This window comes from Streptomyces sp. NPDC037083 (assembly GCF_055606485.1).
In genome coordinates this window covers 191,685-249,011 of the sequence record NZ_JBVJSQ010000007.1, presented here as the reverse complement: position 1 = coordinate 249,011, position 57,327 = coordinate 191,685, and the positions used below count along the sequence as shown (strand labels likewise).

48 protein-coding genes and 2 pseudogenes (2 of these 50 running past the window's edge) are annotated in these 57,327 nt (G+C 72.0%); 27 read left to right on the top strand and 23 right to left on the bottom strand.

Going from position 1 to position 57,327, the window contains the following annotated elements; genetic code table 11:
• The 5 genes from ACZ7DE_RS20855 to ACZ7DE_RS20835 all read left to right on the top strand — a co-directional run.
• Positions 1–177, top strand: partial view of a DHA2 family efflux MFS transporter permease subunit gene (locus ACZ7DE_RS20855; protein WP_470763269.1) — the 3' end only. 1,293 nt of this gene lie to the left of the window's left edge; the window shows 177 of its 1,470 coding nt (coding positions 1,294–1,470); its start codon lies off the left edge, out of view; it ends in the stop codon at positions 175–177.
• A gap of 84 nt (positions 178–261) precedes the next feature.
• Positions 262–726 carry a pyridoxamine 5'-phosphate oxidase family protein gene (locus tag ACZ7DE_RS20850; protein WP_470763267.1) on the top strand — a complete coding sequence of 155 codons (465 nt, stop codon included), beginning with the start codon at positions 262–264 and terminating at the stop codon, positions 724–726.
• A gap of 45 nt (positions 727–771) precedes the next feature.
• Complete coding sequence (locus ACZ7DE_RS20845) at positions 772–1,503, top strand: DUF7873 family protein (protein WP_470763265.1); 732 nt, start codon at positions 772–774, stop codon at positions 1,501–1,503.
• Between the two features lie 648 nt (positions 1,504–2,151).
• Positions 2,152–4,032: an FUSC family protein gene (locus ACZ7DE_RS20840; protein WP_470763263.1), complete on the top strand. Its 1,881-nt coding sequence runs from the start codon at positions 2,152–2,154 to the stop codon at positions 4,030–4,032.
• Positions 4,033–4,509: 477 nt separating this feature from the next.
• Entirely contained in the window at positions 4,510–4,686 is a 177-nt protein-coding gene (locus ACZ7DE_RS20835) for a hypothetical protein (RefSeq protein WP_469195218.1), read from the top strand.
• A 4-nt stretch (positions 4,687–4,690) separates the two neighbouring features.
• Here ACZ7DE_RS20835 and ACZ7DE_RS20830 read toward each other — a convergent pair whose 3' ends face one another.
• The 3 genes and pseudogenes from ACZ7DE_RS20830 to ACZ7DE_RS20820 form a co-directional block, all read right to left on the bottom strand.
• On the bottom strand, positions 4,691–6,556 hold the full coding sequence (locus ACZ7DE_RS20830) for an ABC transporter ATP-binding protein (RefSeq protein WP_470763619.1): 1,866 nt from the start codon (positions 6,554–6,556) through the stop codon (positions 4,691–4,693).
• Between the two features lie 290 nt (positions 6,557–6,846).
• Positions 6,847–7,293 carry a hypothetical protein gene (locus ACZ7DE_RS20825; RefSeq protein ID WP_470763261.1) on the bottom strand — a complete coding sequence of 149 codons (447 nt, stop codon included), beginning with the start codon at positions 7,291–7,293 and terminating at the stop codon, positions 6,847–6,849.
• 218 nt (positions 7,294–7,511) lie between these two features.
• Positions 7,512–8,243: pseudogene (locus ACZ7DE_RS20820) on the bottom strand (ATP-binding protein); the annotation flags it as partial.
• Positions 8,244–8,488: 245 nt separating this feature from the next.
• Between ACZ7DE_RS20820 and ACZ7DE_RS20815 the strand changes: the two are divergent.
• Together ACZ7DE_RS20815 and ACZ7DE_RS20810 are read left to right on the top strand one after the other, a co-directional pair.
• Positions 8,489–9,349: a helix-turn-helix domain-containing protein gene (locus tag ACZ7DE_RS20815; RefSeq protein WP_470763259.1), complete on the top strand. Its 861-nt coding sequence runs from the start codon at positions 8,489–8,491 to the stop codon at positions 9,347–9,349.
• Complete coding sequence (locus ACZ7DE_RS20810; RefSeq protein ID WP_470763257.1) at positions 9,350–9,625, top strand: DUF397 domain-containing protein; 276 nt, start codon at positions 9,350–9,352, stop codon at positions 9,623–9,625.
• A 513-nt stretch (positions 9,626–10,138) separates the two neighbouring features.
• Here the strand turns inward: ACZ7DE_RS20810 and pdxR are convergent.
• Positions 10,139–11,581 (bottom strand): MocR-like pyridoxine biosynthesis transcription factor PdxR, encoded by a 1,443-nt coding sequence (gene pdxR, locus ACZ7DE_RS20805; RefSeq protein WP_470763255.1) that lies wholly within the window; start codon positions 11,579–11,581, stop codon positions 10,139–10,141.
• A gap of 78 nt (positions 11,582–11,659) precedes the next feature.
• Positions 11,660–12,022, bottom strand: a complete 363-nt coding sequence (locus ACZ7DE_RS20800; protein ID WP_470763253.1) for a winged helix-turn-helix transcriptional regulator — start codon at positions 12,020–12,022, stop codon at positions 11,660–11,662.
• 96 nt (positions 12,023–12,118) lie between these two features.
• Between ACZ7DE_RS20800 and ACZ7DE_RS20795 the strand changes: the two genes are divergently transcribed.
• Positions 12,119–13,000: an NAD(P)-dependent oxidoreductase gene (locus tag ACZ7DE_RS20795; RefSeq protein WP_470763251.1), complete on the top strand. Its 882-nt coding sequence runs from the start codon at positions 12,119–12,121 to the stop codon at positions 12,998–13,000.
• 99 nt (positions 13,001–13,099) lie between these two features.
• On the opposite strand, the gene ACZ7DE_RS20790 is transcribed toward ACZ7DE_RS20795, so the two are convergent.
• The 3 genes from ACZ7DE_RS20790 to ACZ7DE_RS20780 form a co-directional block, all read right to left on the bottom strand.
• Entirely contained in the window at positions 13,100–14,587 is a 1,488-nt protein-coding gene (locus ACZ7DE_RS20790; protein WP_470763250.1) for a glutamate synthase subunit beta, read from the bottom strand.
• Positions 14,588–14,722: 135 nt separating this feature from the next.
• Positions 14,723–15,202 carry an anthrone oxygenase family protein gene (locus ACZ7DE_RS20785; protein ID WP_470763248.1) on the bottom strand — a complete coding sequence of 160 codons (480 nt, stop codon included), beginning with the start codon at positions 15,200–15,202 and terminating at the stop codon, positions 14,723–14,725.
• A gap of 148 nt (positions 15,203–15,350) precedes the next feature.
• Positions 15,351–16,118: a DUF2293 domain-containing protein gene (locus ACZ7DE_RS20780; RefSeq protein WP_470763247.1), complete on the bottom strand. Its 768-nt coding sequence runs from the start codon at positions 16,116–16,118 to the stop codon at positions 15,351–15,353.
• 63 nt (positions 16,119–16,181) lie between these two features.
• On the opposite strand from ACZ7DE_RS20780, the gene ACZ7DE_RS20775 reads away from it, so the two are divergent.
• Together ACZ7DE_RS20775 and ACZ7DE_RS20770 are read left to right on the top strand one after the other, a co-directional pair.
• Positions 16,182–16,814, top strand: coding sequence for a nucleoside/nucleotide kinase family protein (locus ACZ7DE_RS20775; protein ID WP_470763245.1), 633 nt, complete (start codon positions 16,182–16,184; stop codon positions 16,812–16,814).
• A 245-nt stretch (positions 16,815–17,059) separates the two neighbouring features.
• Complete coding sequence (locus ACZ7DE_RS20770; RefSeq protein WP_470763243.1) at positions 17,060–17,491, top strand: CBS domain-containing protein; 432 nt, start codon at positions 17,060–17,062, stop codon at positions 17,489–17,491.
• Between the two features lie 133 nt (positions 17,492–17,624).
• Here the strand turns inward: ACZ7DE_RS20770 and ACZ7DE_RS20765 are convergent, their stop codons facing one another.
• Positions 17,625–18,752, bottom strand: a complete 1,128-nt coding sequence (locus ACZ7DE_RS20765; protein WP_470763241.1) for a magnesium and cobalt transport protein CorA — start codon at positions 18,750–18,752, stop codon at positions 17,625–17,627.
• Positions 18,753–18,985: 233 nt separating this feature from the next.
• Here ACZ7DE_RS20765 and ACZ7DE_RS20760 point away from each other — a divergent pair, with 233 nt between their 5' ends.
• The gene (locus ACZ7DE_RS20760; RefSeq protein WP_470763239.1) at positions 18,986–19,780 is read left to right on the top strand and encodes a methyltransferase; all 795 of its coding nucleotides are present in this window, start codon (positions 18,986–18,988) and stop codon (positions 19,778–19,780) included.
• A gap of 1 nt (position 19,781) precedes the next feature.
• Here the strand turns inward: ACZ7DE_RS20760 and ACZ7DE_RS20755 are convergent, their stop codons facing one another.
• Together ACZ7DE_RS20755 and ACZ7DE_RS20750 are read right to left on the bottom strand one after the other, a co-directional pair.
• Complete coding sequence (locus ACZ7DE_RS20755; RefSeq protein WP_470763237.1) at positions 19,782–20,960, bottom strand: carbohydrate kinase family protein; 1,179 nt, start codon at positions 20,958–20,960, stop codon at positions 19,782–19,784.
• Positions 20,957–21,862 carry a pseudouridine-5'-phosphate glycosidase gene (locus tag ACZ7DE_RS20750; RefSeq protein ID WP_470763617.1) on the bottom strand — a complete coding sequence of 302 codons (906 nt, stop codon included), beginning with the start codon at positions 21,860–21,862 and terminating at the stop codon, positions 20,957–20,959. Before ACZ7DE_RS20750 ends, ACZ7DE_RS20755 begins: the two co-directional genes overlap by 4 nt.
• A 103-nt stretch (positions 21,863–21,965) precedes the next feature.
• On the opposite strand from ACZ7DE_RS20750, the gene ACZ7DE_RS20745 reads away from it, so the two are divergent.
• Positions 21,966–22,394 (top strand): VOC family protein, encoded by a 429-nt coding sequence (locus tag ACZ7DE_RS20745; RefSeq protein ID WP_470763236.1) that lies wholly within the window; start codon positions 21,966–21,968, stop codon positions 22,392–22,394.
• Here the strand turns inward: ACZ7DE_RS20745 and ACZ7DE_RS20740 are convergent.
• The 3 genes from ACZ7DE_RS20740 to ACZ7DE_RS20730 all read right to left on the bottom strand — a co-directional run bounded on the left by ACZ7DE_RS20740 (position 22,385) and on the right by ACZ7DE_RS20730 (position 25,325).
• Positions 22,385–23,704, bottom strand: a complete 1,320-nt coding sequence (locus tag ACZ7DE_RS20740) for an MFS transporter (protein WP_470763234.1) — start codon at positions 23,702–23,704, stop codon at positions 22,385–22,387. The two genes, ACZ7DE_RS20745 and ACZ7DE_RS20740, sit on opposite strands and share 10 nt — an antisense overlap.
• Positions 23,705–23,839: 135 nt before the next feature.
• On the bottom strand, positions 23,840–24,394 hold the full coding sequence (locus ACZ7DE_RS20735; RefSeq protein WP_470763232.1) for a methylated-DNA--[protein]-cysteine S-methyltransferase: 555 nt from the start codon (positions 24,392–24,394) through the stop codon (positions 23,840–23,842).
• A gap of 55 nt (positions 24,395–24,449) precedes the next feature.
• Complete coding sequence (locus tag ACZ7DE_RS20730; RefSeq protein ID WP_470763230.1) at positions 24,450–25,325, bottom strand: glycerophosphodiester phosphodiesterase; 876 nt, start codon at positions 25,323–25,325, stop codon at positions 24,450–24,452.
• Between the two features lie 267 nt (positions 25,326–25,592).
• On the opposite strand from ACZ7DE_RS20730, the gene ACZ7DE_RS20725 reads away from it, so the two are divergent.
• From ACZ7DE_RS20725 to ACZ7DE_RS20695, 7 genes and pseudogenes are all read left to right on the top strand, one after another.
• On the top strand, positions 25,593–26,459 hold the full coding sequence (locus ACZ7DE_RS20725) for an MHYT domain-containing protein (RefSeq protein WP_470763228.1): 867 nt from the start codon (positions 25,593–25,595) through the stop codon (positions 26,457–26,459).
• 111 nt (positions 26,460–26,570) lie between these two features.
• Entirely contained in the window at positions 26,571–28,715 is a 2,145-nt protein-coding gene (gene uvrB, locus ACZ7DE_RS20720; RefSeq protein WP_470763226.1) for an excinuclease ABC subunit UvrB, read from the top strand.
• A gap of 162 nt (positions 28,716–28,877) precedes the next feature.
• A complete protein-coding gene (locus ACZ7DE_RS20715; protein WP_057580284.1) occupies positions 28,878–29,456 on the top strand; it encodes a TerD family protein in 579 nt (192 codons plus the stop codon).
• Between the two features lie 57 nt (positions 29,457–29,513).
• Positions 29,514–31,523 carry a TerD family protein gene (locus tag ACZ7DE_RS20710; protein ID WP_470763224.1) on the top strand — a complete coding sequence of 670 codons (2,010 nt, stop codon included), beginning with the start codon at positions 29,514–29,516 and terminating at the stop codon, positions 31,521–31,523.
• 231 nt (positions 31,524–31,754) lie between these two features.
• Positions 31,755–32,756, top strand: coding sequence for a TerC/Alx family metal homeostasis membrane protein (locus ACZ7DE_RS20705; protein ID WP_470763221.1), 1,002 nt, complete (start codon positions 31,755–31,757; stop codon positions 32,754–32,756).
• A 129-nt stretch (positions 32,757–32,885) separates the two neighbouring features.
• Positions 32,886–33,200, top strand: coding sequence for a hypothetical protein (locus ACZ7DE_RS20700; protein ID WP_470763220.1), 315 nt, complete (start codon positions 32,886–32,888; stop codon positions 33,198–33,200).
• 112 nt (positions 33,201–33,312) lie between these two features.
• Positions 33,313–34,419: pseudogene (locus ACZ7DE_RS20695) on the top strand (calcium:cation antiporter).
• Here the strand turns inward: ACZ7DE_RS20695 and ACZ7DE_RS20690 are convergent.
• Positions 34,409–35,713 (bottom strand): MFS transporter, encoded by a 1,305-nt coding sequence (locus ACZ7DE_RS20690; protein WP_470763218.1) that lies wholly within the window; start codon positions 35,711–35,713, stop codon positions 34,409–34,411. The pseudogene ACZ7DE_RS20695 and the gene ACZ7DE_RS20690 sit on opposite strands and share 11 nt — an antisense overlap.
• Positions 35,714–35,802: 89 nt before the next feature.
• Positions 35,803–36,849: a S66 family peptidase gene (locus ACZ7DE_RS20685; protein WP_470763217.1), complete on the bottom strand. Its 1,047-nt coding sequence runs from the start codon at positions 36,847–36,849 to the stop codon at positions 35,803–35,805.
• 102 nt (positions 36,850–36,951) lie between these two features.
• Between ACZ7DE_RS20685 and aroQ the strand changes: the two genes are divergently transcribed.
• Positions 36,952–37,425, top strand: coding sequence for a type II 3-dehydroquinate dehydratase (aroQ, locus tag ACZ7DE_RS20680; protein WP_470763216.1), 474 nt, complete (start codon positions 36,952–36,954; stop codon positions 37,423–37,425).
• A 50-nt stretch (positions 37,426–37,475) separates the two neighbouring features.
• Here the strand turns inward: aroQ and ACZ7DE_RS20675 are convergent, their stop codons facing one another.
• From ACZ7DE_RS20675 to ACZ7DE_RS20655, 5 genes are all read right to left on the bottom strand, one after another.
• The gene (locus ACZ7DE_RS20675; protein WP_470763214.1) at positions 37,476–38,228 is read right to left on the bottom strand and encodes an amino acid ABC transporter ATP-binding protein; all 753 of its coding nucleotides are present in this window, start codon (positions 38,226–38,228) and stop codon (positions 37,476–37,478) included.
• A complete protein-coding gene (locus tag ACZ7DE_RS20670) occupies positions 38,225–39,148 on the bottom strand; it encodes an amino acid ABC transporter permease (RefSeq protein ID WP_470763213.1) in 924 nt (307 codons plus the stop codon). The genes ACZ7DE_RS20675 and ACZ7DE_RS20670 overlap by 4 nt, the downstream gene beginning before the upstream one ends.
• Entirely contained in the window at positions 39,145–40,029 is an 885-nt protein-coding gene (locus ACZ7DE_RS20665; RefSeq protein ID WP_470763211.1) for an ABC transporter substrate-binding protein, read from the bottom strand. The genes ACZ7DE_RS20670 and ACZ7DE_RS20665 overlap by 4 nt, the downstream gene beginning before the upstream one ends.
• Before the next feature lie 297 nt (positions 40,030–40,326).
• On the bottom strand, positions 40,327–40,983 hold the full coding sequence (locus tag ACZ7DE_RS20660) for an MBL fold metallo-hydrolase (RefSeq protein ID WP_470763209.1): 657 nt from the start codon (positions 40,981–40,983) through the stop codon (positions 40,327–40,329).
• Positions 40,984–40,992: 9 nt separating this feature from the next.
• Positions 40,993–41,679, bottom strand: a complete 687-nt coding sequence (locus ACZ7DE_RS20655) for a maleylpyruvate isomerase family mycothiol-dependent enzyme (RefSeq protein ID WP_470763208.1) — start codon at positions 41,677–41,679, stop codon at positions 40,993–40,995.
• 223 nt (positions 41,680–41,902) lie between these two features.
• Here ACZ7DE_RS20655 and uvrA point away from each other — a divergent pair, with 223 nt between their 5' ends.
• Positions 41,903–44,977, top strand: a complete 3,075-nt coding sequence (gene uvrA, locus ACZ7DE_RS20650) for an excinuclease ABC subunit UvrA (RefSeq protein WP_470763207.1) — start codon at positions 41,903–41,905, stop codon at positions 44,975–44,977.
• A gap of 63 nt (positions 44,978–45,040) precedes the next feature.
• On the opposite strand, the gene ACZ7DE_RS20645 is transcribed toward uvrA, so the two are convergent.
• Together ACZ7DE_RS20645 and ACZ7DE_RS20640 are read right to left on the bottom strand one after the other, a co-directional pair.
• Positions 45,041–45,958, bottom strand: coding sequence for a carbohydrate kinase family protein (locus ACZ7DE_RS20645; protein WP_470763206.1), 918 nt, complete (start codon positions 45,956–45,958; stop codon positions 45,041–45,043).
• A gap of 684 nt (positions 45,959–46,642) precedes the next feature.
• A complete protein-coding gene (locus tag ACZ7DE_RS20640; RefSeq protein ID WP_470763205.1) occupies positions 46,643–47,608 on the bottom strand; it encodes a hypothetical protein in 966 nt (321 codons plus the stop codon).
• A gap of 306 nt (positions 47,609–47,914) precedes the next feature.
• Between ACZ7DE_RS20640 and uvrC the strand changes: the two genes are divergently transcribed.
• From uvrC to gap, 6 genes are all read left to right on the top strand, one after another.
• Entirely contained in the window at positions 47,915–50,074 is a 2,160-nt protein-coding gene (uvrC, locus tag ACZ7DE_RS20635; protein WP_470763203.1) for an excinuclease ABC subunit UvrC, read from the top strand.
• Entirely contained in the window at positions 50,071–51,138 is a 1,068-nt protein-coding gene (rapZ, locus tag ACZ7DE_RS20630; RefSeq protein ID WP_470763201.1) for an RNase adapter RapZ, read from the top strand. Before uvrC ends, rapZ begins: the two co-directional genes overlap by 4 nt.
• The gene (locus tag ACZ7DE_RS20625) at positions 51,135–52,202 is read left to right on the top strand and encodes a gluconeogenesis factor YvcK family protein (RefSeq protein WP_470763199.1); all 1,068 of its coding nucleotides are present in this window, start codon (positions 51,135–51,137) and stop codon (positions 52,200–52,202) included. Before rapZ ends, ACZ7DE_RS20625 begins: the two co-directional genes overlap by 4 nt.
• Positions 52,193–53,182, top strand: a complete 990-nt coding sequence (gene whiA / locus ACZ7DE_RS20620) for a DNA-binding protein WhiA (protein ID WP_470763197.1) — start codon at positions 52,193–52,195, stop codon at positions 53,180–53,182. The genes ACZ7DE_RS20625 and whiA overlap by 10 nt, the downstream gene beginning before the upstream one ends.
• A gap of 146 nt (positions 53,183–53,328) precedes the next feature.
• Positions 53,329–56,283: a M14 family metallopeptidase gene (locus tag ACZ7DE_RS20615; RefSeq protein ID WP_470763195.1), complete on the top strand. Its 2,955-nt coding sequence runs from the start codon at positions 53,329–53,331 to the stop codon at positions 56,281–56,283.
• Positions 56,284–56,513: 230 nt separating this feature from the next.
• A protein-coding gene (gene gap, locus ACZ7DE_RS20610; protein ID WP_470763193.1) for a type I glyceraldehyde-3-phosphate dehydrogenase crosses the window boundary here: on the top strand, positions 56,514–57,327 show its 5' portion. Its footprint extends 197 nt past the window's final position; only the first 814 of its 1,011 coding nucleotides appear in the window; the start codon lies at positions 56,514–56,516; its stop codon lies beyond the right edge, outside the window.

The window sequence follows — 57,327 nt, the reverse complement described above, 5'->3', positions numbered from 1 at the left end:
GCCTCCCGGACCGAGAGCCTCGCGGACGACGGCCGGACGGCGGCAGAGGCGCTGACCGGCGGTTACCGGCTCGCCTTCACGGTGGGCGCGGGGCTCCTCGTCATCGCGTTCGCCATCGCCTTCACGCTGCTCCGCCGCCCCGAGCATCAGGCTGCCGCCCACCCCGCAGCCGCCTGACCCGCTCTCTCACCCCACCCCACCCCACCCCACCCCACCCCACCCACCCCGACCCTGACCCCGACCGCTGAAAGGCTGATCCCCATGGGCGAGAACGCCGCCGCCGAAACCACCGTCGGCACCACCGAGAACGACGGTCCGGCCCCCCGGGCGCTCACCGACCAGGAACTCTCCCGACTGCTGCGGCAGCAGCAGTTCGGCGTACTCGCGAGCGTCCGGAGCACCGGCCACCCGCACCTGTCGACCGTCCTCTACGACTGGGACGCCGAGCAGCGCGTACTGCGCGTCTCCTCCACCGCCGACCGCCTCAAGGTCCGCCAACTGCGCCGTGACCCGCACACCTCACTGCACGTCAGCGGTCCGGACGTCTGGTCGTTCGCCGTGGCGGAGGGCGAGGCGGAGATAGTGGACCCGGCGGACGGGTCGGCCCCCGGCGAGCAGCCGCTGCCCGACCGGCGCGTGGTGATCCGGATCCGGGTGTCCCGCCTGTACGGGACCGCCCTGGACGTCACTTCCGGCGGCGAATCGTCCGCGACGAGCCGCCCGTGAATAACCGTTGGAGTGAGGGCGGTCGCCGTTGTTACGGTCCTTCCCGTGGCGAAACTCAATCAGATCATCGCAGTTGAGAAGGGCATCAAGTCCAAGGCGCACCAGGACCTGACCGCGGCCCAGCACGGACTGCACAAGCCCGCGCTGCTGGCCGGCATCTCGCGGACGTACCAGCCGAAGGACGAGGAGGGCGAGCAACTGCCGCCCGAGTCGACGCGGGTGCAGGTGAAGGCCGAGGACGTGCTGCGGGAGACCGCGGCCACGCTGACCCGGCTGTTCGACGTGACCGCCACGAAGGACTGGGCCAACTGCACGGCCCGTGCGGACGTGAAGGTGGACGGACAGGTCCTCGTCGCCGACGTCCCCGTGTCCTACCTGCTCTTCCTCGAGAAGCAGCTCGTCGACCTCAGCGCCTTCGTGCGCAAGCTGCCCGTGCTCGACGCCTCCGAGTCCTGGGTGCAGGACCCCTCCACCGACGCGTGGAAGACCGAGCCGGTGCGGACGCTGCGCACCAAGAAGGTTCCCCGCAACCATGTGAAGGCGGAGGCGACCGACAAGCACCCGGCACAGGTCGAGGTCTACTACGAGGACGTGCCGGTCGGTTACTGGACGACCGTGAAGTTCTCCGGCGCCCTTCCCGCCCGGCGTGTCAACGAACTGCTGGCCCGCCTCGAGAAGGTGCAGCAGGCGGTGAAGTTCGCCCGGGAGGAGGCGAACGGCGCCGATGTCGTCGACCAGCGGGTCGGTGACGCCGTGTTCGGCTACCTGTTCGGGTAGCCTTCGAAACTCCCCGGTCCTTCGCGACCGGGGTGCGCGAGGAGCGCAAGCTGAAGCTGAAGCTTGTCGTGACGAGCGAACCGTACCCGCCGAGGAACTCAGGGACGGATCGCGATGAATCTCAGACTCTCGCTCCAGACTCAGCATTCGCCGCCGATCGCCGGAGCGACCGGGCCCAGGCCCCCGGACGTCGAATTGCCGGTTCAAGTCCGGCCCGCGCAGCTCGATGCGCGGTGGTCCAAAGGCAGGACGCGACGACATCACGACTGACCTGGGTCCTCAAATGCGCCGGTGTGCCACATGGGCGGCTCGACAGGGGCCGGGGGCAGGCTACGCCCCCGGTCCCGCTCCCGTTTCCCCACTCTCGTCTCCCGCCACGCGGTCCCGCCCCGATTCTCGTCTCCTGCCCGCGGTCCCGCCCCGATTCTCGTCTCCTGCCCGCGGTCCCGCTCCCGCTTGCCGCTCTCGTCCCGCGGTCCCGTTTTCGGCGTTGCGTTCATAATGAACGCAGGATTCGGGCAGGTCGTCACCTCGCTGAAACCGTCCTCTCCAGCCCCACCGCCTACCGTGGACACCACAGCGCACAGCTGACCGCCCCGGCCACCGTCGCCCGAAGGCGCACCCCGCCCTCGTCACGACAGGAGCTCCGTGTCCCCGCGCCCGCACGTTGCCGCTCGCGCACACTCCGTTCTGCCGCCCTGGCTCGCCCACGCCCTGCGCACCCAGCGCGGGCCCGTCCCCTGGAGCGCGGTCACGCGCGGGGCGCTGGCGGCGGGACCCCTGCTGCTCGTCGCCGTGCTCGTCGACCGCACCTCCCTCGGGGTGGTCGCCGCCATCGCCGCCATGCTGGCCGGGATCAACGACCGGCCGGGCAGCCGTCGGGTGTCCGTCCCGCGGCTCGGGGCGCCCGCGCTCGCCGGCGCGGCAGGACTGCTGGCGGGCACGTACGCCGGGAATCACGTGGGGGCCTTCGCCCTGACGGCCGTCCTCACCGCTCTGGGACTCCTCGCGGGCGGGATGAGCGCCGTCGGGCCCGTCGCGTCCGGGGCGGGGACCCAGCTGCTGGTCGGTGCGGCGATCGGGGCCGGGATGCCGGTGCCCGAGCCCGGCTGGACGCGCGCGCTGGCCTTCCTCGCCGGGGCCGGCTGGCTGCTCGCGCTGCGGCTGGCGCTGCCCACGCCCGGCGCGATGACCGGCGACTTCCGCTTCGACGGCGAACGGGACGCGGTGGCCCGCGTGTACGACGCCGTCGCCGATCTCCTGGACGCGGCCGGCGCCGAGGACGCCACCGCCCGCCGCGCCGCGCTCACCGCCGCCCTCGACCACGCCCAGGACGCCCTCGCCGGGCCCCGGCTGCGGCGCTACGCCAGCTCCTCGGCCGAGCGGCGGCTGCACGCCCAGTACGCCGCCGCGCTTCCCCTCGCCGAGGCCGCGACCGCGCTCGCCTGGGTGGGGGAGCCGCTCTCCGAGCGGGTTTCCGCCGGGCCGCGCCGGCTCGCCGCCGCCGTGCGCGAGAACACTCACACCGGGCCGCTGCCCGCGCCGTCACGATCCGCCCCGGCGCTGCGCGCCCTCGACGACGCCTTGCTGCGCGCCGCCGACGCCTTCGACCAGGGCGGCGGGGGCGACCTGCACACCCGTCGGCGCAGCGCCCGCGATCTGCTGCGCACCGCCTTCGGGGCGGGCGGACGCGAGTACGGGCTGCGGGTCGCCCTCTCCTTCGGAGCCAGCGCCGCCATCGCGCAGGCCCTGTACCGGTCCCAGTGGTACGGGCAGCACACCCACTGGTACTGGCTGCCGGCCACCGCCGTCTTCCTGGTCAAGCCCGACCTCGGGCCCCTGGTGTCCCGTGTGCTGTGCCGGGCCGCGGGAACGGTGCTCGGCGCGCTGCTCTTCGCCGGCTTCGCCGCCGTACTGCCCCGGCCGGAGGGCCTCGTGGCGCTGGTGGCCCTGTGCGGGGCGCTCATACCGGTGTCCATCCGGCATTTCGCCGCGCAGACCGCCGTCGCCACCGTGCTCGTGCTGTCCTTGGTGATGGTCGGCGGGGAACCCCAGGCCTCCGTCAGCCGGATCGTGGAAACCCTGCTGGCCTGTGCGATCGTGCTGATCGTCGGGCACCTGCCGATGCCGGGGGAGCGGGGCGGGCAGGTGCGCGCCCGGCTCGCCGCGGCCGCCGACGCCGCCCACGCCTATCTCGTCCACGTCCTCGACGGCTCCGACGACCGCGCCGCCCGCTGGACTCTGCGCCGCGAGGCCTACCGCACGCTCGCCGAGGCCCGTGCCGCGAGCGCCCTCGCCGCCCACGAACTGCCCGCCCTGGCCCGGCACACGGAGGGCACCGACGAGGTCGCCGCCGTCCTCGAACGGCTCGTCGACACGACCACCGCGTGCGCCGTCCACCTCGACGACACCGGACGGCTCACCGACCGGCACCGGGAACGGCTCGCCGAACTCCTCGACGAGCTCGCCGTGGGACGCGAACGGGTGGGGCTGCCGGCGCCCGCGCCGCGTCAGCGGCTGGCCGGCTAGCGCCGACGGCCGCGTCCCAAGGCCCGTAAGGGCGACCGCTGCCCGCGCGCCGGCTGCGCCCGAGGCCGACGCGTCCGTGAGCGCGACACCCAACACGTTCCGCGACGGCGACGCGTTCCCGCGCGGGCCGCAAGTCACGCCCGTCGACGTACTGTTGTGCGGGAGGAGCGGCCACCGCGTATCCGGGTCCTCCACACGTACGCGACGTACGGACGGGGCGCTCGACCGGCTCCTCGACCTGCGGTCAGCCGGACCGACGGCGCGCTGGGGGGCGCCTACGACGCCTCCGTCCGCCATCACCACGCGTACGATGGCCGACACGAAGAGTGTCCGAGATGTTCGTAAGGTGACAGGATCCTCACACTCTGCGTTGAACCCGTGTCAACTACGTCTCAGTCCCGCAACTGGACGAGGCGTTGAGCCTCCGAGGAGCGTTAACTCCTACAAGCACGACGCATATCGGAGGTAGGTGGCGAGATGGTGAACGGGCGAACGGTGCTCGAGCGCTTTCCCGCGGGCGGGCCGCGCGGCTCATGGCCGGCGGAGGAGTTCGCGCACGCCCGGCGCATGGAGGGGCTGGCCGCCGAGGTCGTCATGGACCTCGCCACGGACACGTTCCTGGTCGTCGTCCGGGGTGGCGACGCCCCGCGCTGAGCCGTCAGCCCGCCTGTGACGGGGCGGGAGCGTGCGCCGTGAACTGTTCGGCCTGCAGCGCGTACAGCTCGGCGTAGACGCCACCGCCCGCCAGCAGCTCCTCCGGGGTTCCCGACTCCACCAGCCGCCCCTGGTCCAGGACGTGCACCAGATCCGCGTGCCGGACCGACGCCAGCCGATGGGTGATCAGCACGACCGTCTGGCCGCTGCCTGCCAGAGCGCGGATCTTCTCGAAGACCTCCAGCTCGGCCCGGGCGTCCAGGGCCGCCGTCGGCTCGTCCACGATGAGGATGCGCCCGCGCCGGTACGCCGCCCGGGCGATGCCGAGGCGCTGCCACTGGCCGCCGGACAGCTCGTGGCCCCCGCTGAAGTGCCGGGCGAGCAGGGTGTCCAGACCGCGGGGCAGGTCCGCGACCACCTCCTCGGCGCCGGCCTCGACGATCGCGGCGGCCAACCGGTCCTCGGTGAGCGGCGCCGCGGAACGGCCGACGGCCACGTTGACCCGGGCCGTGAACGGCCATCGCTTGAAGTCCTGCGCCACCATCGCGATGCGCTCGGCCAGCCCCTGCCGGTCCGCGTCCGCCGCGTCCACGTCGTCCCACATGATGCGTCCCCGGTCCGGCTTGTACAGGCCGGCCAGCAGCTTCACCAGGGTCGTCTTGCCGGAGCCGTTCTCGCCGACGAGCGCGATGATCCGGCCCAGCGGCAGAGAGAGCGTGACGTCGTCGAGCGCGGGGCGCGCGGACTCGCCGGGGTAGCCGAAGGTGACGTTCTCGAAGCGGACCTCGCGCGGATCCTCGGGCAGGGCAGCGCCGCCGACCGGGATCGCCCGTTCCGCCGCCTCCACGTAGAGCCGTTGCAGGTCGCCCACGAACAGCGCCTCCTCGTGCAACTGGTTGACCTCCAGCACGAGGGTGTTCAGACTCGCCGAGCCGCCGCGGATGGCGATCACGGCCGTTCCCGCCACCGCCAGCGCCATCGTCCCGGTGAGCAGCAGCCCGCCTAGCGTGGCGTACGTCGCCAGCGTCGCCACGCCCGTCCAGGTCGCGGCGATCAGGCCGGTGCGGGCGGCGAGCCGGGCCAGCCGGGCCTGCTCCGCCTCCGCGGTCTCCGACATCGCGCGGAAGTGCCGCAGCAGGAAGGGCCCGACCCCGTGGACCCGGATCTCGGGGGCGGCCGCCGGCTCGGTGAGCAGTTCGGCGATCAGGTGCCCCGCGCGCGCGTGCTGCACCCAGGTGTGGAAGGACTCGTAGCGGCGCCGGGCGTTCGTCAGCGCGCTCCAGGCGCTCGGCAGCGTCATCGTCACCAGCAGCGGCAGCAGCAGCGGGTGCAGCACGGTGAGCACGCCGGCCGAGGCGGCCAGCGAGATCATCGCGTTCACCACGCGCGTGCCGTGGCTGATCATGTACCGGCTGGACCGGGCCCCGTACTGGGCGGTGTCCAGCAACTTGTGGAAGGCGTGGTCCTCGATCGCGGCGAGCTCCACCGCGGCCGCCCGCTCCAGATACAGCTCGGTCGCCACCCGCTCCACCTTGGGCTCCAGCCGACCGGTGGCGTACGTCGACGCGGCCCGCAGCAGCGTCCCGGCCAGGAGCATGGCGGCCATCACCGTCAGTGCGGGGGCCGCGCCGCGCAGCCGCTCCTCGATCGGGCCACCGGTGATCAGCCGGCCCAGCACGGCGTTCATCGCGAGCAGACCGACCGCCTGCGTCACGCCCCGGGCGATCTCGGCGCACAGGACGATCCGGGCGGCTCCCGGGTCGGCCTGCCGGGCCAGCCGGAGGCTGGCGGCGAGCAGGGACGGCAGCCGGGTCACCATGGCGCGGACGTTCAGCTCGAGGAAGGCGTCGTTGTGCTGGTTCCAGCCCATGTCGTAGCGGAGCGGGCCGCCGAACAGCAGTCGCTCCGACTCGGACACGTCCCGCTCGTCCGGCCTCTGTCGGCCGTGTGCCTTCCCCGCCCTCCCGGCCTTCGCTGCCCTCCCGGCCTTCGCCGCCTGCCGCGCCTGGCTCACCGTCGTCCTCCCCCGATCGCGATCGTCGGACGACGGCCACTATCTCGGGACGAGCCGGGCGAGGGCAGGGCGCAACGGGGGAGAGCCGGGACGCGCGGGCGTGCGCCGGGGCCGACGTCGGGACCGGCCAGGGGCCGGGGTGCGGGCTACGCGCTGACGGGCCGCGACCAGGTGGGCGTCGCTCCCGTGAGACGGCACAGGGCCAGGTAGAGGGGGATCGGCGGGGTGTAGGGGAGCGTGCCGTCCGGGCGGTGGATGAGATCGGGGAGGTGCGCGGAGTCCGGGAGGAGGGCGCCCGTCGCGTACTGCGCGGGGACGGGCCATTCCAGGGCGTAGTCGGAGTCGGACGGGACCAGCCACCACCAGTGCGCCCGGTCGGCGTAGACGCAGCCCATGCGCGGCAGCCGCGGCATGAGCAGCGGGCCGAGGCGGGCGGGGACCGAGACGGCGTCGCAGCCCAGGGGGGCCGTCATGCCGTCGGGCACGATCAGCCGTCGCGGGGGTTCGGCGGCGGGGGCGCCGCCCGGCTCACGCCTCAGGCGTACGAGCGTGTCGAGGGTCAGAACCGGTGCCCGACCGGGCACCGTGCTCATATTCGCCCCCGTTCGCGGCCATGCTCGAGCGGGAGGGGGCGGGCGGGGTGACCGGGCGTCCGGCCGTCGGGACCGCCGAGACCGGCGGGGCGCTGCCACTGCTGCGTCACGCGGGGGAGCAGTCCGCCGACGGGGGCGGGGATCGGCGCGAGCGAGGCCGCGGGGTGCGGCATTGGCGCGGACGGGGTGGTCGCGCCCGCGTGGCGCTGCTCGGCGTGTTCGTCCTCGTCGTCCGAGCCGTCGGCCGGCCCGGGCTTCGGCCGGGCGCCCCAGCCGAGGTCGTTGCGGGGCTCGGTGGGACCGGTGTGCTGCTCGGCCGGGCCGTCGTGGAACTCGTCCAGGGCGCCGAGAACCTCGTCGAGGCCGGCGTGGTGCGACACGACGGGGTCCAGGTCGAGGCTGTCGCAGGGCTCGGCAGGCTCGCGGAGGGCGTCCGCCTTGCGGGGCAGGTCGGCCCAGACCATCAGGCCGAGCCCCTGCTCCTGGGCGCCCCAGGCGTGACAGAGGGCCTCGACGAGCAGCAGTCCCCGCCCGTGCTCCTCCTCGGGACGCTGCGGGGTGGGGTGGGGCTCGTCCGGCGAACAGCCCTGGTCGCGCACGGCTATGCGGACCAGCTCGTCGCCGTCGTGCAACTCGCAGACGACGACGTCGCTCGCGGTGTGCACGATCGCGTTGGTGACCAGCTCGGAGACGACGAGGGCGGCGGTGTCGCAGGTGTCCTCGCACACCGACCAGCCGGTCAGCCGAGCCCTCGTCAGGCGTCTGGCCTGGGCTGGGGAACCCGGATGGGCGGCCAGTTCGAATCGGAACCGGCGCTCGGCAGCGGCCTGGTCTGGGCCTGCTCCCGCGCTGGCACCGAGACCCTGGGGGCGGCCTGCGGCGGCGTCTGTTCCTAAGGGCGCGGACGGAATCACGCTTGCCACTATCGCCCTGCCGTGAACACTTGGCAAGTGTCACTCTGAAAAATGCAGAGTGCTGTGTGACGCAGTGGGGGGCCGTGGCACACTGCTCTCGCAACAGCACGTTGAACGGCGCCAGTCGGGACCAACGGAGATCCGTACGCGTTCGGGACGGATCGTCCGATCGGGGCCCCGGGTGGCGCCGTAGGGCTGTCGGGATTCTTTTCGTGACCGGCCGGTTCGGGGCTCGTGAGGCCCCGCGCGCGGCCGGTTCGGGCTCTTCGTGGAGGTGGAGCGTGAGCGAACCGCGGTCCGCGCCGACGGTCGGGCAGGTCGTCCTCGGCCGGCGCCTGCTGGACCTGCGGGAACGCGCCGGGCTCAAGCGCGAGGAAGCCGCCCGCATCCTGCGTGTCGCGCCCGCCACGGTCCGCCGTATGGAGATGGCCGAGGTCAGCCTCAAGATCCCGTACCTCCAGCTGCTGCTGAAGGCCTACGGGGTCACCGACCAGGAGGCCGAGGGCTTCGTCCAGCTCGCCGAGGACGCCAACAAGCCGGGCTGGTGGCAGCGGTTCCACGACGTCCTGCCCGGCTGGTTCTCGATGCACGTCAGCCTCGAGGGCGCCGCCGCGCTGATCCGTCAGTACGAGCCCCACTTCGTCCCCGGCCTGCTGCAGACCGAGGACTACGCGCGCGGAGTGCTGAAGTCCGGCGCCATCGGGCAGACCCGGCCGGAGGACATCGAGCGCCTCGTCGACCTGCGCATACAACGCCAGGATCTGCTCACCCGTCAGGATGCCCCCCGACTGTGGGTCGTGATGGACGAGACGGTGCTGCGCCGTCCGGTCGGTCCCCCGGAGGTGATGCGCGCGCAGATCGACAAACTGCTCGACGCCGCGAAGCTGCCCAATGTGACGCTGCAGGTCGCCCCGTTCGCCAACGGGCCGCATCCGGGCACGTACGGGCCCTTCGTGCTGTTCCGATTCGCCATGCCGGAGCTTCCGGACATGGTCTACAGCGAGTACCTGACGGGCGCCGTCTACCTCGACGCCCGCACCGAGGTGGCGACCCACCTCGAGGTCATGGACCGCATGGCGGCGCAGGCCGCTACAGCACATCGCACGAAGGAGATCCTGCGGGATCTCCGCAAGGAGTTGTGAATGAATCGCATCAAGACCCCGTCCAGGCCGCGGGTCCGCGCTCAGCGGATCTACAACGGCATGCCCGCCCGGGAGCTGGGCAGCGAGGGCTGGCACAAGCCGTGGAGCGGCGGCAACGGAGGCAACTGCCTGGAAGCGATGAAGCTCGCCGACGGCCGGATCGCCGTCCGTCAGTCCACCGACCCCGACGGACCTGCCCTGATCTACACCTCGGACGAGATGACGGCCTTCATCGAGGGAGCCAAGGCGGGGGAGGCCGACTTCCTGTTGTCCTGAACGGAACTGTCCGGTAGCTTTCCGCCCCCAACTGCCTTTTCTCTTCCATCCCTTCGCTCGACTCCCTTGTTTTGGTACTGACTTGATCACTAATTGCGTCACATGTTCATGGAGTGCGTCATGACCGGGCAGAACCCCGTCGGCGCCGTCCAGCTCGCCACGAGCAAGTCCCACCGGGCGCGCGGATGCGCGCCCTCGATCCCTGAACGCCGGTGATGGCACGAGTCAACCGTTCCCTCGTGCACCGCGCCGCCGTCCCCCGGTGCTGAACGCCCTGGGACCCCGGGACCCGGGGACCGCGGGGCCCCCGGGCCGGGCCGGGTGCAGGCGGGCCAGGAACGGCGTGCGGCGGTTCCTGGCCCTCGGCGTCAGCGCCGGTGCCGGCCTCGGCGTCAGCGCCGGCCTCGGCTTCGGCGTCCCGGGTCGAGACCGACCTGCCCCCGGCGCCCAGGGGGTCGCGCGGGACGCCCGCGCCCTCTGTTCCGACCACGACCGACCGTGCGGCCCGGCCGCTCATCCGGCGGCGGCACTCCGCGGTCCGGCCGGCGGCAGCACCCGGCACAACGCGTCCAGCGCCGCGCCGTAGGCGTGCTCGGACGGAGTCGCGTATCCGACGACGAGACCGTCGTGCGCCGCCATGTCCGTCGCCGGGTGCCGGAAGCCGGCCAGGCCGTCCAGCGCGACGCCGTGCCGGGCGGCGGCCCGGAGCGCGGCCCCTTCGGTGCCGGGCGGCAGCCGCAGCACCGCGTGGAGACCGGCCGCTACGCCGGTGACCTCGATGTGCGGCGCACGGGCGGCGAGCGCCTCGATCAGCCGGTCCCGGCGATCGCGGTACCGCTGCCGCATACGCCGCACATGACGGTCGTACGCCCCCGACGCGATGAAGTCGGCCAGACTCAGCTGGTCCAGGACGCTCGCCCAGGCCTCCCGTTCGCCCTTGGCGGCGAGGACGCCGTCCACGTACCGCTCGGGCAGCACCATCCATCCCAGGCGCACCGCGGGCGACAGGCTCTTGCTGACCGAGCCGATGTGGACGACCCGCTCGGGATCGAGCCCCTGGAGCGCGCCGACGGGCTTGCGGTCGTAGCGGAACTCCCCGTCGTAGTCGTCCTCCAGAAGCAGCCCGCCACGCGCGCGTGCCCAGTCGACGACGGCGGTCCGGCGGGTCGCGTGCAGGGGGCCGCCGGTCGGGAACTGGTGGGCCGGGGTGAGGAGTACGAGCCGCTCGCGCCCCAGGCCGTCGACGCGCGCCCCGTCCTCGTCCAGCGGCAGCGGAGTCGTCCGCACGCCCGCCGCCGCCAGCAACTCGCGGTGGAACTCCAGCCCGTACGCCTCCACGGCGAGCGGACCACGCAGCACCCCGCGGCCCGGGGCGAACAGCAGACGCAGCGCGTGGGCGAAGCCCGAGCAGATCACGACGCGGTCGGGCTCGGTGCGCACGCCACGCGCGCGTGCGAGGTACTCCGTCAACGCCTCGCGCAGCTCCCGGCGGCCGGCGGGGTCGCCGGGCCCGAACGCCTCGCTGGGCGCCTGGTGCAGGGCCCGCCGGTAGGAGGCCAGCCAGGCCGTGCGCGGGAACGACGACGGGTCCGGGGTGCCCTGCCGAAGGTCGTGCAAGGGTCCACGCGCGCGTGCGGGCGCCTTGACGGGCGCGCGACCGCCGCGCCGCGACGGGGCGGACCGGTCGGCGACCCGGGTGCCGGATCCCTGCCGGGCGGTCAGCCAGCCCTCCGCGACCAGCTCCGCGTAGGCGTCGGCCACCGTGTTGCGGGCGACGCCGAGGTCGGCCGCCAGTGAGCGGTACGGCGGCAGCCGGGTGCCCGGAGCGAGTCGCCCGCTGCGCACGGCCTCGCGCAGCGCACGGCTGAGAGCGGCTCGCCGCCCGCCGGGCCCGGCCAGCTCCAGGTGCAGGTCGGCACCGATCCGCTCTGCGGAATCGACCCAGGAATTCGCCATGAAAACGCACCCTACAGAGGGTCTTTCGGGCTCGTCACAGCCATGTGTCGAGGACTGCGGGCAGACCTTCGCCACGCACTAACCCGCCCTGTACTCCTGTCCCCGAGCGGTCGTCCGCTCGCGTCCCCAGGCGGCCAGCGGCTGGAGTGCCTCGTTGAGGCGCACGCCGTCCTCGGTCAGCGAGTACTCGACGCGGGGCGGCACCTCGTCGTAGGAGACGCGGTGCACGACGCCGTCCGCCTCCATCTCACGCAGGTGGGAGGCCAGCACCTTCTCGGTGATCCCCGGAAGCAGTCGACGCAGTTCGCCGAAGCGGCGGCAGGGGTGCTCGTGGAGTGCCCAGAGGATCAGCACCTTCCACTTGCCGCCGATCACCTCCATCGCGGTGTCGATCCCGCAGACGTGTCCGTCCGGTGAGCCCGGCCGGTTCAGCGTCGTCATGCCTCATCCCTCCGACGTGCTCGCTCCCCCCGGGGTAACCACCCACTCCGAAGTGCGTACTTGATCACCTCCGGGCCTCGGACCAGCCTAATCGGCATGGCACACAACCCCGTTGAGAAGACCTCCGTCACGCTGCTGGGCCTCGGCGCGATGGGCGCCGCGCTGGCCCGTACCTGGCTCGCCGCCGGCCACCCGCTCACCGTCTGGAACCGCACCCCGGCCCGCGCGAAGCCGCTCGCCGCCGAGGGGGCGAGCGTCGCGGACAGCGCCGCCGAGGCGGTCGCCGCGCACACCCTCGTGGTCGTCTGTCTGCTGGACGACGCCTCGGTCGACGAGGCGCTGGCCGGCGCCGACCTGGCCGGCAAGGACCTGGTCAACCTGACCACCAGCACCCCCGCCCAGGCCCGCGCCCGCGCCGAGTGGGCCCGCGAGCGCGGCGCCCGCTACCTGGACGGCGGGATCATGGCCGTCCCTCCGATGATCGGCGTCCCGGAAGCCGGTGGCTACGTCTTCTACAGCGGTTCGCGCGAGCTGTTCGAGCGGCACGAAGAGACCCTGGGCGTCCCGGCCGGCACCGCCTACGTGGGCGAGGACGCGGGCTTCGCGACCCTGCACGACGTGGCTCTGCTCAGCGCCATGTACGGGATGTTCGCCGGGGCCGCGCACGCCTTCGCCCTGATCCGCAAGGAGGACATCGACCCGGCGGCGCTCGCCCCGCTGCTCGCCGACTGGCTCGTCGCGATGGCCCCGGCGGTTCACCAGTCCGCCGACCAGCTACGGAGCGGCGACTACACCAAGGGCGTCGTCTCCAGCCTCGCCATGCAGGTGGCCGGGACGCCGACCTTCCTGAGCACCGCCGAGCAGCAGGGGGTCAGCCCGGAACTGCTCACCCCCTATTTCCGGCTCATGCGCCGCCGCCTGGCCGAGGGCAGCGGTGAGGAGGGCCTGACGGGCGTGATCGACCTGCTGGTGCAGTGACCGCAGTGACCGCAGTGGCCGGCCGCTCGCCGTCCCGGAAGCGAGCGGTCTGGGCACGCCCCCGACGAACGGCTGCGACCGGCGCTTCCACCACCCGCTCTAGACGCTCATGGGCCGGTCGTACGGTCCGATGGGCGTCGGCAGCCGTGAACTCCCCGTCAGATGGCGGTCGACGGCGGCGGCCACCGCCCGCCCCTCGGCGATCGCCCACACGATCAGCGACTGTCCGCGGGCCGCGTCCCCCGCCGCGAACACGCCCGGGACGTTCGTCGCGAAGTCACCGTCTCGTGCGATCGTGCCGCGCGGCTCCAGCGTCACCCCGAGCTGCTCGACGAGCCCGTCCCCCCGGTCGGGACCGGAGAAGCCGAGGGCGAGCAGCACCAGGTCGGCGGGGAGCGCCCGCGCGGTGCCGTCCACGGGCCTGCGCCGCGCGTCGACCTCGACGAGGTGCAGCGACCGCACGTGACCGGTCGCGTCGCCGGTGAAGCGGAGCGTGGACGCCGCGAACAGCCGTGCGTCCGCGTCCGCCGCCGGCGCGGACCGAAGGTCGCGCGCCTCCTCGTGCGCCGCCGACAGCCGGTAGATCTTCGGATACGTCGGCCAGGGGTCGGCGTCCTCGTCGCGCTCCGCGCCGGGCTGCGCGTAGATGTCCAACTGGGTCACCGACGCGGCGCCCTCGCGCACCGCCGTGCCCAGACAGTCCGCCCCCGTGTCACCGCCGCCCACGATGACGACATGCTTCCCGGCGGCGGACATCGGGGACGTCTCCAGGTCCCCCGCGCACACCCGGTTGGCCAGCGGCAGATACTCCATCGCCTGCTGGATGCCGGTCAACTCCCGCCCAGGGACGTGCAGTTCACGCCACTCGGTCGCCCCGGTGGCGATCACCACGGCGTCGTGGCGGGTCAGTAGATCCGCGGCCATGACGTCCCGCCCGACGGTGGTCGACGTACGGAACTTCGTGCCTTCCGCCCGCATCTGCTCGATCCGCCGCTCGAGATGGCGCTTCTCCATCTTGAACTCGGGGATGCCGTACCGCATCAGCCCGCCGATCCGGTCGTCCTTCTCGTAGACGGCGACCGTGTGGCCCGCCCGGGTCAACTGCTGGGCCGCGGCGAGACCGGTGGGTCCGGAGCCGATCACCGCCACCGTCTTCCCGGACAACCGGTCCGGCGGCCGTGGCGGGGTGAACCCGTCGGCCCAGGCCCGGTCGGCTATGGCGGCCTCGACGTTCTTGATCGTGACGGCCGGCTGGTTGATGGCGAGCACACACCCCGCCTCGCACGGAGCCGGGCACAACCGGCCGGTGAACTCGGGGAAGTTGTTGGTCGCGTGCAACCGGTCGCTCGCCGCCCGCCAGTCCTCCCGGGACACCAGGTCGTTCCAGTCGGGGATCAGATTGCCGAGCGGACAGGCCTCGTGGCAGAAGGGGACGCCGCAGTCCATGCAACGGTCGGCCTGGTTGCTGATCAGGGGCAGCAGCGCCCCGGGGACGTACACCTCGTCCCAGTCCCTTACCCGCTCCTCGACCGGCCGGCGGGGCCAGTCCTGGCGGGGTGTCGTCATGAATCCCTTGGGATCGGCCATGGGCGTTTCCTTGCGTACGCGTACGACAGGCCGAGCGTCATCGGGCGGCACTCTTCCGGCCACGATACGTCCCGTCGGTCACCCCCGCAGAGTGGGGGGACAGCGCTTTCCCGAGGCTTTTCCGGCGAGAGTCGATCAGACCAGGGCCAGCGCGTACACGAGTGCCGCCGCCGCGGAGGCCGCCGTGCGCACGTGGTTCCACCTCGTCCACTCGCGCAGATACGCCGGCCAGTACGTGACGGCCTCCGAGGCGCCCGGCGCCAGCTTCATCAGGGCTTCGTTGCGCGGCACGTTCGCCATCACGGTCACGCCGAACGCGCCGCACAGGTACAGCGCGCTGCCCAGCAGCAGATGCACCGTCCCGTGGTCCGGCCACAGCACGAACGTCACGACGGCGATCACCGCGCACAGGGCCGCCACGCCCAGGAAGAGGATCATGAAGACCGGTGTAGTCGCCGAGGAGTTGATCGCGTTCATCGCCGCCACGCCCTGGGCCGGCGGCAGCGCGGCGAGCCCCCGCATCACCAGGACGGAGAAGGCGCAGAACACCCCGGCCATCAGTCCCGTCGCGAGCGCGCCCGCCATCGCGAGCAGCGGATACGGCTCATCGATCATGACAACGTCAACTCCCACCCGTCGAGCGGAGATCTTGCCCGGTGCGGTCCGTCACCTCAAGTGAAATCCCTTTCATGATCGGTGACCATGGCCGAAACGCGCGTCGACATGCGCGCCCGTCCACCGGCCGCCGGCCCGGCAAGCGGACCTAGGCGACGGCCCCGTCCCGCTCCTGGCGCTGACGGGGCTCCCGGGGCCCCGGACACTCCTGTCGCTCGTCGGGCCTCGGCGTCCCCTCCCGCCACGTCCGCAGCACGGTCTCCACGTCGCCCCTGATCCGTTGGCGGGCCTCGTGCCGCGGCAGCCCGCTCATCAGCAGCCGGTCGTACGGCGTGTCCAGGTGCCGTACGGACGCCACGACCGCCGGGACGACGGCCCCCTCGGACAACGCCCGCCCGGCGGCGCTGCGCCCGACGCGGCCGCTGCCCCGCAGCGAGGCGTGCGCGGCGATCCCGCGCGCCCGCTCTCCCGGGCAGCCGGGAAACAGCCGCAGGATCTCCGCCGCGAACGCCTCCGCGAACAGCGCGTCCTGCGACGCCCGGCGCCGGGCGTCGCGCACCCGGCGCCGCCTGCGCGCCTCGGCGTCCGCCAGACACCGCTCCTCCGCCCGCGCCAGCGCTGCCTCCTCGACGAGGACACCCTGCCGTTCGTAGCGCCCCTTGCGCCGGTTGAAGCGGACCACCACCGCACAAAGCCCGCTCTCCTCACGCGCTCTGCGCGTCAGCGCCGTGTCGCCGCGCGGCAGGAACACCAGATGCCCGAGGTCGGCGCAGTCGAGGCAGCGGGGCGCGGCGTCCTCCAGCACCAGCATCGCCAGTGGACCGCGACGACACCCGGCGCAGTGCTTCCGCCGAAGCGGTTGGACGACGACGAACCCGGTACGGGGCCCGGAGGCGGTGAGGGATGCGGGTGGCATACGGACTTCATTCCCCCTGGTGGACCCGGCGGCACCTGGTCCAGGAGCGTGCATGATGGCGGTGTGCGACTCGAAGCGATCACCTGGGAACGGCTCGGAGACCTCCTCGCCGAGCGGCTGCTCGACCTGAAGCCGGACGACGGCAGCCCCTGGCCGCGCATCGCGTTCGACGGCGCGCCCGCGGCCCGCCCGGGAGACCTCGCCCTGCGCGTCGCCGAGGCCCTGCGCACCCGCGGCCGCCCCTCCCAGGTCGTGGACACCCACGGCTTCCTCCGCCCCGCCTCCCTCCGCCTGGAGCACGGCCACCACGACGTGGAGGCCTACTACGACGGCTGGTTCGACACCGGCGCGCTGTGGCGCGAGGTGTTCAATCCCCTCGAAGCCGATGGACAGGGGCGGATCCTGCCCGATCTCCGTGACCCCGTCACCGACCGCGCGACCCGTAGCGCCTACGTCCCCCTCCCGCCCGGCGGATTCCTTCTGCTGCACGGCCCGTTTCTGCTGCGGCACTGGTTCCCCCTCGACCTGAGCGTCCACGTCCTGCTCTCCCCGGCCGCCCTGCGTCGGCGCACCCCCGAAGCCGACCACTGGACCCTCCCCGCCTTCGAGCGGTACGCCCAGGAGACCGATCCGGCCGCGACGGCCGACGTGCTCGTGCGGGCGGACGATCCTCGCCATCCGGCCTGGGGCGGCTGATCGCTGCTCGACGGCAGGAACGCCGAGGAACGTGGGCCTCCCGGCCGCCTGCGCGGAGGAACGTGGGCTTCCCGGCCGCCCGCGTACACCTGCGTCCGCCCGCGTACGCCTGCGTAGACCTTCGTAGGCAGGCTGCACGGACGTGAGTTCCGGGTGCGGGCGTTCGGCGACGCGGCGAAAATGTAGTGCGTCGGGACCGCGGCGCCTCCCGCGTCGCGCCGGCGTCCGGCACCGGGAGGTACCCCATGACCACAGCCGGAGAGATCATGCACCGGGGCGCGCAGTGGATCCCCGCTCACGAGACTCTCGACCGCGCGGCCCAGCTCATGCGCGAGCTGAACGTCGGAGCGCTGCCCATCAGCGACGAGAACGAGCGGCTCTGCGGCATCCTCACCGACCGGGACATCGTCGTCGGCTGTGTGGCCGTGGGGCACGACCCGGCCAGGGTCACCGCCGGGGAGATGGCCCAGGGCACGCCTCGCTGGATCGACGCGGGCGCCGACGTCGGCGAGGTGATCCGGGAGATGCAGGACCACCAGATACGCCGGCTGCCCGTCATCGACAACAAGCGCCTGGTGGGCATGATCAGTGAAGCCGACCTCGCCCGGCACCTGACCGAGGACCAGATCGCCGCCTGGGCCGAGAGCGTCTACGCCAGGGCCGGTTCGCCACGGTGATGACGTCGGCCGGGGCCGTCGTCACCCCTCGCGGCCGACAGAGCCGGCAGCCGGCATGCGCGCTCCGGCCGCCCGCCGGAACCCCGTTCGCCCCTGCCCCCTCGTCGCCCCCGTCGCCCTCGTGCTTTGTCGCTCAGAGCCAGCCGTTGCGCCGGAAGCCGCGGTACAGGACCCAGCAGCCGACGGATATGACGCCGACGACCAGGGGGTAGCCGAACCTCCAGTGCAGCTCCGGCATGTTGTCGAAGTTCATGCCGTACACCCCGCAGACCATCGTCGGCACCGCGATCACCGCGGCCCAGGCCGTGATCTTGCGCATGTCCTCGTTCTGCGCGACCGTGACCTGCGCCAGGTGCGCCTGCAGGATCGAGTTGAGCAGTTCGTCGAAGGCGGCGATCTGCTCGGTGGCCCGCAGCAGGTGGTCGGAGACGTCCCGGAAGTAGGCCTGTATCTCCGGGTCGACCACCCGGACCGGCCGGTCCGCGAGGTCCAGCAGCGGCCGGGCGAGCGGCACCACGGCCCGCTTCAGCTCCAGGAGTTCACGCTTGAGCTGGTAGATGCGTCCGGGATCGGCCCGCGCGCCGTTCTCCGCGAACACGTCCGTCTCGACCTGGTCGATGTCCGCCTGCACGGCGTCGATGACGTTGAGGTAGTCGTCGACCACGTGGTCCGCGATCGCGTGCAGCACCGCCGACGGGCCCTTCGCCAGCTGAACCGTGTCGGACTCCAGCTCCTCGCGCAGCGGGCCCAGCGAGCCGTGCCGTCCGTGCCGCACCGAGATCACGAAGTCCCGGCCGACGAACACCATGATCTCGCCGGTGTCGACCACCTCGCTCGTCGCGGTGAGCTCCTCGTGCTCGACGTAGCAGACCGTCTTGAACACCGCGAACAGCGTCTCGCCGTACCGTTCCACCTTCGGCCGCTGGTGGGCCTCGACGGCGTCCTCGACCGCCAGCGGATGCAGGTCGAACAGCTCGGCGATGCCTGCGAACTCCTCGTTCGTCGGCTCGTGCAGGCCGAGCCACACGAAACCGTGACCGCTCTTGCGCACCTGCTCCACCGTGTCGACCAGATCGCCGCCGCGCGGAGCACGGACGCCGTCCCGGTACGTCACGCAGTTCACCACGGAGGATCCCAGCGGGGAGCGTGCGTGGTGACTGAGGTCGACCCGCGGGCGCCGTCGGGCCAACCGCGCCACCCCGCGCAGGCCACCGACCCGTCCGAAGCCGGCGACCTTCCGCAGATTCCCCGCCATGGTCATCTGGGTCTCCTTGCGTGATCTCCTCGCGCCGCATTCCTGCGCCCTGCCGCGCCAGTGTGCCAGGCCCGCGTGTGACGTGCGTAAGCCTGTGGAAAGGGAAGGTTCCGTTTTGTTCCCGCCTGTGGACGACGGGACTTCATGAGCCGCACGGGAGCGGCCGCCGACTTTCCGGCGCCGGGTTCCCGGCCGCGTCGACCACGTCCGACACACCGGACAACTGGGATGATCGGCGCATGACGCGATCCGACGGATACCTCCTCGACAACCGGCAGCCGGAGGCGGAGGAGCGCTTCGACGCCTTCGCCGCACTCTTCGACCCGACCACGTTCCGCCATCTCGAAGGGTTCGGGATCGGCTCCGGCTGGCGCTGCTGGGAGGCGGGCGCCGGCGGCACCTCCGTGGTCTCCTGGTTGGCGAAGAAGGTCGGTCCCACGGGCAAGGTCCTCGCCACCGACATCGACACCTCCCGGCTGAGGTCCGTTGCCCGCCCGCCGGTCGAGGTCCGCGTCCACGACCTCGGCCTCGACGAGCCGCCGATGGAGGCCTTCGACCTGGTGCACGCCCGGCTCGTCCTGGTCCACGTGCCGGACCGGGAACGCGCGTTGCGGTCCATGGTCGGGGCCCTTCGCCCCGGCGGACGTCTCCTGATCGAGGACGCCGACCCCGCCCTCCAGCCCCTGCTCTGCCCCGACGAGCACGGCCCCGAACAGCAGCTGGCGAACCGTCTGCGCCACGGCTTCCGCCAGCTCCTGGCCGGCCGGGGCGCCGACCTCTCCTACGGCCGCAAGCTCCCGCGGCTGCTCCGCGAGGCCGGGCTGCACCGGGTCGAGGCCGACGCCCACTTCCCCGTCACCTCGCCCGCCTGCACCGCCCTGGAGTCCGCGACGATCCGCCAGATCCGTGACGAACTCGTCAAGGCAGGGCTGGCGACCGACGAGGACATCGACCGGCATCTGGCCAACGTCGCCGCCGGCAGCATGGACCTGGCGACAGCGCCGATGATCTCGGCGTGGGGGCGAAAGGGATAGGTCAGTCGACGCGGGCGGCGCCAGTCGTCGTCGGCGCTGTGCCGCCGCCGGTGGCGGCCGGTCTGCCGCCGACGTGCTCCACCGCCCGGGCCCCTGCCCGGCAGCCTTCCGACGCGGCCGCCTCCGGGTCTGCCCCGGCGAGCAGCGCGGCCAGGAACGCGCCGGTGAACGCGTCGCCGGCGCCCGTGGTGTCCCTGGGGGTCGCCGCGGCGGCGGGGACGCGGGCGACGACGGCACCGTCCCGGGCGAGCAGCGCACCGTCCGGACCCTGCTTGGCCACCACCAGCGGGACATGGCGGCTCAGCTCGGCCGCCGCGTCCGTCCCGTCGGGCAGCCCGGTCAGCAGACAGGCCTCGTCACGGCTGGGAAGCAGCACGTCCAGCCCCTCGACGAGGGCCGGGAAGCGGTGGACGCCCAGTTCCGCCAGGAAGCCCGCCGACGCGGGATCGAGGCTCACCGGCACCCCACGCGCGCGTGCCGACGCCGACGCCGAGCGCACCAGGGCCCGACCGGACTCGGAGAACAGCAGATAGCCGGACAGGTGCAGTCGACCGACCCCGTCCAGGAGGGCGTCCGACCAGTCGTCGGGGTCCAGCCGCAGGGACGCGCCGCTGTCGGTGAGGAACGTCCGCTCGGCCGAGGCATCCGTGTCGACCAGGCAGATCACCGTGCCGGTCGCCGCCTGCGGGTCGACGACGAGGCGGGGCCGCACCCCGCACGCGGTCAGCTCCCGCTCGTGCCAGGCCGCCGACTCCGCGCCCACCCGCCCGAGCAGCCGTACGTCCGCACACCCCCAGTGCGCCGCCCAGCACGCCACGTTGGCGCCCGCGCCGCCCGGCACGGTGCGGATCACACAGGCCGTGTCCGTCCCCGAGGCCAGCGGCCCCCGGTGCAGGGCGATGACGTCCGTCACGACGTCGCCGACGACCAGCAGACCCCCGCCTCCCGCTTCGCCCGTGACGGAGACCGCCCCGCCGCCGGGCCTCCCTCCGGGTCTCCCGCCGGACCTCCCGCCCGGCCCCCGAACCGCTCCCGTCGCAGGTCCCGTTCCCGTGCCCTGTCCCGTGACGGGTCCCGCTCCCGTGCCCTGGCCCGTCGCGGATCCCGTTCCCGTGTCCCGACCCGGCTCCCGGACCGGGCCGCCGTTCGCGCGGTCCGCCCCGTCCGGTCGGCCGGTCATGCCTCGGCCCACGCCGTCGCGATCCGTGCCGCCAGGCGCACGTTGCCGCGCACCGCCGCCAGGTTGGCGTTCAGGGACGCGCCGTCGGTGTGCCGGACGAGGTAGTCGAGCAGGAACGGCGTGACGCCCTGGCCGCTCACGCCGGCCTCCTCGCACGCGTGCAGCGCGTCGGCGAGCACGCGCGCGTGCAGCTCGGGATCCAGCTGCTCCTCCTCGGGCACCGGGTTGGCGACGATCAGGGCCGACTCGGGCACGCCGAGTGCGTCCTGGGCCCGCATGACCTCGGCCACCTGCCGCGGGCTGTCCAGCGTCCAGTCGACGGGATGGCCCGAGTCGGAGAGGTAGAAGCCGGGGAAGCGGTCGGTGCCGTAGCCGGCCACGGCGACGCCCAGCGTCTCCAGCCGCTGCAGGGTCGCCGGCACGTCGAGGATCGACTTGACGCCCGCGCACACCACCGTGATCCGGGTGCTCGCCAGGAGTCCCAGGTCGGCCGACTCGTCCTGGGTGACCGTCCACTCCCGGTGCACCCCGCCGAGCCCGCCCGTCGCGAACACCCGTACCCCCGCCAGCGCCGCCAGCAGCGCCGTCGCCGACACGGTCGTGGCCCCGCCGACCCCCGACGCCACCGCGAGCGGAAGGTCGCGATGGCCCAGCTTGCGGAAGCCGTCCTCGTTGGCGACCCGCTCCAACTGTTCCTTGTCCAGGCCCACATGAGGTCGCCCGTCCAGCACCGCGATCGTCGCCGGCACGGCGCCCTCCGCGCGTACGACCGACTCCAGTTCCAGTGCCACCTGCAGGTTGCGCGGGCGGGGCAGCCCGTGCGAGATGATCGTGGACTCCAGGGCCACCACGGGTCGACGCGCGTCGATCGCGTCCCGCACCTCTTCCGACACCACCAGCACCACGCGCCCGCCTCCTGTCCGTCGGTCTCCCCTCAATCTCTGGCGAGCGGCACGACCGGTCAAACCCTTGCGGCCTGTGGGGGACGCCACCAGCCTGGGAGGCATGACGGACAACACGACCCGCCTCGACCACGTCGTCCTGTGGGTGCGCGACCCCGTGGCCGCCGCCGGCTTCTACGAGAAGGCCGTCGGTCTGGAGCCCGTGAGGCTGTCCGAGTTCGCCGCCGGCAAGGAACCGTTTCCCTCCGTACGCGTCAACGAGGAGACCCTCCTCGACCTCATGCCGGTGTCGATGGCGGAGCGCATGCGGATGCTCCCCGGCGCCGCCGACAGCGCGGGACACCCCGTGAACCATGTCTGCCTCGCCCTGCCGCGGGCCGGCTTCGACGGACTCCGCACCCGCCTGGAGGAGAACGCGGTGCCCGTCTCCGACATCGCGCACGGCTCCTTCGGCGCCCGCGGCGAAGCCTCGCGCAGCTTCTACTTCCGCGACCCGGACGGCAACGTCGTCGAGGCACGGCACTACGACTGACGCCCGCCCGCCGGGCCGCCGGCCGCCTTCCGCGCCGTGTCCTCTTCCCGTCGGCCGCCCCGCGTGAACAGCACCAGGGCGGCTAGCGGGACGAGCAGACCGGCCGCGGCGGCATTGAGCCACGCGTAGCTCGCCTGCGCGACGACCAGCCCCGCGATCGCCCCGCCGACGCCCGCCGAGGTGTTCATGGTGAGGTCGCAGAGCCCCTGGGCGGCGGCCCGCGCGGACTGCGGCACCGCGTCGGTGAGCAGCGCGGAACCGGACACGAGCCCGGCCGACCAGCCCAGGCCGAGCACGAAGAGTCCGGCGGCGGTCTGCCCGTCGCTGTCGCCGGCCGTGCCCGCCAGGAACAGCGCGAGCGCCAGCAGCCCGGCCGCGAGACCCGTCACCGACAGCCGCCCCACCCGGTCCGCCAGCCGGCCCATCAACGGCGAGAACGCGTACATGCCCGCGATGTGCCCGCTGATGACCAGCCCGATCAGATCGATGTCCGCGCCGTGGTGCGCGAGGGCGACCGGGGTCATCGACATGACCGACACCATCGCCGTGTGCGACACCGCCACCGTCGCCAGCGCCAGCCGTGCGCGCGGCGAGGCGGCGACGGCCGTCAGACCGGCGCGCAGCGAACGGGCCTCGGGTGAGCGCTCCTCCACCGGGGCGAGCGCGCGGGCCGTCAGTAGCGGATCGGGCCGCAGCAGCACGGCCACCACGAGCGCCGACACGACGAAGATCCCGGCCGCCCACAGGAAGGGGCCCGCCTCCGCGGGGATCCCCAGTCCGGCGACGCTCCGGCCTGCGGGCGCGGCGATGTTGGGCCCCAGGACCGCGCCCACGGTGGTCGCCCACACCACGTTCGAGATGGCCCGGGCCCGCCGATGCGGCTCGGCCAGGTCGGCGGCGGCGAACCGGGCCTGAAGGTTCGCCGAGGAGGCCGCGCCGAAGGCGGCCATGCCGCACAGCAGCAGCGGGAAGCTGCCGACGCGTGCCGCCACCACCACGACACCGGCTCCCAGGGCGCCCACGAGATAGGCCAGCACCAGTCCCGGCCGCCGCCCGCGGGCGGTCATCAGCGCGGCCATCGGCACCGACAGCACGGCTGTGCCGGCGACGGTCGCGGTGGGCGCGAGCCCGGACAGCGCCTCGGTCCCGCTGACCCGCCGGGCCAGTACGGAGGCCAGCGCGATGCCGGTGGCGACGCCCAGCCCGCCGAGGATCTGGCTGGTGACCAGCACCGCGGTCGTACGGCGCCGCAGAGCGGGCAGGCCGGCCGCGTCGACGGGCGCCCTGGGGACGCGCTCGACCGCGGTCACGACGGGCGTCTCACAGCCGCACCCCGGGCGGACGGACGGGAAAACATGGTCACCGGCGCAGTCTCCCCCCTTGCGGCGCGCTCCGCCCAGGCCCGGGCGCAGACGGATCCGTGACGCGGCGCCGTGGCGTCGCGATCAGAACAGCGGCTCCGGCAGGACCCCTTCCAGAGCGAGCAGCTTGCGTTTGGTCTCCAGACCGCCGCCGAACCCGCCGATGCCGCCGTCACTCTCGACCACCCGGTGGCAGGGCACCACCACCGGCAGGGGATTGGAGCCCATCGCCACCCCCACCGCCTGCGCCGCGCGCGGCTCCCCCACCCGCCGGGCCAGGTCGCCGTAGCCGACGACCGCCCCGTACGGGACGCCGGAGGCGAGCTCGCGCAGCACCTGCCGGTTGAAACCCGAGATCAGGGACCAGTCCAAGGGCAGCTCGAAGTCGCGCCGCTCACCCGCGAAGTACGCCTTGACCTGCCGTATCGCCTCGGCCAGCAGCGGGGAGCCGGGCGCCTCGACGGGCTCCGTGCCCATGCGGCCCGCCAGCCGGTCGAGCGCCTGGTCGCGTACCGCGTCGGTGGCGTGGAACACGACGGTGAGCAGGCCCTGCGGAGTCGCGGCCAGCAGCAGCGGACCGATGTCGGTGCCGACGACGGTCCACACGATCTGCTGCTCGTCCTGCCCATGGCTGTCCATGCGCCCACGGTACGACCGGCCACTGACAACGCCCCCCGGAGGCGACGGCCGGACGTCAGTACCGGTACAGAGCGCGCCGCACGACGTCGGGCCTGTCGGTGATGACGCCGTCGACGCCGTACCCGGCGACCGTCCGGGCGGTGGCCTCGTCGTCGACGGTCCAGGCGAAGACCTTCATGGGAGTGCCGTGCGGTCCTGTCAGAGCGTGCACCGCGTCGACATAGGTCGAGGAGAGGGAGGCGTACGACGGGTTGATCAGATCGGCGTAGCCCGCGTGACCGCCCAGGTCGGCGACTGCCGGAGTGCCCAGCAACCCCGTGCGCACGCCCGGCTTCAGGTCGTGCACGGTGCGCAGGGCGACGGCGCTGAAACTCTGCACGATCAGCCGGCCGGCGACGTGGCGCCGGTCCAGCCAGCCCTCGTTGCCCAGGAGCTTGAGCGTCTGCTGCTCGATGCCCGGGTACAGCTCGGGGTTCTTGACCTCGAGGAGCAGCTTCTGATGGTTGTGCTCGACACGGCCGAGGTACTCCTTCAGCGTCGGCACGCGCGCGCCTGCGTAGGCGGCGCCGAACCAGCTCCCCGCGTCGAGCCGTGCGATCTCGGCCGCGGTGAAGTCCTTCACCTTCCAGGGAGCCCGACCGGGAAAGACCTCCTCGACGTCGGTCGTACGGCGAAGGCTGTCGTCGTGGATCACCACGAGCTCACCGTCCTTGGTGCGCTGGACGTCGTTCTCCACCCAGCGGGCCCCCAGCGAGGCGGCCCGGTCGACCGCTTCGAGGGTGTTCTCCGGGGCGTAGGCGCAGGCGCCCCGGTGGGCGATCACCGAGGGGCGGGCCACGACGCCCGGCCGGGCGTCGTGGCCGGGGAGAAGGAGGGCGACGGTGCCCAGAACCGCGGCGGTGGTCGTGGCGGCAACTGCGCGCGCGTGCATGCGTACTCCTCGCGTCGGCGATCACAGACAGCTCAACTGTGACAGCACACAGTCGTCGGCGCGGGGTGCAGGACGGCCACACGATGGACGAGACGCCCGAGGCCGCTCACCGCTGCCGCACATGTGCGGCAAGGCCGTGTTTCTTTGCCGGAAAATCGTTCGACCATTCCGGAGGGGGTCATACTCTCTCTCAGCCTTGACCGCGCTCAGCGGTCCTGGGAGGGCGCGTTTTCAGAGATCCGGCTACAGGGCGAAGGGCAACCGCGCATGCACGGCACGGTCGACGGTTTCAGCTACGGACTCGTCACACCGCTGGTGGCCTACCTCATGGCCTGCCTCGGCGGTGCCCTCGGTCTGCGCTGCACCACCAGAGCCCTGCTCGTCGCCCACTCCTGGCGCCCCGGATGGCTCGTCCTCGGCTCGGCGGCCATCGGCTCCGGCATCTGGACCATGCACTTCATCGCGATGATCGGCTTCACGGTCGAGGGCGCGCCGATCCACTACGACAAACCGACGACCTACGCCAGCCTGGGCGTCGCCATCCTCATGGTCGGGGTCGGGATCTTCATCGTCGGCTACAAGGGCGCGACCGGAACCGCGCTCTTCACCGGTGGCACGGTCACCGGCCTGGGCATCGCGTCGATGCACTACCTGGGCATGGCCGGCATGCGCTTCAACGGCAACTTCGAATACAACACGTTCACCGTGGGCGCCTCCGTGGCCATAGCGATGGCCGCCGCCACCGCCGCCCTGTGGGCCGCGGGCCAGGTCAGAGGCTTCCTGTGGAGTGTGGGCGCCAGTCTGATCATGGGGCTGGCGGTCACCGGCATGCACTACACCGGCATGGCCGCCCTGAGCGTCCACCTGCACACCACCGAGACCCCGGCCACGGGCGACTCGCCCGCCGCCCTCCTCGCGCCGATGCTCATCGGCCCCCTCGCCTTCCTCTGCCTCGCCGGCGTCGTCGTGCTGTTCGACCCGCTGATGGTCATGGGCAAGCCCGACTGGACGCCCGCCGAGCACAAACCCGGCGTGCCGGCGCACCCGCCCGCCCCGCACTCGCCGCGCCGCCCCCAGCTGCGCAGCCGCCGCAGGGTCCCGCACCGCGGCTCCCGCACCCCGCAGAACCGCTGAGCCCGCCACCCGCCCGAGCCGGCCGGGCCAGGGACGGGCCGAAGCCGGGCCCGAGGGGGCGAAACCCCTGATCGGACCCCGTTGTCAGTGGGGGGTCGTACGGTGGATGGCATGCGGCCCGTTTCCCACATCGAACGCACGGTGGCGCCTTTCGAGGTCGTCAGCCCCTACCAGCCCAGCGGCGACCAGCCGACGGCCATCGCCGAGCTGGCCAAACGCATCGAAGCAGGTGAGAAGGACGTCGTCCTGCTCGGCGCGACCGGCACCGGAAAGTCCGCGACCACCGCGTGGATGATCGAGAAGCTCCAGCGCCCCACGCTGGTGATGGCGCCGAACAAGACCCTGGCCGCCCAGCTGGCGAACGAGTTCCGCGAACTGCTGCCGAACAACGCGGTCGAGTACTTCGTCTCGTACTACGACTACTACCAGCCCGAGGCTTACGTACCGCAGTCGGACACCTACATCGAGAAGGACTCCTCGATCAACGAGGAGGTCGAACGCCTGCGCCACTCCGCGACCAACTCGCTGCTCACCCGCCGCGACGTCGTCGTGGTCGCCTCGGTCTCCTGCATCTACGGCCTCGGCACCCCGCAGGAGTACGTGGACCGGATGGTCCCCCTCCGGGTCGGCGACGAACTCGACCGGGACGAGCTGCTGCGCCGCTTCGTCGACATCCAGTACACGCGCAACGACCTGGCGTTCAGCCGGGGCACCTTCCGGGTGCGCGGCGACACCATCGAGATCTTCCCGGTCTACGAGGAGCTCGCCGTCCGCATCGAGATGTTCGGCGACGAGATCGAGGCCCTGTCCACGCTGCACCCGCTCACCGGCGAGATCATCAGCGACGACCAGCAGCTGTACATCTTCCCGGCCACCCACTATGTGGCGGGCCCCGAGCGCCTGGAGCGGGCCGCCAACGACATCGAGAAGGAGCTGGGCGAGCGCCTGGCCGAGCTGGAGAAGCAGGGCAAGCTCCTGGAGGCCCAGCGGCTGCGGATGCGCACCACCTACGACCTGGAGATGCTCCGCCAGATCGGCTCCTGCTCCGGTGTCGAGAACTACTCGATGCACTTCGACGGCCGCTCGCCGGGCTCACCGCCCAACACCCTGCTCGACTACTTCCCGGACGACTTCCTGCTCGTCATCGACGAGTCCCATGTCACCGTCCCGCAGATCGGCGCCATGTACGAGGGAGACGCCTCCCGCAAGCGCACCCTGGTCGACCACGGCTTCCGGCTGCCGTCCGCCCTCGACAACCGCCCGCTGAAATGGGAGGAGTTCCAGGAGCGCATCGGGCAGACCGTCTATCTGTCGGCGACGCCCGGCAAGTACGAGCTCTCGCGCGGCGACGGCGTCGTGGAGCAGATCATCCGCCCCACCGGCCTCATCGACCCGGAAGTGGTCGTCAAGCCCACCGAGGGCCAGATCGACGACCTGGTGCACGAGATCCGCACCCGGGTGGAGAAGGACGAGCGCGTCCTGGTCACCACGCTCACCAAGAAGATGGCCGAGGACCTCACGGACTACTTCCTGGAACTCGGCATCCAGGTGCGCTACCTGCACAGCGACGTCGACACGCTGCGCCGGATCGAGCTGCTGCGCGAGCTGCGCGCCGGCGAGTTCGACGTCCTGGTCGGCATCAACCTCCTGCGGGAGGGCCTGGACCTGCCCGAGGTGTCCCTGGTGGCCATCCTCGACGCCGACAAGGAGGGCTTCCTGCGCTCCGGCACCTCGCTGATCCAGACCATCGGCCGTGCGGCGCGCAACGTCTCCGGGCAGGTCCACATGTACGCGGACAAGATCACCCCGGGCATGGAACGGGCCATCGACGAGACCAACCGCCGCCGCGAGAAGCAGGTCGCCTACAACCAGGCGAACGGCATCGACCCGCAGCCGCTCCGCAAGAAGATCAACGACATCGTCGCGCAGATCGCCCGCGAGGAGGTCGACACGGAGCAGCTGCTCGGCTCCGGCTACCGGGCGAAGAAGGACGGACGGGGCACCAAGGCCCCGGTGCCCTCCCTCGGCGACAAGGCGGCCAAGGGCGCGAAGTCCAAGGCGGCCAAGGGGAAGGCCAAGGAGACGGTGCCGACCGACCGTCCCGCGGCCGAACTCGCGGAGCAGATCGAGGAGATGACGGAGCGTATGCGGGCCGCCGCGGCGGACCTGCAGTTCGAGGTCGCCGCCCGGATCCGCGACGAGGTCTCCGAGATGAAGAAGGAACTGCGCCAGATGAGAGAGGCCGGACTTGCCTGACGGGGCCTGTGCGGCCGCCGTGACCGGGCCGCGCACGCCCTGTGTTGCAAGACCGACACAAAGTGCGGGCCTGCCTACGGCAGTGTCAGTGCCTTTGCGTAGTGTTTCGGTCAACCGCGGGGGCCGCGGCAACAGGGGACAGCTCGAGAGGGGAATCAGCGCGTGACCGTCAACATGACCAAGGGTCAGGCCATCAGTCTGCAGAAGAACGACGGGGGCAGCCTGACCGCGGTGCGCATGGGTCTCGGCTGGCAGGCGGCCCCGCGCCGCGGCCTGTTCGGCTCCCGCACCCGGGAGATCGACCTCGACGCCTCGGCCGTTCTGTTCGCGGACAAGCAGCCGGTCGACGTCGTCTTCTTCCGTCACCTGGTGAGCGACGACGGTTCGGTCCGCCACACCGGCGACAACCTCGTCGGCGGTGTCGGCCAGGGCGGTGACGACGAGGCGATCCTCGTGGACCTCGCGCGCGTTCCGGTCCACATCGACCAGATCGTCTTCACCGTGAACTCCTTCACCGGCCAGACCTTCCAGGAAGTGCAGAACGCCTTCTGCCGTCTGGTCGACGAGACCAACGGCCAGGAGCTCGCGCGCTACACGCTCGCGGGCGGCGGCGCCTACACGGCCCAGATCATGGCCAAGGTGCACCGGGTGGGGGGCGGCTGGAACATGACGGCCCTCGGCACGCCGGCCAACGGCCGTACCTTCCAGGACCTGATGCCCGCGATCCTGCCGGCGCTGTAGGACGCCTCGGCAAGCGGCACACGACAACACCACACGCGACGCAGGGGGACGAAGGCGATGACGGCCGAGCTGGTGCGGGGGCAGAACCACCCGCTCTCCCAGGTCCGGCTCGAGATCCGGGTCTCGGCCGGCCGGCCGGTCGTGGCGGCGGCCGCTCTCGGAGACGAGAGCGGCAGGATCCACGGCGTCGAGTGGGTGGCCCACCCGGGCGTGCCCACGCTGCCCGGACTCGAGGTCTCCCGGCAGGCGGCCGCCGACCATCGCCTCGCGGTGGACCTGGACGCCATGCCGGCGAGCGTGCACCGGGTCAACGTCCTGCTCGCGCTGCCCGCGGGCGTCGGCGGGCCGGTCAGCTTCGGGTCCGTTTCCGCTCCTTTCGTCGCGGTCACCGGGCTCGACGGCGCGGAGGTCGCGTCCTACACCATCACGGGCCTGGACGCGGAGTCGGCGGTCGTGGCGCTGGAGCTGTACCGACGGCAGGGCGCGTGGAAGGTGCGCGCCGTCGGCCAGGGCTACGCGGGCGGTCTCGCCGAACTCCTCACCGACCAGGGCCTGCCGCAGGCGCACCAGCTCGCGGCCGCCATCAACGACGCCGTCGCCCAGGGCCTGGCCCGCTCGGTGCCGGCGCCGCCGCCGCGTACGGCCGACGGCGACCGTTCCCGGCAGACGGCCACGTCCGCGCTCGGCCCGGACCAGAGCGGTTCGCCGTACGGCGCGCAGCAGGGCGCCGCCGGCCCGTACGGGGCGCCCCAGAACCCGCAGGGGGCCGCCGGGCAGGGCTATGCGGCGGGCGCCACGCCGGCCGCGGACCCGGACGCCACCCCGCAGTCACCGGCCGCCACCGGTGGTCCGATCGACTACAGCCACCCGCGCCGGCAGAACGCGGCTCCGCCGCCGCCTCCGCCCACCGCGCCCCCGAGCCAGCCGGGCCGGCCCGCCCAGCCCGTCGCGGGCGACGCCACCGGCTGGTCGATGGAGGAGCGGCTCTACAACCAGGTCTGGGGCATGTTCGAGGACCTGGCCCGCACCACGGCCGCGTACCGCAGCGCCGTCGACTTCGCCGACGCGCGCATGGAGAAGGAGCTGGACCAGGTCCTGTCCGACCCGCGCAGCAGGATCGGCGGACAGGCCGACGCCGCCCGGGAGGCGGCGCAGGCCAAGCACATCCAGCTCGTCGACCAGGCCCGGGAGGCTCTGGATCGGGACCTCGTCCAGCTCGGCGCCGAGGCCGACGTCGTCGAACCGGCGCTGCCCGCGGCGTTCGCGCGCTGGGACAACCCCGTCTGGCACGCCTACCGCGTCCCCATGGAGATGCCCATGGCCCTGCGCCTGGGCGACCTCCACCTGCCCGAGAGCGATCCGCTGCGCATCCCGATGCTGGTCCGCCTCCCGCTCGAACGCGGCCTGTGGATCGACAGCGGCCAGTCCGGCTCGTCCGACGGGGCGTTCCTCGACTCCCACGAGTTGCGCCGCCTGGCGATGGAGTCGGCAGTGGCGCACACCGCCCGGCTGCTGGCGGTGCATCCGGCGGACGAGTTCACCGTGCACGTCATCGACCCGGCCGGGTCGGGCGCCAAGGAGCTCGCACCGCTGGTGCGGACCGGGGTGCTGGCAGGCCCGCCCGCGGCCGGTGCGGCCGGCGTCGCGGCTGTCCTGGGGCGGCTCACCGAGCGCGTCGACCTGGTGCACATGGCGGTGCGCGGCGGCGCCGCCGACTCGCTGCCGCCCGGCTTCGACACCTCGCAGCAGCTGCTGGTCGTCAACGACTTCCCGCACGGCTTCGACGACCGTGCCGTGACCCAGCTGCGCTACCTCGCGGACGAGGGCCCCGCCGTCGGCGTGCACCTGATGATGGTCGCCGACCGGGAGGACGCCGCCGGTTACGGTCCGTTGCTGGACCCGCTGTGGCGGGGGCTGCTGCGCTTGACGCCCGTGGCCGAGGACCATCTCGCGGACCCCTGGGTAGGTCATGCGTGGACGTACGAGCCCGCCCTCGTTCCCCCCGGCAGTCAGGTGCTGCACCAAGTCCTCAGCCAGCTGGCCATGGCGCGCACCAAGTACTCGTAAAGAGCCCTGACCAGGTAACTTGGCTCTTCTTTTACCAATCGCTTTACCTTTTCTTGGTGGTTGGGGTACTGTTTTCCTCACGGAGGGGAGTACTCCCTGCTGCGGCGTACCCGTCAATACGGATCAGAGACGATCCCGGGGCGTCGGCCCGTCCCGAGCGGACCGGGTGGAAGAGACCTCCGGCAGCGCGACGACGCTGATTACCTGCCGTTACGTACTGCCGGAGGCGCAGTGGATGTTTCCCTGACCCTGTGGGTCCTGACCATCGTGGGCCTTGCCGCCCTCATCGCGGTCGACTTCTTCATCGGCCGCAAGCCGCACGACGTGTCCATCAAGGAAGCCGGGATCTGGACTGTCGTCTGGATCGCCCTGGCCGGGCTGTTCGGAGTCGGTCTGCTCGTCTTCGGCGGCGGTGAGCCCGCCGGAGAGTTCTTCGCGGGCTTCATCACCGAGAAGTCGCTCAGTGTCGACAACCTCTTCGTCTTCGTCCTGATCATGGCGAAGTTCGCGGTCCCGTCGCAGTACCAGCAGCGGGTTCTGCTCGTCGGCGTCCTCATAGCCCTGGTCCTGCGGGCGATCTTCATCGCCGCGGGCGCCGCGATCCTCGCCAGCTTCGCCTGGGTGTTCTACCTCTTCGGCGCCTTCCTCATCTGGACCGCCTGGAAGCTCATCCAGGAGGCCCGAGCCGACGAGGACGACGAGGAGTTCGAGGAGAACAAGCTGCTCAGGGCAGCCGAGCGCAGGTTCGGTGTGGCCGACCGCTACCACGGCACGAAGCTGCGGATCGAGCAGAACGGCAAGCGGGTCATGACCCCGATGCTGGTCGTCATGCTCGCGATCGGCACCACCGACGTGCTCTTCGCCCTCGACTCCATCCCGGCGATCTTCGGCCTGACGCAGGACCCGTACATCGTCTTCACGGCCAACGCGTTCGCGCTGATGGGGCTCAGGCAGCTGTACTTCCTCATCGGCGGCCTGCTCCGGAAGCTGGTCCACCTCAGCTACGGCCTGTCGATCATCCTCGGGTTCATCGGCGTGAAGCTGGTGCTGCACGCCCTGCACGAGTCGGGCGTCCACGTTCCCGAGATCAGCATCCCGGTCTCGCTGGGCGTGATCTGCTCCGTTCTGATCGTCACCACGCTCACCAGCCTGCGGGCCTCGAAGAAGCAGGCGGCGGCCGAGGCGGCGCGGAACGCGAGCGAAGGCGCTCCGAAGGACAGCATCGAGGCCTGACCACGGACGACGTAGGAACAACCATCCCCCGGGAGCGGTGCTCGGCGATTGCCGACCACCCGCTCCCGGTGGTTCGTTGGGAGCCGGGCGTTTTCCCACCCGGGAACGCCGGATCCGGCCGGAGGCACCATGAGCACACCGCAGAGGTTCGTGCAGATCCTCGAGTTCGAGACCGACCGCATCGACGAGATGCGCGCACTGGCCGAGGAGGGCGAACAGCGCCTCGCCGACCGGGCCGACGGCCCCACCCGACGCCTCGTCCTCAAGGACAGGAGCCGGCCGAACCGCTACCTGGTGGTGGTCGAGTTCGACTCCTACGAAGAGGCCATGCGCAACAGCGACGACCCGGAGACGGGCAAGTTCGCGCAGGCGATGGCCGCACTGTGCACCACGCCCCCGTCCTTCACCGACTGCGACGTGGAGGACACCTCGGAGTTCAGGTGACGGCGGCCCCCGCAGGGGTGGCACCACGCGAACGGCGAGCCGGACAGCGGGCAGGACAGCGGGCCGTACGAGCGGGAATGTGAAGCCCGTACGGCTCTGCGACGATCACTGCATGATCGCTCGGCTCACGTCGGTCACGACCCGCTGGACGTCCCTCGTGCCGGCGCTGGCCGTCGTCCGGCTGGTCCTGACCTGGGGACGCGAGCTGCCCGGCCCGGTCGTCGCCCTGGTGACCGTGGTCCTCGCCGGAGCGGTCCTGGCCGCCGTGCACCACGCCGAGGTCGTCGCCCACCGGGTCGGTGAGCCCTTCGGTTCCCTCGTCCTCGCGGTCGCCGTGACGATCATCGAGGTCGCCCTGATCGTCACCCTGATGGCGGATGGCGGATGGCGGCGACAAGAGTGCGACCCTGGCCAGGGACACGGTCTTCGCGGCCGTGATGATCACCTGCAACGGCATCGTCGGCCTGTGTCTCCTGGCCGCCTCCCTGCGCCACGGCACGGCGGTCTTCAACCCGGAGGGCGCCGGCGCCGCCCTGGCCACCGTCGCGACCCTGGCCACGCGATGTCTGGTCCTGCCGACCTTCACCACCAGCCGACCCGGTCCGGAGTTCTCCGGCGTCCAGTTCACCTTCGCCGCCGTGTCCTCGCTGATCCTGTACGGCCTGTTCGTGGCGACGTAAACCGTCCGGCACCGCGACTACTTCCTGCCGGTCATCCGCCAGGGGGACGTGATCACCGTGGACGACCACGCCGGCGCCCCGACCGCCCGGACCGCGTCCATCAGTCTCGGCCTGCTCGGCCTGGCCCTGATCGGCGTGGTGGGCCTCGCCAAGGGGGTCTCGCCCAGGATCGAGTCCGGGGTGGAAGCCGCCGGTCTCCACCAGGCCGTCGTCGGCGTGATCATCGCGCTGCTCGTGCTGCTGCCCGAGACCATCGCCGCCCTGCGCTCCGCCCGCCGCGACCTGGTCCAGACCAGCCTCAACCTCGCGCTCGGCTCCGCGATGGCCAGCATCGGCCTCACCATCCCCGCCGTCGCGCCGGCCTCCGTCTGGCTCTCCGGGCCGCTCGTCCTCGGCCTCGGCGCGCCCACATGGTGCTGCTCGCGCTGACGATCGTGGTCAGCTCGCTGACGATGGTCCCGGGACGGGCCACGCCGTTGCAGGGCGGCGTCCACCTGGTGCTGTTCGCGGCGTACCTGGAACTCGCGATCAATCCGTAGCCGGCCGCACCCCGCCCACCGGCGCCGGCCGGGTCTCCGGCAGCAGCGCGAAGCAGCCCAGGCTGAACAGCGCGATCCCCGTCAGATACGCGGCCACGCCCCACGGCACGCGCCCCGACTGCTCCGCGAGGGCCGTCGCCGCGATCGGCGTGAGCGCGCCCCCGAGGACGCCGCCGAGGTTGTAGCCGACCGCCGCCCCGGTACAGCGCACCCGCGGCGCGTACAGCTCCGGCAGATAGGCCGCGATCACCGCGAACATCGTCACGAACGCGACCAGCGCGCCGAGGAACCCCAGGAACATCGGCAGCGGCTCGCCGGTCGCGAGCAGGGAGACCATCGGGAACATCCACAGGGCGGCCCCCGCGCAGCCGGCCAGGCACAGCGGCCTTCGGCCGAGGCGGTCGCCGAGCATCGCCATGACAGGCGTCAGCGCCCCCTTCACCACCACGGCGGCCATGATGCAGCTCAGCATGACGGTACGGCTCACGCCGAGCCGTTCCGTCGCGTACGCCAGGGACCAGGTCGTCACGGCGTAGAAGATCGCGTATCCGACGGCGAGCGCGCCCGCGGTCAGCAGGACCAGCCGCCAGTGGTCGCGCACGACCTCGGCGAGCGGCACGCGCGCGTGCTCGTCGATCTCCAGGAAGCGGGGGCTCTCGGGCAACGACGTCCTGAGCCACAGCCCGAGCACGGCCAGGGCCCCCGCCGCCCAGAAGGGGACCCGCCACCCCCAATGCGTGAACTGCGCCTCGCTGAGCGTCGCCGACAGGGCCAGCACCACCCCGTTGGCGAGCACGAAGCCCACCGCCGGCCCGATCTGCGGGAAGCTCGACCACAGCGCGCGCCGCCCGGCGGGCGCGTGCTCCACGGTCAGCAGCACCGCGCCGCCCCACTCCCCGCCGAGCCCGAGCCCCTGCAGGAACCGCAGGACGAGCAGCAGCAGGGGGGCGGCCACCCCGATCGTGTCGTACGTCGGGACACAGCCCACCGCGGCCGTCGAGGCGCCCGTCAGCAGCAGGGAGACGACGAGGACCGGCCGGCGGCCGCGTCGGTCGCCGACGTGCCCGAACAGCACCGATCCCAGCGGCCGCGCCACGAACCCCACGCCGAACGTCGCGAACGCGGCCAGCGTCCCCGCCGGCGGAGAGAACGTAGGGAAGAACAGGGGCCCCAGGACCAGCGCGGCGGCGGTCCCGTAGACGAAGAAGTCGTAGAACTCGATGGCGGTCCCCGCGAGCGAGGCCGCCGCGAGGCGTGGCATGGAGGGCGCCTTCACGGTGCGTACGTCGTGCATGCCGCGTCAACCACCCACACTCACCGGCGGTTACGGGGCCGCTCGTGATCGCGGCCGGACTCCCGGCACCCTCGGAAGCCGCAGGAGCCTCAGTAGGTGACCGTGATGCGCCGCGCGGGACCGTCCACCCGGATCGTGCCGCCGTAGGGGATGACGAGCTGGGGGTCGGTGTGACCGAAGTCCACGTCGAAGACGGCCAGGGTGTCCGGGGCGTACGCCTTCAGCGCGCGCTCCACCGCCTCGCGCTGCCCGGCGGCGTAACGCGCGCTGGCCGCCGGACCGTTGGGCTGCTCGAAGGACCACGTCTTGGCGCGGGCCGTCAGCAGCGCCGGGAAGCGCCGCAGCAGACCGCGCTCACCCATGTTGCGCAGGATCCGGAAGACCTCGGTGGCACTCGGCAACTCCTCCGAAGTCTCCAGGAGCAGCACGCCGCCGTCGTACACCGACAGATCCCGAGCGATCTCGCGGTCGGCCATCAGCAGCCAGGAGAGGATCTCCAGGTTCCCGCCCCAACTGCGGCCCTCCACGACGCGGTCGGCGTTGACCCAGCTCCAGCCCGAGCCGGGCCGGGAGCCCGGCTCCGACGCGAAGGTCGCCGGATCGGCCCAGTCGCGGTCGACGTCGTTCCAGCGCTCGGCGGGCCGCAACTCGTAGGGGCCCGAGGTGAACAGCGCCGCCCGCAGCGAGTCGGCGGTCCGCGGGTGCATGGCGCCGGGGCGCCCGAACTCGCACATCACGCTTCCGCCGTGGTAGCCGACGACACCGGAGTTGTACAGGAACGCCAGCAGGTTGGTGTTGTCGCTCCACCCGAAGAACGGTTTGGGACAGGCGCGCAGCAACTCCCGGTCCAGCAGCGGCAGGACGGTGATCTGGTCGTCGCCTCCGACCGACGCGACGACCGCCTTCACGTCCGGGTCGGCGAACGCGGCGTGGATGTCGTCCGCGCGCTCCTGCGGCGTCGCCCCCATCCGGCGGGTCGCCGGGTACTCGACGGGCTCGAGGCCGAACTCCTCGCGCAGTCGCGCCAGACCGAGTTCGTAGGGGAGCGGGAAGAGCTCGGGCAGCCCCCCGGAGGGCGAGACGACGGCTATCCGATCGCCGGGCGACGGCTTGGGCGGGTACGAGATCGTCGTCATGCCCGGAGCGTACGGGCCGCCGCGTCCTCGGCGCACCGTGATAAACCGGGTCTGAACAGCGGTCCCGTACGGATCGCCCCACCCGAACGGACCGGAGGAACCGTGCCCCGCACCCTGGCCAACGCCCCGATCATGATCCTCAACGGCCCCAACCTGAACCTGCTCGGCCAGCGTCAGCCGGAGATCTACGGCAAGGACACCCTGGCCGACGTCGAGGCCCTGTGCGCCAAGGCTGCGGCCGTGCACGGGGGCACGGTGGACTTCCGCCAGTCCAACCACGAGGGCGAGTTGGTCGACTGGATCCACGAGGCGCGGCTGAACCACTGCGGGATCGTCATCAACCCCGGTGCGTACTCCCACACGTCCGTCGCGATTCTGGACGCACTCAACACCTGCGACGGACTGCCGGTGTTGGAGGTTCACATCTCCAACATCCACAAGCGCGAGTCCTTCCGGCACCACTCGTACGTCTCGCTGCGCGCCGACGGGGTCATCGCGGGGTGCGGTGTGCAGGGATACGTGTTCGGCGTGGAGCGGGTCGCGGCGCTGGCGGGGCCGGCTCAGGCCGACGCGTAGGGCCGGTGGACGGGGCGACGCGTAAGCCCCGACGACCGGGCGCGCGGCCCTTACAGCCGTCCCGCCTCCACGATCCGTCGCAGGAAGCGCTGCGTGCGCTCCTGCTGCGGGTCGCCGAAGACCTGTTCCGCTGTTCCGCGCTCCAGGACCACGCCTCCGTCCAGAAAGCAGACCTGGTCGGCGACGTCCCGGGCGAAGCCCATCTCGTGCGTGGCCAGCACCATGGTCATGCCGTCGTCCTTGAGGTCGCGGACGACGGTGAGGACCTCGCCGACGATCTCCGGGTCGAGGGCGGCGGTGATCTCGTCGAGCAGCAGCAACCGGGGCCGTACGGCCAGAGCGCGCACGATCGCCACACGCTGCTGCTGACCGCCGCTGAGCCGGTCCGGGTACTCGCCCGCCTTCCCGTCGAGCCCGAGCCGCTCCAGGAGCTCCCTGGCTCGCTCCTCGGCCTCCGAGCGGGCCACGCCGTGCACGCGCCGCGGGGCGAGGGTGATGTTGTCCAGGACGGTCATGTGCGGGAACAGGTTGTAGGCCTGGAAGACCACGCCGATGCGACGTCGTACCGTGTCCTGGTCCACGCGCGGGTCGGTGATCTCCTCGCCGTCCAGCCAGATCGCGCCGTCGTCGATGTCCTCCAGGAGGTTGGCGCAGCGCAGCAGCGTGGACTTGCCCGAACCGGACGCGCCGATCAGCGCGGTCACCGTGTGCGGGGCGACCTCCAGGTCGACGTCCCGCAGGACGACGGAGCCGCCGAAAGTCTTGCGGACGGACTCCATCCGCAGCACCGGGGCGTCGCTCATGTCGTTCCTCCCTGCGTCCGCCGACGGTCCATCCGGGCCGTCACCCAGTCCGTGAAGCGGGTCATCGGAATGGTCAGGGCGACGAAGACCAGCCCCGCCACGATGTACGGCGTGTAGTTCAGGCTGCGGCCGACGATGATGTCCGCCGCGCGTACGGCGTCGATGGCGCCGCCGATCGACACGAGACCGGTGTCCTTCTGCAGCGACACCAGGTCGTTCAGCAGCGGCGGCACCTGGCGGCGCACCGCCTGGGGCAGCACCACGTACCGCAGCGCCTGCCGGTTGGACAGGCCCAGCGAGCGGGCCGCCGCGCGCTGCGAGGGGTGCACGGACTCGATGCCGGCGCGGAACACCTCGGCCACGTACGCCGAGTAGGTCAGCGTCAGCGCCGTGCCGCCCAGCCACACCGGGTCGACCGTCACGCCCTGCAGCCGCAGCGCGGGGACGCCCAGGACCACGATCATCAGGTTGATGATCAGCGGCAGACCGCGGAAGAAGTCCGTGTACGCCGCCGCGAGCGCCCGCAGCGGGAAGAACACCGGGCCGCGCAGCGTGCGGGCCACGGCGATGAGCATGCCCAGCACCAGCACGGCGGCGCCGCAGACCAGCAGCAGCCGGACGTTCAGCCACAGCCCTTCGAGGACCTTCGGGAGCGCCTCGCGCGCGTACTGCCCGTTGAAGAACGTCTCCTTGGTGCGCGGCCAGCCGGGCGCGCCGACGACGACGAAGTAGAGGACGACGCCCGTGACCAGGGTCGACAGCGCGGCGACCGCCGTAGCGCGGCGGGCCCGCGCGCGCCGGTAGCGCTCGCGCTCCAGCCGCCGCCGCGAGGGGGTGTAGGCGTCCTCGGCGCCGCCCCCCGGCATGTCGCCCTTGTCGTCCGAGCCCTCCTGCTCGGACTCCTCCTTCGTGACCGTCACTTGAGCACCGGGGCGTCGACGGCGTCGGAGAGCCACTGCTGCTCGATCTTGGCGAGGGCGCCGCTCCTGCGGAGCGCGTCCACGGCCGCCGTCACACAGGACGTCAGGGCGCTGCCCTTGTCGAGCACGAGCCCGAACTGCTCGGGCGCGGCACCCTGGTTCTCGAACTGGCCGACGACCTCGGCGTCCGTGACCTCGGCCGCGGTGATGTAGAAGGCGGTCGGCAGGTCGACCACGATGGCGTCGACCTGCCCGTTCTTGAGCGCCGACTTGGCCTGGTCGTTCTTGGCGAAGACGGCGGCGTCCCGGGTCGGCTTCACCACGTCGTCGATGTAGTCGAGGCTCGTCGTGCCGACCTGGGCGCCCAGCTTCAGGCCCTTGAGGTCCGCGACGGTCGTCGCCGCGGCGGCCTTGGTGCCCTTCAGGGCGACGACGGCCTGGCGCACGTCGTAGTAACCCGATGAGAAGTCCACGGCCTTCTTGCGCTCGTCGCTGATGGACACCTGGTTGATGTCGAAGTCGAAGGTCTTCGCGCCCGGCGCGAAAGCCTTGTTGAACGGCACGCTCTGCCAGACCACCGCGCTCTTGTCGTAACCGAGTTGCTGAGCCACCGCGTACGCCACCGCCGACTCGAAACCCTTGCCGTTGGACGGCTTGTCGTCCTCGAACCACGGCTCGTACGCGGGCTGGTCGGTCGCGACCGTCAACTTCCCGGCCGTCTCGGTGGCCAGTTTGCCCTTGGCGCAGGTGCTCGCGCTCGAACCGGAGGGCGCGGAAGCCGCCTTCTCCTCCGGCTGCGGAGCGCAGCCGACGGCGGTCGCGAGGAGGGCTACGGTGGCGCCGGCGACGGCGCGGCGCAGTACACGGGGGGCGATGTGCATGGCGGGAGAGTGGCAGCGAACGACCTGTTTGTCGAGGTCACACCAGCTTTTGTCCGCATGGTGGGAACGGGTGTTGCGTTCTCGTGAACAGGTCCGCGCAGGGGGCCTGGGCCGCCGGCCGAGGGCGGGGATCGTAGACCGGCGGCCCGATCCGCGCCGGAGCCGTCATCCCGCGCGGGGCTGCAACCAGTTGACCGCGCAACCACGTGTGTGGGGGAGCGCGCGGAAGGGGCCGGCGCGTGCGCGAGATTCACACGGGGCGCGCGTTCGGCGACGCGCGCCCCGTGTACGGAAAACTCACCACCCGCGCGCGTGCCACTCCGGAAGGTGCGGCCGCTCGGCGCCCAGCGTGGTGTCGTCGCCGTGGCCCGGGTAGACCCAGGTCTCGTCCGGGAGGACGTCGAAGATCTTCGTCTCGACGTCGTGGATCAGACTGGCGAACGCCTCCGGGTCCTTGCGGGTGTTGCCCACCCCGCCGGGGAAGAGGCAGTCGCCGGTGAACACGTGGGGGTGGCCGTGGGGGTCGTCGTAGACCAGGGCGATCGAGCCGGGCGTGTGCCCGACCAGATGGCGCGCGGTGAGTTCCACGTTCCCCACCCGGATGACGTCGCCGTCGTCCACCGGGACGTCGGTCGGCACCGGGATGCCCTCGACGTCCTCGCGGCCCGCGTGGGTACGCGCACGCGTGGCCGCCACGACCTGCGCGAGCGCCTGCCAGTGGTCGCCGTGGCGGTGCGTGGTGACGACGGACGCGATGCCGTCGTCACCGATCATGCCGAGCAGCGCCTCCGCGTCGTTCGCCGCGTCGATCAGCAGTTGCTCGTCCGTCGCCCGGCAGCGCAGCAGGTAGGCGTTGTTGTTCATCGGACCGACCGCGATCTTGGTGATCATCAGGTCCTTGAGCTCGTGCACGTCCGCCGGGCCGCCGACCGTCACCTCTCCGCTGTACGTCATGGCGGCAGCCTATAGCGGGGGGAGGGCCGGGAGCGTGCCGCCGTCGACCGTCAGCCCGGATCCGTCGCCGCGCCCGGCGAGCCACCCCAGGAGGTCCGCGGGGGCGCCGGTGACGGTCACCTCGGGTCCGTCGGCCTTGCGGCCCGTGTGCCACGCGCGCGTGCCGTCCGTCAGCCGCGTCGCCGGGACGTCGGGGCGTCCGTCGAACCGCTCCGCGAGGAACGCGATCTCCCGCTCGGTGAACTCCCCGGGCAGGTCCTCCAGGCCGTAGCCGACGCCGAGGTCCACGTGGTGCAGCTCGACCTCCACCCAGCGCCGGAAGGGCACCCGGGCCGCGGTGTCGACGACCCCGTTGCGCAGTTCCACGGTGCGCGACCAGTCCGCGGGCGCGGCGCCCGTCGCCTGGAAGCGGGCCGCGCTCTCGCGCACGTCGGTGAGCTGGACGTCCAGCGGACGCGCGGCGTCCCGCTCGATGTCTGCGTCGCGGACGTGCGCGTCGGCGTACATGGGCCGGCCTTCGAGGACGTTGACGAGGGCGTCCGCGTTGCGGGCGATGTGGGCGAGGACATGGCCGCGGCTCCAGCCGGGCAGGCGTGACGGCTCGGCCACCCACGCGTCGTCCAGTCCGGCGACCGCGCTGAGCAGTCGCTCCGTCGCGTCACGTACAGACGCCAGGTCATGAGCGTGATCAATCATGGTGCTGACCCTAGCCCCGCCACTCCTTCGGGTGAAGGTGGCCGACCGTGCCCGCAAATCGAATGCGCGTGCTATATGGTCGGTGGCGGCGTCGGGCATGCTGGAAGGCCGGGGATTGTTGTGAACCGGTGAATCCCGACCGGCGTTGTCAGTGGCTCCCCCTAGTCTGAGAAAGACGGGGGCCCCGCCCCTGTCACTTCTCTCAAGAAAGGTGCGGACCGGCGTGGCCGACCGTCTCATCGTCCGTGGCGCGCGCGAGCACAACCTCAAGAATGTCTCGCTCGATCTGCCACGCGACTCGCTCATCGTCTTCACGGGCCTGTCGGGGTCGGGCAAGTCCTCGCTGGCCTTCGACACCATCTTCGCCGAGGGACAGCGGCGCTACGTCGAGTCGCTCTCCTCGTACGCCCGCCAGTTCCTCGGCCAGATGGACAAGCCGGACGTCGACTTCATCGAGGGCCTCTCCCCGGCCGTCTCCATCGACCAGAAGTCGACCTCGCGCAACCCGCGCTCCACGGTCGGCACGATCACCGAGGTCTACGACTACCTGCGCCTGCTGTTCGCCCGCATCGGCAAGCCGCACTGCCCCGAGTGCGGACGGCCGATCACGCGCCAGTCGCCGCAGGCCATCGTCGACCGGGTGCTGGAGCTGCCCGAGGGCAGCCGCTTCCAGGTGCTGTCGCCGCTGGTGCGCGAACGCAAGGGAGAGTTCGTCGACCTGTTCGCCGACCTCCAGACCAAGGGCTACAGCCGCGCGCGCGTGGACGGCGAGACGGTGCAGCTGTCCCAGCCGCCCACGCTGAAGAAGCAGGAGAAGCACACCATCGAGGTGGTCATCGACCGCCTCACGGTGAAGGACTCCGCCAAGCGCCGGCTCACCGACTCCGTGGAGACCGCCCTCGGCCTGTCCGGCGGCATGGTCGTGCTCGACTTCGTCGACCTCCCCGAGGACGACCCCGAGCGCGAGCGCATGTACTCGGAGCACCTGTACTGCCCGTACGACGACCTGTCCTTCGAGGAGCTGGAGCCGCGCTCCTTCTCCTTCAACTCGCCCTTCGGCGCCTGCCCCGAGTGCACCGGCATCGGCACGCGCATGGAGGTGGACCCGGAGCTGATCGTCCCGGACGAGGACAAGTCCCTCGACGAGGGCGCCATCCACCCCTGGTCGCACGGCCACACCAAGGACTACTTCGGCCGTCTGATCGGCGCCCTCGCCGACGCCCTCGGCTTCCGCACGGACATCCCCTTCGCGGGCCTGCCGCAGCGCGCCCGCAAGGCGCTGCTGCACGGCCACAAGACGCAGATCGAGGTCCGCTACCGCAACCGGTACGGCCGCGAGCGGGTGTACACGACCCCCTTCGAGGGCGCCGTCCCGTTCGTGAAGCGCCGACACAGCGAGGCCGAGAGCGACGCCAGCCGGGAGCGCTTCGAGGGCTACATGCGCGAGGTGCCCTGCCCCACCTGCCAGGGCACGCGTCTGAAGCCGCTCGTCCTCGCGGTCACCGTCATGGGCCGGTCCATCGCCGAGGTGTCCGGCATGTCCATCAGCGACTGCGCGGACTTCCTGGGCGAGCTGAAGCTCAACGCCCGCGACAAGAAGATCGCCGAGCGGGTCCTGAAGGAGGTCAACGAGCGGCTGCGGTTCCTGGTCGACGTCGGCCTGGACTACCTCTCGCTCAACCGCGCGGCCGGCACCCTCTCGGGCGGCGAGGCCCAGCGCATCCGGCTGGCCACCCAGATCGGCTCCGGCCTCGTCGGCGTGCTGTACGTCCTCGACGAGCCGTCCATCGGCCTGCACCAGCGCGACAACCACCGGCTGATCGAGACCCTCGTCCGGCTGCGCGACATGGGCAACACGCTCATCGTCGTCGAGCACGACGAGGACACCATCAAGGTCGCCGACTGGATCGTCGACATCGGTCCCGGCGCCGGCGAGCACGGCGGCAAGGTCGTGCACAGCGGCTCGTTGAAGGAGCTGCTGGCCAACGACGAGTCGCAGACCGGGCAGTACCTGGCCGGCAAGAAGGCCATCCCGCTGCCCGACATCCGGCGCCCGCTGGACCCGTCCCGCCGGCTCACCGTCCACGGCGCCCGCGAGAACAACCTGCAGGACATCGACGTGTCCTTCCCGCTGGGCGTGTTCACCGCGGTCACCGGCGTGTCCGGCTCCGGCAAGTCGACGCTGGTCAACGACATCCTGTACACGCACCTGGCCCGCGAGCTGAACGGCGCGCGGAACGTCCCGGGCCGGCACACGCGCGTGGACGGCGACGACCTCGTCGACAAGGTCGTGCACGTCGACCAGTCGCCCATCGGCCGCACCCCGCGCTCCAACCCGGCCACGTACACCGGTGTCTTCGACCACGTCCGCAAGCTGTTCGCGGAGACGACCGAGGCGAAGGTCCGCGGCTACCTGCCCGGCCGCTTCTCCTTCAACGTCAAGGGCGGCCGCTGCGAGAACTGCGCGGGCGACGGCACGATCAAGATCGAGATGAACTTCCTCCCGGACGTCTACGTCCCGTGCGAGGTCTGCCACGGCGCCCGCTACAACCGGGAGACCCTGGAGGTCCACTACAAGGGCAAGTCCATCGCAGACGTCCTGAACATGCCGATCGAGGAGGCGACGGAGTTCTTCGAGGCCGTCCCCTCGATCGCCCGCCACCTCAACACACTGAAGGACGTCGGCCTCGGCTACGTCCGCCTCGGCCAGGCCGCGACCACGCTGTCGGGCGGCGAGGCCCAGCGTGTGAAGCTCGCCAGCGAGCTGCAGAAGCGCTCGACCGGCCGCACGGTCTACGTCCTGGACGAGCCGACCACCGGTCTGCACTTCGAGGACATCAGCAAGCTGCTGAAGGTCCTCTCCGGCCTGGTCGACAAGGGCAACACGGTCATCGTCATCGAGCACAACCTCGACGTGATCAAGACCGCGGACTGGGTCGTCGACATGGGCCCCGAGGGAGGCGCCGGCGGCGGCCTCGTCATCGCGGAGGGCACGCCGGAGGAGGTCGCCGGGGTGCCGGCCAGCCACACCGGCAAGTTCCTGCGGGAGATCCTCGGCGCCGACCGCATCAGCGACGCGGCTCCCACGCAGAGCCCGCGCCGGACGGCGGCGAAGAAGACGCCCGCCGCGAAGACGGCCGTCGCGGCGAAGAAGACGGTCGCGGCGAAGACGACCGCGCGGAAGACGGCGACCGCCAAGACGGCGAAGGCCAAGACGGCGGCCGTCAACACCGCCGAGTCCGCCACGGCCAAGAGGGCGACCCCCGCGAAGAAGACCACGCGGGCCCGCAAGGCCTGAGGACGGTCGTGCGAGGGACGGCGCCCCGCGGGAACCACCCGCGGGGCGCCGTCCGTCGTCCCGTCAGCCCTGGAACCCCTCCAGTTCAGAGGCGTACGGCGGTTCCGCGCCGGCCCGGGAGCAGGTGATCGCCGCCGCGCGTGCGGCGAACCGCAGCAGCTCCTGCCAGCCGGCGGCGCCCAGATCCGCGAGCGCCGCCGGGGACAGCGCGTCCCGCTCCGAAAGCCCGTGCAGCAGAGCCGCGTTCACGGTGTCCCCGGCGCCGATGGTGTCCACGACGTCCACCCGCTCGCCCGGCACCCGGTACACGGCGCCGTCCCGGGTGAACGCGGTCAGCCCGGCGCCGCCGTGGGTGATCACGACGGCCGAGGGGCCGGCGGACAGCCACTCGTGCGGGGTGCCGCCCAGCCACTCGGCGTCCTCCTCGGAGAGCTTGAGCAGCGTCACCGAGGGCAGCCAGCTCTTGAAACGGGCGCGGTACGCGTCGGCGTCCGGGATCAGCCCGGAGCGGATGTTCGGGTCGAGCGCGGTGAACAGGCCCTGTGCCGCGGCGCTGTGCATCAGCTGCTCGTACGCGCTCGCACCCGGCTCCAGGACGAGGGAGCAGGTGCCGAAGGACAGCGCGCGCGTGCCCGCGGGCAGTGCTCGCGGCGCCGTGAACAACCGGTCGGCGGTGCCGTCGACGTAGAAGGAGTAGGCGGCCGAGCCGTTCCCGTCGATCGTGGCCACCGCGAGGGTGGTCGGCTCCTTGCCGCGCTGCACCGCGGACACGTCCACGCCCGACTCCCGCAGTCTGCCGAGCAGCGCCTCGCCGAAGGCGTCCAGCGACGTGCGGGAGCAGAAGGCCGTGGGGGAGCCGAGGCGACCGAGGGCGACCGCCGTGTTGTAGGGGCCGCCGCCGAGCGCCGGCTGCAGGCCCGCCAGGGCGCCTGTGCCCTGCGGTACCAGGTCGATCAGAGCCTCACCGGCGACGACGATCACAGGACGGTTCCTTTCTCGGACTGCTCGAAGAAGGCTGGTGCGGGGAGGCACGCCGGGGGCGACCGGCCGTCAGGAACGCCGATCTCCCGGTCCGGCCGGACGAGGGCGGAGGGTCCACCCGACGGGCCGTCCGCGACCAGGGCGGCACGGCATGACGGACCTGGACGCCCACGAGGGGCCGTGCGGTCCGGTGAACGGAGCGACGGTCATGCCGGGGCGAGGACGGGGTCCCCCACGGACGGGACGGCCGCCCCGGAGCTGTCCGTGTACCGCGCGACGTCGGCGTCGGTCGGCATCGCGTCCCCTCCCGGTGTCCCCTGTGGCGCTTCCGGGCGGGACGCTATCCCATCCGGGGAGGGCGCAAACGCCCCTCAGGCCCGCACGCCCCCGTGCGAGCGTTCCCGACCCCCGTGCGCGCCTCCGCACCGACTCACACACGCACCCGCACGCCCGCGTGCGTCCGGCACCTGTTCCGCGCGCCGTGCGCTCCGGCACCGTCACGCCCCCGCGCTCCCGTCACGTCCCCGCGCTCCCGTCACGTCCCCGCGCTCCCGTCACGTCCCCGCGCTCCCGTCACGCCTCCGCGCTCCGGCACGGTCTACGCCCCCCGGCAGGGCACCCGTCGTGCGCGGTGCGCTCCGGCGTGGCCCGCGGCCCTGGCCCCGCCGCGCCGCCCCGCCCCGTTCACTCCCAGTCCCACCCGATGCCCACCATGCCGGACCGTACCCGTGGCTCGACGAGGTGCACCGAGCGGTGGCGGCCGCTGAGCGGCAGTTCCTGGCGGCCGCCGCGCGGTGCCGCGGCCGAGTGCTGGGTGAACCGGTGGCAGCGCACGGGCACGGCCTGCTCGTCGAAGCGGATCTGGAGGGCGTACTGGCCGCCCGCCGCACCGAAGCCGCGGACGTACTCGCTGGACGCGTCGCCCGTGCCGTCCTCGACGCCGTAGCGGAAGAGGAAGGTGTCGCCGGCCCGCAGACGGGTGTCGAAGAGGAGTTCGGCCACCAGCACGCCGGTGTCGTGGTGGCGCCGGACCCGGCCGGCCCGGCAGTTCTCCAGGGCGTGCACCGTCATCCGCTCCGGCGCGCAGCCGGGGTCGCCGTGGTGGACCGCCACGAAGCGGTCGACGCCGTCGCGGTGGGCGCGCACGATGTGCTGCGACTCGCGTCCCAGCAGCTCACGGCGGGCCCCTATGCGGACCCGCTCGTGATGGCCCAGGGTGTGCAGCCCGCCATCGACAGGGCACTCCAGTTCGCCGAGCAGTTGTTCGAGGATGCCGGAGGCGGCCAGGAGAGAGCGGTAGGAACGGCCCGCGGACCGGCCCGCCGTCGCGCCGCCGTGCCCGCCGTCGGACTCCGCGAGCAGCCGGATCAGGGACTCGTCCGGCAGGTGCAGGATCTCCTCCAGCGCCCGTACGGCCCGCAGCGACTCGGGACGCTGCGGACGCCGGGCGCCCTGCTGCCAGTAGCTCAGGCTGGTCACGCCGACCTTGACCCCGTAGCGCGACAGATGGTGCTGGACACGCTGCAGCGGCAGCCCACGGGCGGCGATCGCGGCACGCAGCGCCACGTGGAAGGGGCCCCCTCGCAGGGCCGTGTCCAGTTCGGCGGTGACGGCGTCGGCGGCGTCCGCGTGCTGTGTGGCGTGCGGCATGCAGGGGCCTCTCTGTGAATGCTCACGACGGCTGGTCGGACCGTGCGCGGGGTGGTCGGGGCCTTGCCTGCGTCGCCGGCGCTCCTTCACATCCGTGAGGCGGCCTTCAGGGCCCCGAGTTCCTCCGCATTGAAGCGTGTTGACCAAGTCCCGACAACACCTGATGCCCGAGTGGCACGTGCGTGTGGCCGAGTCGGCACCCCGGGCCCGGGCCGCCCCGCTGCTGCCCGCGCAAGCCCCTTCGCCGTCCCCCGGCGTTGTCCACAGCCCCGCCTGAGTGTCACCGCGCGCCAGTAGGGTGTGAACATGGCCGACCCCTCCAGCTACCGCCCCAAGCCGGGACAGATCCCGGACTCCCCCGGGGTGTACCGATTCCGCGACGAGCACCGCCGGGTGATCTACGTCGGAAAGGCGAAGAGCCTGCGCCAGCGCCTGGCGAACTACTTCCAGGACCTGGCGGGTCTCCACCCGCGCACCCGCACGATGGTCACCACGGCCGCGTCCGTGGAGTGGACGGTGGTGTCCACGGAGGTCGAGGCGCTGCAGCTGGAGTACTCCTGGATCAAGGAGTACGACCCCCGGTTCAACGTCAAGTACCGCGACGACAAGAGCTACCCCTACCTCGCGGTCACGATGAACGAGGAGTACCCGCGCGTGCAGGTGATGCGCGGGCACAAGAAGAAGGGCGTCAGGTACTTCGGTCCCTACGCGCACGCGTGGGCGATCCGGGACACCGTCGACCTGCTCCTGCGCGTCTTCCCCGTGCGCACCTGCTCCGCCGGCGTCTTCAAGAACGCCTCCCGCACCGGCCGCCCCTGCCTGCTCGGCTACATCGGCAAGTGCTCCGCGCCCTGCGTGAGCCGGATCTCCCCCGAGGACCACTGGGAACTGGCCGACGAGTTCTGCGACTTCATGGCCGGCCGCACCGGCACCCATCTGCGCCGCCTGGAGAAGCAGATGGCGGAGGCGGCCGAGGAGATGGAGTACGAGCGGGCCGCCCGCCTGCGCGACGACATCGAGGCCCTGAAGAAGGCCATGGAGAAGAACGCCGTCGTGCTCGCGGACGCGACCGACGCCGACCTGATCGCGGTCGCCGAGGACGAGCTGGAGGCGGCCGTCCAGATCTTCCACGTCCGCGGCGGGCGAGTGCGCGGCCAGCGCGGCTGGGTCACCGACAAGGTCGAGGACGTCACCACGGGCGCCCTGGTCGAACACGCCCTGCAGCAGCTGTACGGCGAGGAGCGCGGCGACTCCGTCCCCAAGGAGGTGCTGGTCCCCGCCCTCCCCGACCCGGTCGAGCCCGTGCAGGAGTGGCTCACCGAGCGCCGCGGGGCCAACGTGTCGCTGCGCATCCCGCAGCGGGGCGACAAGAAGGCCCTGATGGAGACCGTCGGGCGCAACGCCCAGCAGGCGCTCGTCCTGCACAAGACCAAGCGCGCCTCCGACCTGACCACGCGCTCGCGCGCGCTGGAGGAGATCGCCGAGGCCCTCGACCTGGACAGCGCACCGCTGCGGATCGAGTGCTACGACATCTCGCACCTCCAGGGCGACGACGTCGTGGCGTCCATGGTCGTCTTCGAGGACGGCCTGCAGCGCAAGAGCGAGTACCGCCGCTTCCAGATCAAGGGCTTCGAGGGCCAGGACGACGTCCGCTCCATGCACGAGGTGATCACCCGCCGCTTCCGGCGCTATCTCGCCGAGAAGGAGAGGACGGGGGAGTGGGCCGACGGCGAAGCGACGCCTACGGACGGCGCCGCAGCCGTCGGCGGCGCGATCGACGGTGCGGAGGTCGACGGAGCGGAGTTCGACGGAGCGGAAGTCCAGCCGGCCGCGGGCCCGAGGGGGCCCGGCCTCGGCGGCGCCCTCACCGACGAGGACGGCCGGCCCAAGCGCTTCGCCTACCCGCCCCAGCTCGTCGTCGTCGACGGCGGACAGCCGCAGGTGGCCGCGGCCAAGAGGGCGCTGGACGAGCTGGGCATCGACGACATCGCCGTCTGCGGCCTCGCCAAGCGTCTGGAGGAGGTCTGGCTGCCGCACGACGACGACCCGGTCGTCCTGCCCCGCAGCAGCGAGGGCCTCTACCTGCTGCAGCGCGTCCGCGACGAGGCCCACCGCTTCGCCATCACCTACCAGCGCACCAAGCGGGCCAAGCGGTTCCGCTCCGGCCCGCTGGACGAGGTGCCGGGCCTGGGCGAGACGCGCAAACAGGCGCTGATCAAGCACTTCGGCTCGGTGAAGCGGCTGCGCGCCGCGACGATCGACCAGATCTGCGAGGTTCCTGGCATAGGCCGCAAGACGGCCGAGACCATCGCCGTGGCCCTCGCCGAGGCGGCACCGCCCGCCCCCGCCGTGAACACGGCGACCGGAGAGATCATTGATGACGAGGAACCCGACACGACGGCGGGTTCCCCCGGAGCCCCCGTGACGTCGGGCGCCCCGGAAGAACGACGGGGGCAGGAGACATGACCGAGCACGACGCACACCCCACGGCCCAGCGAGAACAGGCGCCCACTACTGTGCCCACAGCCGCGTCCCGGCAGGGACCCGGCGGATCCGGCGAGGATGCCGCCGCGCACCCCGCCGCCGCCGACAGCCCCCAGCAAGAAGCACGCCACGAAGACGGAGCACAGGTGAGTACGGACGTCACACCGCCCGGGATCCCCGAAGCGGCCATCCCCGAGCTGGTGATCATCTCCGGAATGTCCGGGGCCGGCCGCTCGACGGCGGCCAAGTGTCTGGAGGACCTCGGCTGGTTCGTGGTCGACAACCTTCCGCCCGCCCTGATTCCCACCATGGTGGAGCTGGGCGCCCGCTCCCAGGGCAACGTCGCCCGGATCGCGGTCGTCGTCGACGTCCGCGGCCGGCGCTTCTTCGACAACCTCCGCGAGTCCCTCGCCGACCTGGAGTCGAGGAACGTCACCCGGCGCATCGTCTTCCTGGAGTCCTCCGACGACGCCCTGGTGCGCCGCTTCGAGTCCGTGCGCCGCCCGCACCCCCTCCAGGGCGACGGCCGCATCGTCGACGGCATCGCCGCCGAGCGCGAGCTGCTGCGCGAACTGCGCGGTGACGCCGACCTGGTGATCGACACCTCCAGCCTCAACGTGCACGAGCTGCGGGCCAAGATGGACGCCCAGTTCGCCGGCGAGGAGGAGCCCGAACTGCGGGCCACCGTCATGTCCTTCGGCTTCAAGTACGGCCTGCCGGTCGACGCCGACCTGGTCGTGGACATGCGCTTCCTGCCCAACCCGCACTGGGTCCCGGAGCTGCGCCCCTACACCGGCCTCAACGAGGAGGTCTCGACGTACGTCCTCAACCAGCCCGGCGCGAAGGAGTTCCTCGACCGGTACGCGGAGCTCCTCCAGCTGGTTGCCGCGGGCTACCGCCGGGAGGGCAAGCGCTATGTGACCATCGCGGTGGGCTGTACCGGCGGCAAGCACCGCTCGGTGGCCATGTCGGAGAAGCTCGCCGCGCGACTCGCGGCCGAGGGCGTGGAGACGGTGGTCGTGCACCGGGACATGGGACGGGAATGACAGGACGTACACCGCGGCTCGGCCGCCTGCGCAGGGTCGCCCCGGACGGGCGCGCGGGCCGGCCGGCCGAGGCCCGCGGCGGCAAACCGCGCCGCCGCGGCACCCAGCCCAAGGTCGTCGCCCTCGGCGGCGGCATGGGCCTGTCCGCCTCGCTCACCGCCCTGCGCCGGATCACCGGCGACCTCACCGGCGTCGTCACGGTGGCCGACGACGGCGGCTCCAGCGGCCGTCTGCGCGACGAGCTGGGCGTGCTGCCCCCCGGCGACCTGCGCAAGGCCCTGGCGGCGCTGTGCGGGGACGACGACTGGGGCCAGACCTGGGCCCGGGTCATCCAGCACCGGTTCCAGTCGCAGGGCGAGATCAACGGGCACGCGGTCGGCAACCTGCTGATCGTCGCCCTGTGGGAACAGCTCGGCGACCACGTCCAGGCTCTGGACCTGGTCGGCAAGCTGCTGGGCGCACAGGGTCGGGTACTGCCCATGTCCGCCGTGCCGCTGGAGCTCCAGGCGCTGGTCAAGGGGCATGATCCGCAGCGCCCGGACGACGTGGACACCGTCCGGGGACAGGCGACCGTGGCGCTGACGCCCGGCGAGGTGCAGTCCGTGCATCTGGTGCCGAACGACCCGCCGGCCGTCCCGGAGGCCGTCGACGCCGTGCTGGACGCCGACTGGGTGGTGCTCGGTCCCGGCTCCTGGTTCTCCTCGGTCATGCCGCACCTGCTGGTGCCCGACCTGCTGAACGCCCTCATGGCGACGAAGGCGCGCCGGGTCCTCTCGTTGAACCTCGCGCCGCAGCCGGGAGAAACCGACGGCTTCTCCCCGCAGCGTCATTTGGAGGTTTTGGGACGACACGCCCCTAAACTCGCCCTGGACGTGGTGCTGGCCGACGTGGCTGCCGTGCCCGACCGCGACTCGCTGACCGAAGCGGCCGAACGGTTCGGAGCCGCGGTCGAGCTGGCGCCGGTGGCCCGGCCCGACGGAACCCCGAGGCACGACCCGGAGCTGTTGGCCGCCGCGTACGACCGTATTTTTCGGATGCATGGAAGGATCGGCCCATGGCGATGACGGCAGCGGTGAAGGACGAGATCTCCCGGCTCCCCGTCACCCGGACCTGCTGCAGAAAGGCGGAGGTCTCCGCCCTTCTGCGGTTCGCCGGCGGCCTCCACCTGGTGAGCGGGCGCATCGTGATCGAGGCGGAGCTGGACACCGCGATGGCGGCCCGCCGGCTCAAGCGGGACATCCTGGAGATCTTCGGACACGGTTCGGAACTGATCGTGATGGCCCCCGGCGGTATCCGCCGCGGCTCGCGCTATGTGGTGCGCGTGGTGGCCGGCGGTGACCAGCTGGCCCGGCAGACGGGACTCGTCGACGGCCGCGGCCGCCCGATCCGGGGTCTGCCCCCGCAGGTGGTCTCCGGCGCGACCTGCGACGCGGAGGCCGCCTGGCGCGGGGCCTTCCTGGCGCACGGCTCGCTCACCGAGCCCGGCCGTTCCTCCTCGCTGGAGGTGACCTGCCCGGGCCCGGAGGCCGCGCTGGCGCTGGTCGGCGCCGCCCGCCGGCTGTCCATCGCGGCGAAGGCCCGCGAGGTGCGCGGGGTCGACCGGGTCGTCGTCCGCGACGGCGACGCGATCGGCGCGCTGCTCACCCGGCTGGGCGCCCACGAGTCGGTGCTGGCCTGGGAGGAGCGCCGGATGCGCCGCGAGGTGCGCGCCACGGCGAACCGGCTGGCGAACTTCGACGACGCCAACCTGCGCCGCTCCGCCCGCGCCGCCGTGGCCGCCGGGGCCCGCGTCCAGCGGGCCCTGGAGATCCTCGGGGAAGAGGTGCCCGAGCACCTCGCCGCGGCCGGCCGGCTGCGGATGGACCACAAGCAGGCCTCCCTGGAGGAGCTGGGCGCGCTCGCCGACCCGCCGCTGACGAAGGACGCGGTCGCCGGCCGGATCCGCCGTCTGCTGGCGATGGCCGACAAGCGGGCCTCCGACCTCGGCATCCCGGGCACGGAGGCCAACCTCAGCGAGGAGCTCGCCGACAACCTGGTCGGCTGACGCTCTCTCAGAACGCCGGTGGTGTGGCCCGATCGGGCGACACCACCGGCGTTTTGCGTGGCCTGTCGGGCGCTCTTGACTGGATCATGAACTGTCATGAGCCTGGCAGAGTTCGCTGCTGGGGCGGACTCACGCTAGGGGGGTTCATGAGACGAAGAGCGAGATCGATCCTCGCTGTCGGCGCGCTGCTGCTCGGCGGAGCGGCACTCGCACCCATCGCCCAGGCACAGCCCGGCAACACGCCGAAACCCGACGCGGACGAGGTCAAGGTCTTCCGCGCCGAGGTAACCAAGAAGCAGGTACCCCTGCTGCTGGCGGCCGGCCAGGACGGTCACGAACTCAGTGAGCAGGCGCCCGAGCAGGGCACCGCGACGGTCGAGGTCTACCTCACCGACAAGCAGGCGAAGAAGCTCCGGAAGCAGGGAGTGGAGCTCGCCGAACACACGCTTTCGGCCAAGGCGGAGTCCCGCGTCGAGGCCGCCGCCGACGGGGTGTTCCGCCCGTACAGCGGCAGCGGCGGCCTCCGGGAGGAGATCCTCCGCACCGGCCGGCAGAACCCGGGCCTCACCAAGGTCGTCTCCATCGGCAAGACCGTGAACGGCCAGGACATCCTCGCGCTGAAACTGACCGGGAACGCGAAGAAGTCCAAGGACGGCTCCAAGCCTTCGGTGCTGTACATGTCCAACCAGCACGCGCGTGAGTGGATCACCCCGGAGATGACCCGCCGGCTGATGCACTACTACCTGGACCACTACCGGACCGACCGGCGTGTGAAGAAGATCGTCGACTCCAGCGAGCTGTGGTTCGTCCTGTCGGCCAACCCCGACGGCTACGACTACACCTTCGAGAACACCGCCAACCGGCTCTGGCGCAAGAACCTGCGGGACGTCAACGGCGACGGCGCGATCTCCACCGGCGACGGCGTCGACCTCAACCGCAACTTCCCCTACAAGTGGGGCTACGACGACGAGGGTTCGTCACCCAACCCCACCAGCCAGACCTACCGTGGGGCGAGCCCCGGCTCCGAGCCGGAGACGAAGGCGCTCGACGCCTTCGAGAAGCGGATCGGGTTCACGTACGGCATCAACTACCACTCCGCCGCCGAGCTGCTCCTCTACGGCGTCGGCTGGCAGGTCGCCACCGACACCCCGGACGACGTCGCCTACAAGGCGCTGGCCGGCACCCCCGACAACTCCGCGATCCCGGGCTACCACCCGCAGGTCTCCTCGGAGCTGTACACGACCAACGGCGAGGCGGACGGCCACGCGGCGAACGTCAACGGCACCGCGATGTTCACCCCCGAGATGTCCACCTGCCAGACCGCGTCGAACATCGACCCGGGCGACCAGTGGAACGCGGCCGACTGCCAGTCGGTCTTCAACTTCCCGGACGACGAGAAGCTGATCCAGGACGAGTTCGCCAAGAACGTGCCGTTCGCGCTCTCCGTCGCCGAGTCCGCCGCGCACCCCGACCAGCCGAAGTCCTCGGTCGGCGCCTCCGCGGCCGACTTCACCCCGGCGCCGTTCACCACCTCGTACTCGCGCGGCGCCGACCAGGAGGTCTCCGTCGTCGTGCGCAAGGCGGTCCGCGACAAGGAGCTCAAGTACCGCGTCAACGGCGGCCGTACGCGGGACCAGGCGCTCAGGCCCTGGAGGGGCGGCGAGACCTACGGCGGGGACGACAACCTCTTCTACGACGAGTACCGGGCCAAGGTGCGCGACGGCAAGCCGGGCGACAAGGTCGAGGTGTGGTTCACCGGCGAGACCAGGGCCGGCAAGAAGGTCTCCAGCTCGCACTTCACCTACACGGTCGCCGCGCGGCCCAAGGCCGGCACGCTCGTCGTCGCAGAGGAGGGCGCGGCCGCCACGCAGGCGCAGACCTACGTCGACGCGCTGAAGGCCAACGGCCGCAAGGCGGTCGTCTGGGACGTCGCCACCCAGGGCGCCCCCGACGCGCTCGGCGTGCTCAGCCACTTCGGCACGGTCGTCCACTACACGGGCGCGAACGCCCCCGGCAACCCGACCCAGCTCGAACTGCGGGCCTTCCTCAACGAGGGCGGCAAGCTGATCGAGGCGGGCGAGCTGGCCGGCGGCAACGTCGACCTCGGCGACGGCACCCCGTCGAACGACTTCAGCCAGTACTACCTGGGCGCCTACTCCCGTACGTCGACCCCCGGCGCCACCGGCTTCACCGGTTCGGGAGAGCTGGGCGGCTTCAGCGGGGCCCTCGGCACCGCCACCGGCAACCCGCTCGACAAGGCCGGCACCTACGGCGTCACCTCGGACGAGCTGCCGGCCGCCGGGTACCCGCAGTTCGCCAGCTCCGGCGCGGGCCGGTTCGCCGGAACCGTCAGCCCGTACGGGCCGTACTCGGGCTCGTACATGGCCGCCGCGGTCCACACCGACGACGCCTACAAGCGCCTCACCCGCACCATCGACCTCAGCGGTGTCGGCGCGGCGAGCAAGCCGGCGCTGCGGACCCAGCTGCTGTGGGACACCGAGCCCGGCTACGACAACGCGATCGTGGAGATCCACACGGTCGGCGCCGACGACTGGACCACGCTCCCGGAGGCGGGCGGCGCCACCGGCACCGCGGTGCCCGCGGAATGCGGGGGAGGCTTCTACGTCGGTGAGCACCCCTGGCTGCGGCACTACCTCACCCTCGGCTCCGGCGGTTGCACCGCGACCGGTTCCACCGGCTCCTGGAACGCCCTCACCGGCGCCTCCAGCGGCTGGCAGCAGGTGAACTTCGATCTGAGCGCGTACGCGGGCAAGAAGGTCGAGGTGTCGATCGCCTACGTCACCGACCCCGGCAGCGGCGGCCACGGCGTGCTCGCGGACGACGCCTCGCTGGTCGTCGGCGGCGGCGCCACCGAGACCGAGGGCTTCGAGACGTCCCTGGGCGCCTGGAAGGCGGGCGGCCCGCCGGCCGGCAGCCCGGCCGTGCTGAAGGACTGGGCGCGCACCGGAGCGCTCTTCCAGACCTATGGCGCGATCACCACCGACGACACCGTGCTGCTGGGCTTCGGCCTGGAGCACCTCACCTCGGCGGCCGACCGGAAGACGCTCATCGGCAAGGCGCTCCACTCACTTGAGAGCTGACACGCCGAAGTCAACGCGGTGTGAAGGTTCGTGACCGAATCGAGTGATCGGGCCCGTCCGGCACGGGCGGTCCGTACCCCTACTGGCGGGTACGGACCGCCCTGCCAGGTATGGGCGAAGTCGATGTCACTCCGGCGGCCTCGGAGAGGTAGGGTCGGAGGTGGTCGGGGACATCCCAAATACAGCTCGCCGGCACCGCATGGCCGGCGTACCAACGAGGAGATCGGTTCGTGACGATCCGCGTAGGCATCAACGGCTTTGGCCGCATCGGTCGTAACTACTTCCGCGCGCTGCTGGAGCAGGGTGCTGACATCGAGATCGTGGCTGTCAACGACCTGGGTGACACCGCGACCACCGCTCACCTGCTCAAGTACGACACCATCCTGGGCCGTCTCAAGGCCGAGGTGTCGCACACCGCCGACACGATCACCGTCGACGGCCACACCATCAAGGTGCTCTCGGAGCGCAACCCCGCCGACATCCCGTGGGGTCAGCTCGGCGTCGACATCGTCATCGAGTCGACCGGCATCTTCACCAAGAAGGCGGACGCCGAGAAGCACCTCGCGGGCGGCGCCAAGAAGGTCCTGATCTCGGCTCCGGCCAAGGACGAGGACATCACCATCGTGATGGGCGTCAACCAGGACAAGTACGACCCGGCGAACCACCACGTCATCTCCAACGCCTCCTGCACCACCAACTGTGTGGCGCCGATGGCGAAGGTCCTCGACGAGAACTTCGGCATCGTCAAGGGCCTGATGACGACGGTCCACGCCTACACCAACGACCAGCGCATCCTGGACTTCCCGCACTCGGACCTGCGCCGCGCCCGCGCCGCAGCCGAGAACATCATCCCGACCACGACGGGCGCCGCGAAGGCGACCGCCCTGGTCCTGCCGCAGCTCAAGGGCAAGCTCGACGGCATCGCGATGCGCGTCCCGGTCCCCACCGGCTCGGCCACCGACCTGGTCGTGACGCTCCAGCGCGAGGTCACCAAGGACGAGGTCAACGCCGCGTTCAAGAAGGCCTCCGAGGACGGCGACCTCA

Bases quoted from the DNA above. Each gene is read 5' to 3' on its own strand.
- ACZ7DE_RS20850 (WP_470763267.1), top strand. From the start codon at position 262: ATGGGCGAGAACGCCGCCGCCGAAACCACCGTCGGCACCACCGAGAAC.
- ACZ7DE_RS20835 (WP_469195218.1), top strand. From the start codon at position 4,510: ATGGTGAACGGGCGAACGGTGCTCGAGCGCTTTCCCGCGGGCGGGCCG.
- ACZ7DE_RS20830 (WP_470763619.1), bottom strand. From the start codon at position 6,556: ATGGGCTGGAACCAGCACAACGACGCCTTCCTCGAGCTGAACGTCCGC.
- ACZ7DE_RS20825 (WP_470763261.1), bottom strand. From the start codon at position 7,293: ATGAGCACGGTGCCCGGTCGGGCACCGGTTCTGACCCTCGACACGCTC.
- ACZ7DE_RS20810 (WP_470763257.1), top strand. From the start codon at position 9,350: ATGAATCGCATCAAGACCCCGTCCAGGCCGCGGGTCCGCGCTCAGCGG.
- pdxR (WP_470763255.1), bottom strand. From the start codon at position 11,581: ATGGCGAATTCCTGGGTCGATTCCGCAGAGCGGATCGGTGCCGACCTG.
- ACZ7DE_RS20800 (WP_470763253.1), bottom strand. From the start codon at position 12,022: ATGACGACGCTGAACCGGCCGGGCTCACCGGACGGACACGTCTGCGGG.
- ACZ7DE_RS20795 (WP_470763251.1), top strand. From the start codon at position 12,119: ATGGCACACAACCCCGTTGAGAAGACCTCCGTCACGCTGCTGGGCCTC.
- ACZ7DE_RS20790 (WP_470763250.1), bottom strand. From the start codon at position 14,587: ATGGCCGATCCCAAGGGATTCATGACGACACCCCGCCAGGACTGGCCC.
- ACZ7DE_RS20785 (WP_470763248.1), bottom strand. From the start codon at position 15,202: ATGATCGATGAGCCGTATCCGCTGCTCGCGATGGCGGGCGCGCTCGCG.
- ACZ7DE_RS20780 (WP_470763247.1), bottom strand. From the start codon at position 16,118: ATGCCACCCGCATCCCTCACCGCCTCCGGGCCCCGTACCGGGTTCGTC.
- ACZ7DE_RS20770 (WP_470763243.1), top strand. From the start codon at position 17,060: ATGACCACAGCCGGAGAGATCATGCACCGGGGCGCGCAGTGGATCCCC.
- ACZ7DE_RS20765 (WP_470763241.1), bottom strand. From the start codon at position 18,752: ATGACCATGGCGGGGAATCTGCGGAAGGTCGCCGGCTTCGGACGGGTC.
- ACZ7DE_RS20760 (WP_470763239.1), top strand. From the start codon at position 18,986: ATGACGCGATCCGACGGATACCTCCTCGACAACCGGCAGCCGGAGGCG.
- ACZ7DE_RS20755 (WP_470763237.1), bottom strand. From the start codon at position 20,960: ATGACCGGCCGACCGGACGGGGCGGACCGCGCGAACGGCGGCCCGGTC.
- ACZ7DE_RS20745 (WP_470763236.1), top strand. From the start codon at position 21,966: ATGACGGACAACACGACCCGCCTCGACCACGTCGTCCTGTGGGTGCGC.
- ACZ7DE_RS20735 (WP_470763232.1), bottom strand. From the start codon at position 24,394: ATGGACAGCCATGGGCAGGACGAGCAGCAGATCGTGTGGACCGTCGTC.
- ACZ7DE_RS20730 (WP_470763230.1), bottom strand. From the start codon at position 25,325: ATGCACGCGCGCGCAGTTGCCGCCACGACCACCGCCGCGGTTCTGGGC.
- ACZ7DE_RS20725 (WP_470763228.1), top strand. From the start codon at position 25,593: ATGCACGGCACGGTCGACGGTTTCAGCTACGGACTCGTCACACCGCTG.
- uvrB (WP_470763226.1), top strand. From the start codon at position 26,571: ATGCGGCCCGTTTCCCACATCGAACGCACGGTGGCGCCTTTCGAGGTC.
- ACZ7DE_RS20710 (WP_470763224.1), top strand. From the start codon at position 29,514: ATGACGGCCGAGCTGGTGCGGGGGCAGAACCACCCGCTCTCCCAGGTC.
- ACZ7DE_RS20700 (WP_470763220.1), top strand. From the start codon at position 32,886: ATGAGCACACCGCAGAGGTTCGTGCAGATCCTCGAGTTCGAGACCGAC.
- ACZ7DE_RS20690 (WP_470763218.1), bottom strand. From the start codon at position 35,713: ATGCACGACGTACGCACCGTGAAGGCGCCCTCCATGCCACGCCTCGCG.
- ACZ7DE_RS20685 (WP_470763217.1), bottom strand. From the start codon at position 36,849: ATGACGACGATCTCGTACCCGCCCAAGCCGTCGCCCGGCGATCGGATA.
- ACZ7DE_RS20675 (WP_470763214.1), bottom strand. From the start codon at position 38,228: ATGAGCGACGCCCCGGTGCTGCGGATGGAGTCCGTCCGCAAGACTTTC.
- ACZ7DE_RS20665 (WP_470763211.1), bottom strand. From the start codon at position 40,029: ATGCACATCGCCCCCCGTGTACTGCGCCGCGCCGTCGCCGGCGCCACC.
- ACZ7DE_RS20660 (WP_470763209.1), bottom strand. From the start codon at position 40,983: ATGACGTACAGCGGAGAGGTGACGGTCGGCGGCCCGGCGGACGTGCAC.
- ACZ7DE_RS20655 (WP_470763208.1), bottom strand. From the start codon at position 41,679: ATGATTGATCACGCTCATGACCTGGCGTCTGTACGTGACGCGACGGAG.
- ACZ7DE_RS20640 (WP_470763205.1), bottom strand. From the start codon at position 47,608: ATGCCGCACGCCACACAGCACGCGGACGCCGCCGACGCCGTCACCGCC.
- uvrC (WP_470763203.1), top strand. From the start codon at position 47,915: ATGGCCGACCCCTCCAGCTACCGCCCCAAGCCGGGACAGATCCCGGAC.
- rapZ (WP_470763201.1), top strand. From the start codon at position 50,071: ATGACCGAGCACGACGCACACCCCACGGCCCAGCGAGAACAGGCGCCC.
- ACZ7DE_RS20625 (WP_470763199.1), top strand. From the start codon at position 51,135: ATGACAGGACGTACACCGCGGCTCGGCCGCCTGCGCAGGGTCGCCCCG.
- whiA (WP_470763197.1), top strand. From the start codon at position 52,193: ATGGCGATGACGGCAGCGGTGAAGGACGAGATCTCCCGGCTCCCCGTC.
- ACZ7DE_RS20615 (WP_470763195.1), top strand. From the start codon at position 53,329: ATGAGACGAAGAGCGAGATCGATCCTCGCTGTCGGCGCGCTGCTGCTC.